Genomic DNA, 54,327 nt, shown 5'->3' with positions numbered 1-54,327 from the left:
TAAAGCGGCTTCTTTCTCTTTCCCGTGCGTTGCCACCATTTTCTTTTTGAACGCTTGCGTTCAAAAAGAAAGGGTTGGAGCGCAAAGAAAAAGAACACACGGGACGCCCACTAGGCCAAAATTAAAGGGCCGGATGTAAGGGAAAGCCAACGGCTTTCACACATCCGGCCCTTTAATTTTGGGCGAAAGCGGGATTCCCAAGGGCCTCGTCCTTGGGCGGGGTCAAGGGGCAGCGCCCCTTGCAGGGTTTGGGGCAGCGCCCCAATAAAAAACAACATCCCGCCCTTTTGCTATTTGGCGTTATAGCGCTTGCTCACGACGTCCCAGTTAGCGAGGTAGTAGAAGATAGCCTGAACGTAGTCGCTTCTGCGGTTCTGATAGTCGAGATAATAGGCGTGCTCCCAGACGTCGACGACGAAGAGCGGCGTTTTGTTCATCGTGAGTGGCGTGTCGGCACCCTGTGTGCCAATGATGTCGATTTTTCCTGCCTTGTCTTTCACGATCCACGCCCAGCCACTGCCGAAAACGCTGGCCGCGGTAGCGATAAAGACATCCTGAAAGTGCGCAAGAGTGGAATAGGTTTCCATGAGGTCTGCGCCAAAGGCATCTGGGGGCATCCCACCGCCTTTCGCTTTGAGGCCCTGCCAGTAAAAAGTGTGGTTCCATGCCTGCGCTGCATTGTTGTAGATAGAGCGGGTGCTTTTGTTGCTGGCTGTGCTGCGAATAATATCTTCGAGGGGCATCTTGGCATACTTGGTGCCGGAAATGAGCGCGGCAAGCTTGGAATAATAGCCGAGGGTGTGCTTTCCGTAATGAAAGTCGAGTGTTTTCTGTGAGATGGCCGGGGCAAGAGATCCCTTGGCATAAGGGAGCTGCGGCGCTTTGGGTGCGGCATGCGCTTCCACGGCGGAAAAGAGGGGAGCACCGGCAAGAGCGAGTGACATCATAGCTGTCGCGCGAAGCATGTCACGGCGCGTGAGTTTCGTCTCGTCCATTCTATCCTCCTGCGGTTGAATATTGCCATGAGCATAAAGCATATTCGTGCTTTTTGCACTGACGCAGTGCGCAAAAGGGGACGCTCAAAAATACCAGGTAACCCAGCTTGTGACGTAGTCGGCCGGTTTCTGAGAAAAAGGCAGGCCGGGGATGGGGAAGCCCCCATATTCGGTGTTGGACGCGCCCCAGTTTAGCCCTGCCGTTGCGGTGAGCTGAATGTTGTCAGAAACATCATAGACAATGCGGGGAAGCCAGACACCGGACGGGTCGTCAAGATTCACAATGGCCGTGAGATACACGTTGAGAAGAGGGTGAAGCTCAATGTTGATGTTGCCGCTCCAGTACATGGAGCCGAGGGCAAAAAGTTCACCGCGAGCGATGCGGTCAGCAATGGCGGGATCCGTGAAGGGATCAGTGTAATCGTTGTCAGAAAGCCCGTTGTAATACAGTTCGGTGTAGCCATACCAGTTTTTGCCAAACCAGTTCCAGGAATAGTCGAGATTGGCTACTGCGGAAAGATAGGCAGAACGCCCACGGCTTGGCGTGTCGAGAAAGGTTCCTGTGACGTCGAAACGCCACGCCGCATTGCCAACGTAGCCAACCGCGCCGACTCCGGCAATGTAGTCCTCGTAATGGCGGGTCAAAATGATATCGAGGTTGGTGCTGTCGATGGGAATGCTGAATTTTCCACCAAGTGAACTTGAATCAAAGTCAGGCTCGCTTGTGTCTGGATTGCGTCGTGCAACATAAATGAGATCAAGCGCGTTCTCTGAGACAGGAACCTGAACGAGCGCGATGTCGTCGCCAAGCTTGTAATCCCGCTCCAGGTCGGTTGGTGAAAACGGGTTGAAGAGGTCCATAGGATTGAACGTAAAACCGTGGCCCCAGGTGACCGCCTGACGTCCGACGCGAATTTCGCCCCAGTCGGGCTGAAACGCGAGAAATGCCCGATCGAGCCGATGATAAAGAACAGTTCCGTCGTCCTCGTGAACTATGGCTGTGAGATCAACTAGCCTGCGGTCGTCATTGGGCGGAGAGAGTAGCCCATTTGGAAAGAGCGCAGGGTACGCATCCTTGAGTCTCTCGCCATCCTCCCGCGAACCGCCGCCAGTAAGCCCTGCTTCCCAGTGAATGATGGAATAGACGTGATCGCCGAAAAAAGTTTTGTTGTTGACGCGAGCCTCAAGCAGACCGTCATAGTTGGTGCCAAGTCCTACACTGTCGAGGGAGTCAAAGGCCGTGCCTTCCTGTGGAAAAAGCGCTCGCCCGTAGAGCTTTATGTGCCCTGACCATTCCATGTCGATGGAGGAAAGAGGGGAAGAGCCGGGGCTGTCTTCCTGTGCTGTGGCATAGGGGGCAGGGAACAGAAAAAGCCCAAGAGAGAGGGCGCAGAAAAAAACTCGTATGAGACGAAAAAGAGGAGAGATCGGCAAAGAAAACATGTGCTGTCCTATTTGCTTATGTCGTCGACAATCTGGCCGTCCTTGAGATGAATGAGCCGCCGGGCGTAGTCCATGACCATTTGGTCATGGGTTGAGAAAACAAAGGTGACGCCACGAGATTCGTTCATGTCACACATCATTTCGAGCAAGCCCTGTCCTGTTTTGGAATCGAGGTTTGCCGTAGGCTCATCAGCAAGCACAATGGTTGGGTTGGAGACGATGGCGCGGGCAACGGCGACGCGTTGCTGCTGGCCTCCAGAAAGCTCGGCGGGGCGGCGCGAATACATGTTGCCAAGACCGACGTCGTCGAGCACCTGACGCGCTCGATCGCGTCGCTCGGCGGTGGGAACACCCTGCATGAGCATTACGTATTCAACATTTTCCTGAGCAGAGAGCACGGGAATAATGTTGTAGGCCTGAAAAACAAATCCGATTTTGTGTAAGCGCATGTTTGCAAGCTTTGACTGGGAAAGGGCGGTGATGTCTTGGCCGTCGAGGAAGATTTGCCCGGCATTGGGGGCATCCAGCCCACCAAAGAGGTTGAGCAGTGTTGTTTTCCCTGAGCCAGAAGGCCCGGCAAGAGCTGCAAATTCTCCTGCGTTGATGGCAAGCGAAACCCCGGCCAAAGCGTGTACTTCGACTTTTCCTTGCAGGTAGGTCTTAACGACGTCGACAGCTTCAATGCTTTTCATGATCGATACCTCGCTTAGGTCTGGGCCATTGCCTCAATCGGAGTGATGCGGGCAGCTTTTATGGCTGGGTAGAGACATACCAGAATGCCAAGAATAAGAATGATGCCGTTAATGATGTAGAAATCCCTGAGGCTGAGCGTTGGGATAATGATGTTGGCAAAACCAAAGTATTCGGTTCCCTCGGCAAGAAACGAAATGTCGATGCCGCCTTGCAGAGACATGACTGTGGCAAGGCCGAGCAGGTCGCCAAGAGTTAGTCCGATGAGTAGCAGGATAACGCACTCGGTGAGTACGCCTCGAACTATCCAGAAGGGCTTCATGCCAAGTGCCTTGAGAAGGCCAAACTCCCGAATGCGCTCCATGACGGCCATCAGTGTTGTGTTGACGAGACCAAATGACATGGCCACAAACACAACAATGTACCACAGGATAATGAAAATATTGAAGATACCGAGGTAGCCAATGAGCAGAGGAAGCATGTCCTCCCACGTCAGGATGGTAGCCCCAGCTGGAAGATCAGGCGTGAGCGCTGCGTGTGTTGCTGGCACCTGTTCGATATCTTCGAGCTTAATGCAGAAATTTGTGACCGCCCCTTCGGCCTCGAGGAGGGCGCGGGCCGCGCTGAGTGAAATAAAGGCGTAGCGCTTTTCTGTTGCTTCCAGCTCGGCGCGGTAAATCCCTTTGATGCGAAAAGCTCGGGAGCTGGTTTTTCCACTGGCGTTTTGAGTCATGAGAACGAGCTTTCGCCCCAGACGAGTTTCCAGACTCTCTACAAGCCCTCGTCCGATGACGATGCTGTGCATGTCACCTGTCTCCAGAAGTTTCCCTTCTTCTGTTGTCCCGCCATAAAAAGAAAGCTTGGCTTCTTTGTCTGGTTCGATGCCAATGATGGAAACCGCTTCGGAGTTGTAGGCATTGGAGGCGATGCCGTTGACTTCGATGCGTCGGGCATACTGGGCAGAAGCCGGAAGCTGTTTTTTGAGCAAAGCTGCAATTTGTTCTGGGGCGTGAAGTCGGTTTTCGACGACAGGATCGTCCCGAAATCCCTGCTGCTGAATCTGAATGTGCCCCGTGAGTGTATTGAGGGCATTGGCAAGCATGGAATTGATGATGCCCCGGGCAAAGGCACCAAAGAAGAGCATGGACCAAGCGCCAATAATGACCGCGATGACGATGACAATTGTTCGCCGTGGGTTGCGCCAGATATTTCGCCATGAAATGAGCAGATTCATGCGCTCTCCTATGCCGCCCGCATTGCTTCGACAGGGTTCAGGCTGCGAACTTTTATGGCGGGGTACAGGGCCGTCATCATGGTGATGATGAAGACAATTGTTGGCCCGGCCGTGGCAGACAGGACTGAGAGCTGGGGCCGGATGACGCTGGGAATGCCGTATTGCCGAAGCAGACCTTCGGCTTCTCCCAGAGGAATGCCAGTGTGCGCGGCAAAAATGGTGACAGCACAGCCGAGGCCAATTCCAAGAAGCACGCCGCAAATGGTGAGCATTGCGGACTCGTACAGGAGCATTTTGCTTAGACGTCCCGGCTTTGCTCCAATGGCGATGAGGGTGCCAAATTCGTGAGTGCGCTCAAAGACAGCCATAATGAAGGTGTTCATGATGCTAAAGGCCACGACAATGATGAGGATGAGGTAAAAAATGATGCCGCCGCCAAGATCCATCTGAATGGACTGGATAAGGCCGGGGATCAGCTCGGACCAGGTCATGCAGACGAGCTGACGCTGGGGCTTATCTTTGGGAAGCAGGGTGGTTATGGCTGCCTGGGTTTCACGAACATGTGCGAGCGCATCACACTCGATGACAATCTGGTGCACGGCTCCACGCATGACAAAGATGTCCTGAAAGGCTGCAAGAGGAATTTGCACTGCACTTCGGTCGTATTCATCAACACCGGAGCGGAAAATGCCTTTGACTGTCAGCACCGTTGCCGCAATGGATCCGTCGCGGGCGTTTCCAAGGACGACCAGCTCGTCGCCGAGATGGATGTGAAGGTTTTTGGCGAGCAGGGCACCAACCAGTGCCTGAGTGCTGTCGTCAGGTGACAGATATTCGCCTTCGCGAATTGTGGAGGCGATGGTGGAAAGCTGGGCCTCGCGTATGGGGTCAATCCCTGTGACAAGTCCGCCGTAGGTGCGCTTTTCGGAAGAAAGCAGAGAAAAGCCGTTTGCCCGTACAGTACTGTTTTTTATGTGCGGGAGTGCGCGAAGTTGTGCTTCCAGCTCTTTGGGATTGCGTACAACTTTGCGCATTTTGTGGTCGCTGTTGTAGCCGTTGACTAAAATTTGCAGATGCCCGGTCTGGGATTTGACGACAGAAGTAATCATGGCTTCGTATGTCCCAAACTGAAAGGACAGCATAAAGACGAGAAGCATGCAGGCAAAGGCTATAGCGAGGAGCGTCAGGATTGTCCTGCGCGGATGTCGCCATATGTTCCGCCACGCCATGAGTATTTCCATAGTTACCTCAAAGGTTTTTTCAGGGCATTGAGCGTAAACAGGCTTTTTTTGAGCGGTACGTCAAAACTCAGGGAGTCATATTCGAGAAGCGTGTAATCTCCCTCGGATTCCGCGTCAGAGGAGCGCATAGTCCAGCGCGTGGGGAATGGTCTGCCGCCAAGCTCGGTGATCTTGTCTGTTTTCATTTCCTTGGCGACCTTGAGGTCTTCGTCGTGGAAGACCTGCGCCAGAAGAATGCCGTCATCGCGAATTGTTAATGTCTGCTGCCCCCAGATTACAGGAGCATCAGGCTTTGGCGTTGCGACAACGGTGTATATGGTGTGTCCGTTTTCTTTTTGGGTGGAGGCGATTTTGTGCGTGTAGTCGTTGAGAATGGAGTCGGCTTTCGAAAGATCATTGTTGGAAAAGTCTGAACCCATCCAAGACTGCGACATCATGGATGGAGGAATCTTGACGATGCGGTTGATTTTGGGATTATACGTCCACATTTCTGTACCGAGTTTGAGCGTTCCATTGTCTTTGTCTTTGGCTGGAGCAATGATTTTAAAGATGGAGTTCTCTCGGCCTTCGGTCCAGGCCTTGATGGTGGAGTTTCGCTCCCAGTCTTCGCGATGCACTTTCATGCGAATAACAGAGACGGAAGTTTTGCCTCGCATATAGTCCCAGGCTTTTTCGATAACCTGTGTTGCAGAAGGGGCTTGAGAAAGCGCCGTGGCTGGGAAGAAGACGGTGACGAGAAAAAGAATAATGGCGTATTTTCGCATTGGTTCCTCCTGAAAGCCGTCGGCTTATGGGCAGAGTTATATAAAGATACATTATCAGAAGATGGAGACTGAACCAATAAAAAAGGGGCTGCACCACGGTGCAGCCCCTTTTGTTGATGGATTTTTTTACGTTATCCCTGATTTTCCCAGTAATTGTTGACGAAGGCTTTGACCCGTCGCTGGATGCGTATGGTGCGGCCAAGGATTTCGCCAAGTGCAAAGAGGGCGACAGACAGGATGAACGAGAAGATGAGGGTGGCAACGCCGCCGAACATCATCAGAAGATCAAAGGTCTGGTCTTCGCCTCCTGTGCTCCAGAGCATGGCAATGCAGGCAATGGTGCCAAGAATCCAGGAAAGATGCGCAACCACGATAAGCACCTGTTCCATAGGGATACGGGCAACCGGGTTGAGCATTTTGTATCCGACAAAGTCTTCACTGCCGCATTTGGGGCACTGCCCGTAGCTTTTGCTAAAGGTCTCACCACAGACTTCGCACTGAAGCATCTTGGTGACTACGACGCGAGATGGCATTGTTTTTTCCTCCTGCGGCTAAGCTGCTGCGGCGTTAGAGAGTTCAGCTCGCTTTGCGCGCGGGCGCTGAATGAGCCAGATGAGACCCCAGATGAGCAGGCCGAGGGGGTAGACCCAGTAGCGCATGTCATGAGGGATGCCGATCCAGCTCGCAATGAGGTCCGGGCGCATGCAGAACAGTGTGACAGCCAGAAGCAGGGGGATTTCCCATGTCTTGTTCTTTGCGATGAACCAGCCCTGTGTTGCCGATGCAAAGGCAAAGTTACCGACGCAGGCCATTGCAAAGATGAGGAGACCCTGTGGCCAGCTGTTCACGTTATGCAAGATCAGGTCGTGGTTAAAGATAAACATGAAGGGCAGGATGGCGGTACGAATATCGTACATGAAGCCCTGAATGCCTGTCTTGATGGGCGGCGCTTCTGCGATAGCTGCGGCAGCGTAGGCGGCGAGACCAACCGGTGGGGTGTCGTCAGCCAGAATGCCGAAGTAGAAGCAGAAGAGGTGCGCTGCCATCAGCGGAACCATGAAGCCCTGCATCATGCCGAGTTCGACAATTGCCGGAGCGGTCAGGGATGCCATGACAATGTAGGTTGCCGTGGTGGGCAGGCCCATACCAATGAGCAGGCTTGCTCCAGCTGTGATGAACAGCATGAGCCAGATGTTTCCACCGGAAAGCTGATCGATAATGCTGGTGATGAGTCCGCCGAGGCCAAGGGCAACGATACCAACAATGATACCTGCTGCTGCGGTGGCCATTGCGACGCCAGCCATGTTTCGTGCGCCATCAGACAGGGAAATAAAGATGTCTTTCAGTCCCTGGACAAGAGCCGGGCGAATGCGTTCGCCGTTCATTTTGGCCTTGATGGGATGCTGGACCAGCATGATGAGCATCAGAACCATGATTGCGCGGAACGCTGCCATCTCTGGGGAGTGGCGAAGGGCAATCAGTTCGTAGAGCAGCATGCCAAGGGGCAGCATGTAGTGCAGGCCAGACATCAGGGTAGGAATTAGCGGTGGAAGTTCCTTGCGCGGAATGCCACGGAGTCCAAGTTTGCTGGCTTCAATGTGTGAAATGAAAAGCAGGGCAGCGTAGGAGGCAAAGGCCGGAACTGCTGCTGCCTTGACGACTTCGATGTATGGAACGTTGACGTACTCTGCGATGATGAAGGCTGCTGCGCCCATGATGGGCGGTGCAAGCTGGCCGTCAGTGGATGCGGCAACTTCAATGGCGCCTGCCTTGGTGGCAGGGTAGCCGACTTTTTTCATCAGCGGGATGGTGAAGGTACCTGTGGTCACGATGTTCGCGATGGAGGAACCAGAGACCATGCCGGTGAGGCCAGAGCCAAGGATTGCAGCCTTTGCCGGGCCGCCCTTGAATCCGCCAAGCAGACAGAGAGCGAGTCGAATAAAGAAGTTACCCGCACCAGCTTTTTCCAGCATGGTGCCAAAGAGCACGAAGAGGAAAACAATGGTTGCAGAAACGTCCAGCGGGATGCCGTAGATGCCTTCGGATGACATGGTCATCTGTCCGATGAAGCGGTTCAGGGAAACGCCCTTGAACGCAATGACATCTGGCATGTACGGGCCAAGGAATCCGTAGCTGATAAAGAACAGGGCAATGATTGGAAGTGCAGGACCAATGACGCGTCGGGTTGCCTCCAAAAGGAGAATGACGAGCATCAGGCCAAAGATCAGGTCGCGGATGGTTGGCATGCCGGACCGGAGCGCAATACCTTCATAGTCCAGAAAAATGTACAGCGCAGACAGGGCCGCAAATATACCAAGAATGTAATCAAGTATGGTGACTCGATGCATTGCAAGGAAGAAGCGCAGGTCAGGGCGCCAGTTTGGTTCAAATTTAAAAGTCGGGATGTTCAGATACACCAGAATAATTGCGAAAGCCAAGTGAATGGCGCGGATGTATATGGTGTCGACAATAAGCCAGCTCGCAATGGATAGCTGGAAGAGCGACCACAGGATGGCAATGCCGAGTGTGAGTTTTCCCGTTACACCGTAGGCGTCGCTTTGCAGTCCGTGTTCTGCTTCAGCCAGCCTTTGGGCGTATTCTACTCCCCGAATGGTATCGGGTTCACGTTGTGTGCGGCGGTCTGAATGATGAGCTGCCATACGAGTGTGAATCTCCTTCTTTGAAATCTGAAAATCAAGCTGACGCGGGGCGTACATCAGTACGCCCCGCTCAATGTTTGGGGCGCTGTCCCCAAAGTCTCTTTATGGTTTTGTCTGAGACAAATCCGTTATTTCATGAGCCCGGCTTCCTTGTAGTACTTGAGAGCACCGGGGTGGATCGGAGCGGTCAGACCCTGAAGCATGCCTTCTTTGGTCATGACCTGATATGCGGGGTGAAGCTTCTTGAACTCTTCGAAGTTTTCGAAAACTTCCTTGGTGATGGCGTAAACAACGTCGTCAGACACATCAGAGGAGGTCATCAGGGTTGCCTTGACGCCAAAGCCCTTGACGTCTTCGGTGTTGGAAGAGTTGGGGTAGAAGGCTTTGGGAACAACGGAAGGCGCGTAGTAGGGGTACTTTTTGTACAGCTCATCAATGCCTGTAACGGGCACGATGTGGACTTTACGCTTGCCAGCAGTTGCTTCCTTGATGGCACCGGAGGGGTGGCCAACGGTGTAGAAGAAGGCATCGATACGGCCATCCTGCAGCAGGCTCGGAGCCTCGGCAGGCTTAACGCCCTGTGCGTTCAGGTCGTCAAGGGTGATGCCCAGAATGTCGAAGAGGTCCATAGCGTTGGTGCGCTGACCAGAACCGGGGTTACCGATATTGACGGTTTTGCCCTTGAGGTCCTCTGGGCCATTAATGTTGGCGTCGTCAGCTGCAACGATGGTGACGGTCTCGGGGTGCAGAGCAAAAACAGCGCGGAGCTTTTTCTGCGGACCACGCTTTGCCCAGTCGCCCTTGCCGTTGATGGCGAGGTACTGGAGGTCGGACTGCACAATACCAAATTCAAGGTCGCCAGAAGAAATGGCGTTTGCATTAAAGATGGAGCCACCAGTGGATTCGACTGTGCAACGAATGCCGTACTCAGCACGCTTGCGGTTCACCATGCGGGCAATTGCGCCGCCAGTGGGGTAGTACACACCGGTCAGGCCGCCGGTTCCAATGGTCACAAACTGGGTTTTTGCCTGGGCTTCTGGTGCCTGAACACCAGTAACGACAAAAGCGAGAGCAAACGCACACGCTAGCATGAACCATTTTCGCATGAAGACCTCCTCAAGGGTGAGAGTTAGGGGGGTGATTCCAAATTTGTTTCTAATCTGGACTCGCGTGAACGAGCCTGGAAAGGCAAAAGGTTTTAACCTTTTTGTCAAGAGAGCAGGAAGGATAAGAAAAAATTTCTAAAATTTCTCAACTCGTCTCCCGGGTAGCTAGCAAATAATGTCAATTTTGGCAATACGGCCTGAGAGAAGAGTTGTCTTCCTGCTGCGTAAGTCGCTGTCTGTACTATGAGAGTAGTCTACGTATATATATCGTAAATAGGCGAAAGAGGCATCAGTAAATTACGGAGAAAAAGTATAAAAAGAATAGAGTGAGAATATAGAAAAAAAATGTAATATGGAATATTCTTGGAATACTGTAAGGGAGCCATGACTATTGCACATGTTCTCTGGAATACCTGTGAGAAAAATGCCCTAGAAGAACGGATGACGCATAAAATCTGTGCGTTTTCTGGATAGATTTAATGAAGCTAACTGCTTGTCGTAAGTGAATTTTTTTCTGTGCAAGTTTTGGCCTCCTCATGACGACGCTTATGGTAAAAATCTTATATTTCAGTATGATGTAATGTATAAGATTGTGCTGTGTCCTGTTTTTTTTGACAAAAAAGAGAGGAAACCATGAAGGATGTTCAGCTGCGCTCAGTTGAATCTTTCGTTCGAGATCATGAATCTGAGATGCTGGAGTTCTTACAAAAAAGTGCAGAAATACAAGCTGATGCTCTGAATGTGGCTGGAGTGCAGGCGCTTGCTGAACTTTTTGGCCCGGCGTTGAAAGAGCTTGGGTTTACGTTGCAGCGTGATTTGCAGCAGGAGTACGGACCGAGCATCATTGCGCGAAGGACCGCGCGTGAGGATATTTTTGCAGCCAAGGGGCAGGTGCTTTTGATTGGGCACATTGATTCGCCAACGCTTCGATCCTGGAATGTTTTTCCTGTGGTCAATGATGGGCGGGTGTTGAGTGGCTCAGGGGTGCTCGACATGAAAGCCGGGCTGGCCGTGGCGTTGATGGCCCTGCGGGCGCTGGCAAGTGTTGGCCTCTTGCAGGATATGCCGCTGACCTGCCTTTTGACAGCGGATAGCAAGGTTGGTGCTCCTGCATCGCGGGCATACATTGAAGCCGAAGCCAAGCAGAGTCTGTTTGCTTTTGGGTTTAGCTCTGGCGGTCGAGAGGGCGCGCTGGTGACAGGACGGGCCGGGCAGCGGTCTTATAGCGTGCAGGTTGAAGTTGAGCCGCCAGTGAGCCCAGAAGGCTCGCAGCAGGCCCTTGTGGAGATGTCTCATAAAATTATTGAGCTTTGGAAGCAGTCGCGCAGACAAGGAGACGGTCGTATTGTTGTTGATTTTGCCGATGGCGAGACCGGTGTGCTCAATCAGGGGAGTTATGCCCGGGCGATTCTGGAAACCCGTTTTATGACGGATAAGGGAATGGCTCATGCCCAGCACGATGTGGAAACGCTTCTGCATCAGCAGCATATTCAGGGGACGGCAACGAGTTATCAGGTCATGGGCGGGCGTCCTGTGATGCTCCAGTCTGGTGAAAATAGATCTCTTTTTGCTGTTGCTGACTGGATTGCCAAAAAGATGGGGATGCAGGTTTTTGAGCGGACACTGGATTTTGGTTCTGATGTGAATTTTGCCTCAAGCGTTGGGTGCCCTGTTTTGGATGGTCTTGGACCCGCCGGGTGGCTCGATTCCAAACGCGGAGAGTGCGTAAAACTCGAAACTCTGGGTGCTCGTGCGGTTTTGCTTGCTGGGGTTTTGCGAGAATGCTGGGAGCGCGCTGATAGCGGGACTCTCTACCCACTTTAAAGAAGAAAGCCCGGCCAGACCGGGCTTTTTCTATGCGAATAAATTGAGATAATTCTCACAAAGTATTGCTGAAACTATTGCGAAAAACAGTTTTTGGGTATAAGGGCACCATAGATAAGACATCCTGAAAAGACAATGTCTTGCTTTTACTGTTGTCTGGCAGTTCAAACTCTTCAAAGAGGACAAGGGCATCGTCTGAGTGCCGATCCTGCAATGCCGCTCGCAGGTCAGCATCACGACGCCGGGAAGGGGGACTGGTTTTCCCAGCTGGGAGCTGAGGAAACCTTTTTTGGACAATGCATAGAGGAAGCTTGTGGTGTGCGCCCGATTTTCGGGTGTGTGCCTCAGCTGTAATTATATCCCTATGGTGCATCATTGGCGAAATCCCATGCAACCTACTTGAACAGGAGACAGACAATGACCAAAGCTGGAATGGTTGAGCAGATTAAAGAAAAGGCAGACCTCCAGACAAAGGTGCTGGCAGAAAAGGTCTATGACGCAGTACTTGAGTCTGTACGGGACGCTCTCGTGTCCGGTGAGTCTGCAATGTTTACCGGCCTTGGTTCTTTCCGGGTCGTGCAGCGTGCAGAGCGTGCTGGAAGAAATCCCGGAACTGGTGAAGTTATCAGAATTCCTTCCTGTAAGGTTGTCCGGTTTACTCCGGGCAAAAAAGTTAAGGCTATGCTGAGCTAGGACGCCTTCTGAGGGGAAGGCTGCTCTTCATCCTTACTTTGCAACTGGAGTGCGGTTTCGCACGTGTGTTGCCGGGGAGCTGAGGGGAAGAAAGTCTCCATGCCGGAGTTCAGAGAGGGCTACTGCCGTGTGCAGGAGCCGCCTTTTGGGGAAACTTCCGACGTGGACGTTTTATCAGCACATGACGTCTTACGGTGCGTTTGGTGTATGCCAAGCGCACTTTTTTATGCGCTCTCGACAGCCTCTTCTTTTTGCGGCTCGAGGGCTTTTTTTATGCACAGAGCAAGGTCGTCCATGAGGATAGGCTTGAGCAGGAAGCCTCGAATACCAAGGCGTCGAGCTTTTTCGGCATTGATTTTTTCTGAATAGCCTGTGCAGACAATGATCGGAATTTCCGGGCGAAGCAGGTGAATCTTTTTCGCCAGCCGTTCACCCGTGATGCCGGGCATGGTCTGGTCGGTTATCACAAAGCGAAATGAATCGGGTTCGGTACGGAAACGCTCCAGCGCAAGGCGGGAGTCTGTCACGACGACAGGAGTGTACCCCAGTCGGCTCAGCATCTCCCCACCAATACTCGCCAGTTCTTTTTCATCATCAATAATAAGCACTCGCCCTGTTCCCTGCGCATCCTCCCGACGTACAAGAGGCTTGAGAGGGGCGGGCTGTGCATCGGGCACCACGGGCAGAGAAATATGGAAAGCTGCGCCGTGTCCGGGGTGAGATTCGGCGCGAATCTGGCCGGAGTGGGCTTTGATAATGCCGTGGGCCATTGCCAGTCCCATGCCCGTTCCTTCGGATTTTTTGGTCGAGAAGAAGGGGTCAAAGATGTTGTCCAGAATTTCTGGAGCAATGCCGGGACCCGTATCGCGGACGGTGATTCGGACCGCAGGGCTGGTCGAGCCATCCTCTGTGGTAAAGGTGTCATGAGCCAGTACAATGGTCAGGGTGCCGCCTTCTGTACTCATGGCCTGTGCGGCATTTGTACACAGGTTGACCAGCACCTGATGAAGTTGCGAGAGGTTGGCCATGACCGGATTTGTATCGTGTGCGATGGTTGTCACGATGGAAATATTGGAAGGCAGGGAAGCACGCATGAGCTTGCTCACTTCCTTGATGACGCTGTCGACATGAAGCGCCTTGAGGGAAACTTCTTCCTGTCTGCTAAAGGTCAGAATCTGATGGATAAGGTCTCTGGCACGGTTTCCAGCTGCAAGCACTTCACTCAGCCAGCGTCGGGCTGGATTCTTTTCAGGAATTTCTTCCTGACTCATCTCTGCATATCCCATAATAACGCCCAGAATATTATTGAAGTCATGGGCGATTCCACCAGCGAGCGTGCCAATGGCCTTGAGCTTCTGGGACTGGCGCAGCTGGTCTTCAAGCTGTTTTCTGCTGCTAATGTCATGTGCAACAATGACAATTTCCGTTGCGTTGGGCGTGTCGAGACCAAGAGGTGTAAACGGTGAGACCGTGACGAGAAAGTCTCCGCCAAGTCTGGGAATGTGCATTTCTTCTGCATCACCGTCGCTGCGGGCAAGCTCATGAATGCGTTCACAGAGCTGCTGAGAGTCTTCTTTTGTTGAACCGAAGACCGCGGCGCATCTTTTGCCAATAAGGTCGCGAGGGTGGACACCAAGGCGATTGGACAGGGCGACATTGAGTCGCCGAATGGTCATGTCCTCATTGAGAATCGCAATAATGTCAGGGATGCTGTCAAAGGTTTGCTCCCATTCCTGCTTGGCCCGGATGATGAGCTGTTCGCTTGTCTTTCGGCGGTGGATGTTTTCGACTGAGCCTTCAAAGAAGGGGACGCCGGTGTGGTCCTCAATCTGGAGAGCAGAAATGGATGCCCAGCGAAACTTGCCATCTTTTCGCAAAAGCAGCGTTTCAAATTCGCGGATTTCGTGATGCTTTTTGAGCAGAGAGCCAATTCGTGCCTTTTCGTCGGGGTGCAGGCTGGCGGAGCATTCTCCCCGCGCAAGGTTCTGTAAATACTCCGAGGCGGTCTGGAAGCCAAGTATGCGGGCAAAGGCCGTGTTGCATTCTGTTATGCGGCCTTCTGTTGTGCTGCGAAAAAGACCGACTGCAGAATTTTCGACGATACGGCGAAATTTGTTGCTGCTGAGCTGGTGTGTCTCAAGCTCCTGTGAAACATTTTTGCTTTTTTCGGCGCGGTTCAGAACGCGGAGTACCTGAAAGGAGAAATCAGGGCTTGAGGTGCAGAGAATTTCGTCGATGCCAGCGGCAAGAATACGTTCGGGATTTGCCGGGAAGTCAGAAGAATACAGGACAATGAGCGTCGTGGGGTAAAGTTTGAGGAAGGATTTGAGCGCGGTTTCGGGGAGTTGGGCCGGTGGGGGGCAAAGAAAAAGAATATCCCAGCGCTCCTGCAAAACACTTTTATCAAGAGTCTGCGGCTGGGACGCAAAGCATGTTTTTATGGCCCTGTCTTTGGGAAGTCGGGCGAGAAGGGGGTGAAAAGGCCTCCGTGGACCAAGAAAAAGAAGGCTGAGTTCTGTTGTCATCGTGTGTTCCATATTCAAGACCATAAATCTCGCAACGTATCAGTATACGTTGGCGTTTTGAGGCTGGCAGGTGAACGTGAAACACAGTTATCAGGTTTAAATTTATTCGTAAAATGCCGGGCAGAGGGAAATTCTGCCCGGCAGGATGTGCTGTGTTATCTGCGACGGATGATCGACATGTTGTTGAAGCCAAGCTCCGTGTGGAGTCTGCGCTTCAGTCGAACGGCACGTTTGCGGCGCATGAAGTCACCTGCCGTGACGCGAAAAACTTTTGCCCCATTTTTCCGGTACCCTTTTTTGACATAGGCATCGATGCCGTGTCTGCGGATACGGTTGGCAACCTTTTTAGCATGATATTTGGAGTGCCAGGACCCAATGTAGACGGAGAAGACATCCACGGCGCCAACAGGAGCCGGGCGCATGTCTCGTCGGACTTCATTGAATGCAACGGTGTATCCTGTTGCCAGTGCCTGATCGATAATGACTGTTCCCGCAGCAGAGATGGTGGGGTGGTGCGCCTGTGCTGAACCTGGGACGAGGAGCGCTCCCAAACCTGCCATGATGGCGAAAAGGGAGCAGAAAAAACTCTTTTTGAGCAAGGTGAGATCTGTTTTTTTCATAAGCCTGTACATATCTTTTGTGCAGATTGCTCCGCGTTATCGGATGAAACGTCTGCATGCAGTGATTCGCGTCTTTTTTATGCTGCATACCGCATCTTGTGCAGAACGTCCTGTATGAGGGCGCTTTGTGAAATATCATGACGAATTCTCAATGCGTTTTTTAACGAATGAAAGAGAAAATACCTGCTTTTCTTTTTCGTGAGATGTCAGTGACGTTTCGCAAAGGAGGCAGAATTTCGAAATGTAAATCCTGTCAGTTGCATTCTGTACGGAGGAGTGTGGGTATGGGCAAGCTTGTGCGACACTTTGCACGAAAGATATGGAGAGTGAGGAAAATGTGGTGGAGTTGCGGGGATTGAGGGGGACTCTTCAACTCCACCACATTTCTCGCTTCACGCCCGGTGCGTTGAGCGATTCCTCTTACAGGAGGCGTAAACCGGGTCTGATCGAGGGGGATGACCCGGCAGACGCCCTAGCCGTAAGTACATGATTCACTGGAACAGACTGCAAGTGGGGAGAGAGGGGTTACGGCAGTCTGCGGTGAATCATGCAATAAAAGGGTTTGGATGCGACTCCAAACGTTTTCAATGTGGTTGCGTTGACCACATGAAAGGCTGTCAATGTTTCTCTCGAACTCAGGAGTTTGTGAGTCGGGAGAGGCTGAAATGTGCTCTTCAGCGACATTCGTTTTCTCATACAGCATATGTTGTGCCAGAGCATTTCATATCGGGAAAATATTGATCTAATCATTTGAAATATATTGAATAAAAAATATATTGAATTATGAGTGGTGCCTTGCGTACGCAAGAAGTGGTTTTGTGCTTCGCGAAAAGTCTAAAAAAATTAGAAAAAAGTTCGTGGGAGAAAAACCGCTGAAGCCGGGAAGTTGTGTCGTGCTCACGACTTTAGCCCTTGCTTGTGGAAAATATGTAAAGTCTAAAAAAAATAGAGTGGTATCAAGCTGGAATATTTTGGAAATCTTGCAAAAATGAGGAGAGCCACGGCTTCCGTGCGTTTGGGAAGGGTGTGGCTCTTTTTTTGTGGAGAGAATCAGGAGAGAAAAAGTCTAAAAAAATTAGACAAATGATTTTTTAGATGGTTCTGCGCTTAAAGGTCTTGGAGTCAAGATTGTGCTTTTTGAGCTTGGCCCAGAGGTTTTTGGGCGTCAGTCCCAAAAGTCCAGCCGCTTCGGTCTGGTTCCCCTGGGTTCGGCTTAGGGCTTTGAGGATGAGCTGGCGTTCAAAGGTGTTCACTGCCTTTTTGAGGTTGAGCGTATCCCCGGTGCTTTTTGTGGAAGGAGTTTTGTGCCCAAGGGCTTTACGGATATCGTCTGCGGTCAAGGTTTCGCTGGGGGCTGAAATCGCGGCGCCTTCCAGAATGTTTGCGAGCTGACGGACGTTGCCCGGCCATGTGTAGGTACACATGAAACTCATGGCTTCTGGGGTGACTTTGCGAATGTATATGCCAAGCTCGTGGTGAATCCGCTGGAGAAAGCTTTCGACAAGAAGCGGGATGTCTTCGGAGCGGTTTCGCAAAGGGGGCAGGTGAATGGACGCGACCTTGAGCCGGTAATAGAGATCCTCTCGAAAAACTTTTTCCTTAATGCGTTCTTCAAGGTGCTGGTTCGTCGCTGCAATAATGCGAACATCAACATCAATGGGACGGGAACCGCCAAGGCGTTCAATCTGTTTTTGTTCAACAGCGCGCAGGAGCTTCGGCTGGATAGACAGCGGCATGTCACCAATTTCGTCAAGGAGGATTGTTCCGCCCCGCGCCAGCTCAAACTTGCCGGGCTGGGAGCTGGTCGCTCCAGTAAATGCGCCTTTTTCGTGTCCAAAGAGTTCGTTTTCAAAAAGATGCTCTGGAATAGCGGCACAGTTGACCTTAATAAAAGGGCCATTCTGCCGGGAGGACAGCTCGCGGATGGTGTCTGAAATAAGCTCTTTACCTGTTCCAGATTCGCCGGTGATGAGAGCTGTGGTGTCCAGTGGTGCAATTTTTTCAATTCGGGAAATAACTTCGGTAATTGGGGCGCTGTGTCCAATGATTTTGGATATGGGACCCGTGCTGCGAAGCGAATGCCGGAGTGAAAGCACTTCCTGCTGGAGGCGGCGCTTTTCCATTGCGCGGTGAACGACAATGCCCAGCTCTTTGAGGCTGAATGGCTTTGAGAAAAAGTCGTATGCGCCGAGCTGTACAGCGCGCAGGGCTGTTTCTTTGGAAGAAAAGGCAGTCATGACAATAACATCCGTTCCCTGCCCAAGCTTCAGAAGCTGAGGCAGGACGTCGACCCCGGAGAGTCCTGGGAGTTTTACGTCTGTCAGGATGAGTGCAAAACGCTGGGTTTTGAGTTTTGCAAGGCCTTCTTCTGCGGAAACAACGCCCGTGACCTTGTAGGATTTGGCTTCGAGAGCTTCGATGAGCATGCCTCGAAAAGCTGCATCATCTTCAATAAGGAGAATATTTTCTTGAGAGGTAGTCACGCTCGAACTGTACATGCAGCATGGGGCAAAGACAATGGCCTGCACACGCACTTTTTTTTGGAAAAATTCGTGTTTGCGTGTACTGTGTGCTGGTCGAATGTATAACAAAAAGCTTTAGCTGAGGAGGGGGAGAACCCTTGAGGAAATCTTATCTGCTGCGCGCTTTTGTCGTGTGTCTGTGTCTGACTGTGTTTGGAGCCGGAAATGCCTTGGCAGCCGGTGGTCAGGAAGGCACACAGCCTACATCAATTTTTGGTGCTGATGTTGGCCCGGTGAAGCGTCCGACGGCCTCGCTGTCTGTTTCAACAGGTCTGGTTTCGGATGCGAAAATTGAAGGAGACGAGGGGAAAACCAGTGTCGCCTCTGCCCGGGCAACACTGCGCTACAGCAATTTTGCTCTGACGTATAATGTCGCAAGCTATGGCTGGGATGACGAGGAAGACATTCCGTTTTCCTACCGTGACGAAACGCCGTGGAAGGCTCTGCATTCCGTGACAGCTTCGTACCGGAACGAGATGCCGCTGACCGAAAAACTGACGCTGTTCGGTTCGCTTGCGGTGTCATCGTCTTTTGAAGAAGAACTGTCTGACTCCTTTGGCGGAAGTGTTGCTTCTGGCGTCTCATATGCGATTACAGACGACTGGAAAGTGCTTGGTGGCGTCGCTCTGACAGCACACCCCATTGGTTTTGGTGTGCGCCCGGCTCTTGGCCTTGCGTATCGCACCCCCAGAAGCATGGGCTTTTCTCTTGCGCTTGGTACGCCTGTGAGTTCTGCAAGTTACAGATTCTCCAAAAGCTTTGCGCTTCGCGCTTCGGCATCTTTGGTGGGTGGCACCTATCGGCTGCGGGATGACAGCCCGGTGCGAGAAAAAGGGTATGTTGGAATTTCAGGCCTGTCTGCAGGGCTGTATGCCATGTGGAATCCGCTTCCGAACCTTTCGGTTATGGCAGGCCCAGACTGGCACTTTAATCGTGAGTACACCTTTTATGATGACGATGGTGACGAAAAGGATTCCTATGACATTGACGACACCATTGGCGCGACGCTTCGCGTGAACTGGGGATTCTAGAATATTCTCCAGCAGAGGCCTCTTTGTGAAAGGGGCCTTTTTTTGTGCCCATAGACTGGGGAAAGGGCATGCTCCGGAAGAATAATGAGGGAGAAAAATCAAAAAGACTGGCTGTTTTGCTTGGCAAAATATCCCAAGCTATTATGATAATGCAACGCAACTGAAAAGAAAATTGAGATGTGTCAGTGCTGAGAGTTTGAACGAGGACATCAGAAGAATGCAGAGTCGAAAAAGATCGAGGAGCAAAAGACTGTTCGTCATGCTTGTGCTCCCTGTGTTGATAAGTGTTTGTCTCGCCTGTGTGACCCAAAAATCTGCTTTCGCAGCCCGAACAGTTGTTGTCGGGGTACTTACTGATGGTCCGTCACCCTTTGCTGAACGTTTCTTGCAGAGCATTCAGCAGGAAACCCGTGCGCTCGGTGAAGATGCGTTTCGCATTCAGTGGAAGCTCGCTCCGGCATTTGATGCCGGATGGGATGCCTCCAGAACTCGAAAGACACTCCGCGCTGCACTCCGAGATCCGCAGGTCGATATTGTCATGACGCTGGGGGCGTTGCAGGCACAGTCAGCGGCAACCGCGGCATTTCCCTTTTCCAAGCCCGTGCTCACGGGACCTCTTTTTGACGAGCAAGTCCTGAAAAAACTCCCCTATAAAAACGATAGATCACTCAAAGCAAATTTTTGTCCTGTCGTTGTTGAAAACCGTGTGCGGCGAGACATTACGGCGTTCAAGGATCTCGTGCCGTTTTCTCGGCTCCATGTGTTGATTCAAAAAGAATTTGTGGGGAGTTTTGTCGGGCTGGATCGCCTTGTTCAGGACTATTGCGCGCTTTTTGGAATTGGCATTGAGTTCATCCCGGTGGGGCAGAATCTTGATGATGTCATGCCCCGGCTGAGTTCTGATGTGGAAGCCGTGTATGTCACTCCCCTTATGCGCGTGCCAGAAAATGCGCTACATATTCTTGTGGAGCAGCTCAAGGCCCGTGCGATTCCTTCGTGGTCTTTTCTGGGGAAGGAAGAAGTCGAGGCGGGCATTTTGGCAGGCCGAACCAGCTACTGGGGGGCACACCTGAGCCGACGGATGGCCCTCAATATCCACGACATAGCAGCGGGGCGTTCTGCCCGGTCCCTTCCTGTGCTGCTTTCTGAAGAAGACCAGCTTTTTTTGAATATGAATACTGCTCGCGATATTGGCTTTTCACCAAAATACGCCGCGCTTCTTACGGCAAACCTTGTGGGACAGGCGGACGATGATCTGCTTGGCACGCCTTTGGACCTTGCTGAGGCCATGCGCATCGCCGGACAGCAGAATGTGTCGTTGCGGGAAGACCGGGCCAAATATGAGGAAGTGCAGGAAGATAGACGTCTGGCTCGCAGTCAGCTTTTGCCCCAGCTTGGGGCCTCGGCGCGGTACATTCAGATAGATCAGGATATATCACGGGCAAGTCAGGGGCTTATTCCGTGGGACAGAACAGGTGCTGGCCTTGCTGTGTCTCAAATGATTTTTGATGACGCTGTGGTGAGCCGTTTTCGTGCTGCACGTCGGAACGAGCATGCAGAAAAGGCATTTCAGGCTTCGAAGCGCCTTGATGTGGTGCAGCAGGCTGGGGTTCGCTATCTCCAGCTTCTTTCGGCGCAGGCGCTTTTGTCCATTGAGCGCGATAACTATCAGCTGATTGTGCGCAATCTGGATATGGCCCGCGTGCGACGAGAGACTGGTGTTTCTGGCCCGGAAGAAGTGTATCGCTGGGAGGCTGCGCTTGCGGAGAGCAGGGCGCGGGTTATTCAGCGGCGGGCAGATATTCAGGCCGCACAGTATGCCTTGAATCAGGCTCTGAACCAGCCGCTTACGACGCAGTGGCAGCTGAAGGATATGAGTGCGGATCAGGCTCGGCGGGCTTTTTTTGATGTAAAGGCTGAAACAATTGGCAGTTCGTTATCACAGCTTGCCCGGCTTTCGGACCGGGCTGCAAGTCTGTCTGCGGAGCGGCCTTCCCTTAAAGGTCTCGAACTTTTGGTTGAGGCGCAGGATATTGTTGCCTCGCAGAAGGCCCGGCAACGCTTTGTCCCGTCGCTCAAGGCCGGGGCAATGTATACACACGAAATTGATAAACATCAGGTTGATGGTGCTTTGCGGCGTAATGATCCAGATGATCTTGAGGATGTCTGGGCCTTTGGCGTTACAGCAGAGCTGCCACTCTTTGCGGGTGGGGCGCTGAGCCATGAACAGGACAGGGCCAATGCTGTTTTGCGGCAGGTCAAGGCGCGGCGAGAACGCCTTGTCCAGCTTGCGGCGCAGCAGGTGCGAACCGTGATAAGTCGCATGAGTCAGTCATATCCCAATATTGAGCTGTCTGCCCTTGCTGCGGACCGTGCCCGAAAGAATCTTGGGGTGGTGCGCGACAAGTATGCGCGTGGAGCTGTAAGCATTCTGGAGCTTCTGGATGCGCAGAACCAGTCGCTTGTCCAAAAGCAGGCTGCGGCCATTGCTGTCTATGAGTATGTGCGGGACGTTTTGGATTTCCAGCGTGCTCTTGGCTGGTTTGAGATTGATGCCACCCCGCAGCAAAAACAGGAATTTTTGTCACGGCTGGGAGCTGTGAAGAAGGAGTAAGCGCAGATGAAAGCTCACAAGAAATACTTTGGAGTGGTGCTTTGTGTACTGGCAGCATGTGCAGTGCTTGCCGGGTGCTCCGAGGATGCTCCCAAGCGAAAGGCAGTGATTCGTCCTGTTGTTGCGATTCGGGTTCCAGACCCGGAAGCATCACGGACGCGTGCATTTCCCGGTACTGCTCGAGCGGCAATAGAAAGTCGCCTAAGCTTTCGGGTTGGTGGCGAAATTATCAAACTCCCGGCCAAGGTGGGCATGAAAGTTCGCCCCGGTGATCTTGTGGCTCGCCTTGACCCGACAGACTATCGCCTCAAGCTGGGGCGGGCCGAAGCCGCTACGGCCGAAGCCGCCGCTGCCTTGGCGCAGGCCCGGTCTGACTGGGAACGGACTCGTGCCCTCTATGAAGTTGGGAACGCATCCCGGCGCGACTTAGACCGGGCACGGGCGCAGTTTGACGCGTCGGCGGCGCAATATCGGTCGATCAAGAATATGCGGAATCTGGCAAGCCAGCAGCTCAAGTACACAGAGTTACGTGCTCCTGTGGCTGGCGCTCTTGCGGAGGTGCCTGTCGAAGTGCACCAGACCGTGGGCGCAGGGCAGCCAATAGCAACGCTGACTGCGGGGTCCCGGCTGCAAATGCAGACTGGTGTGCCAGATACACTTATCGCCAAGGTGAAAACTGGTCAGCCTGTCAAGGTTCGTTTTGATGCGCTTCCGGCAGAACTCTTTGCCGGAGAAGTGATCGAAGTAGGTGTAGAAACAGGGACGGTCTCGACTTTTCCGGTCAAGGTTGCTCTCAAGGAACAGGACGGGCGCATTCGGGCCGGTATGTCTGGTGATGTGATGTTTTCATTTGCGGCACAGGGGGACCCTGTGCTTGTTCCGGCTGCGGCGAGTTTTAGCGGAGCAGATCACGTCCTCCGGATGTGGGTTGTAAATGAGGCAGACAAGACCGTCTCAAGCCGAAAGGTTCGGCTGGGTCGGCTCAGTGCTCAGGGCGTCGAGGTGCTGGAAGGTCTTCACCCCGGAGACATACTTGTGATTCGTGGCGTCCACAGTATTCAGGAAGGACAGAAGGTGAATATTGAGCTTCGCAGTGCGGAGGTACGGCCGTGAATCTGGCAAAGTGGTGCCTCAAAAATTCTCGAACCGCACTTGTGCTGTTTGTCTTGCTCGCGGCCTCAGGGATGTGGTCGCTGGTGAATATGTCCAAGCAGGAAGACCCGAAGTTTACAATCCGGGTTGCTCTGGTGGTGACGGCATTTCCGGGGGCTTCTCCGCAGCGGGTGGAGGAGCTGGTAACGCACACCCTTGAGGAAAAGGTGCGGGACATGCCGCAGGTGCACCGGCTCAAATCCCAGTCGCTTGAAGGTCTGTCGATTCTCGAAGTGGAGTTTTATGATGGCATACGGGACATGGAACCCGTATGGCGAACGCTCCGGAACAAGATTGACGATGCTCAGCCCTCATTGCCAGAGGGGGCCATGCCTTCAATGGTCAATGATGAATATGGTGATGTCTTTGGACTTTGTGTTGCCCTGACGGGTGATGGATACACGTATCGGGAACTCAAGGACGTGGCAGACAGCACCCGCGATGAGCTTCTCAAAATAGACATGGTGGGGAAGGTTGAGCTGTGGGGCGTTCAGGATGAGCGTATCTATGTCGATTTTTCTAACGCCCGTTTGGCAGCTTTGGGGATTTCTCCCTTTCAGCTGGCGCAGGTTATAGATGCCCAGAATACAATCAAACCCAGTGGTCACGCCCGGCTTGGGCCGGAGCGAATTGTCATTGAGCCAACTGGTGAGTTTTTGTCTGTTGAGGATATTCGGCAGCTGAGTGTTCGCCTTCCGGGACAAAAAACCGGTGTCGCGCTGTCTGACATTGCGACGGTAACGCGTGGCTTTGTGGATCCGCCCTCCCGAATGGTGCGCTATAATAGCAAGCCCAGCATTCTGCTCGCCATATCAATGGCAGAAGGCGGCAATGTTCTGGAGCTGGGGCGGCAGGTCTGTGCTGAGCTGGATACCTTGCAGCAGCGCGTGCCTCTTGGCCTAACGTATACAATGGCGCTGTATGAACCAAGCTACGTCAAGAATGCACTGGGTGATTTTGGAATCAATCTGCTGGAGTCTTTTGTCTTTGTCGTGGTTGTGATGCTGGCTTTTGCGGGCTTGCGCACAGGGCTTGTGGCTGGAGCGCTGGTTCCAATGGCGATGCTTGGCTGTCTTGCTGTGATGCCGTTTTTTGGGGTTGGACTGCAACGTATGTCTATTGCCTCGCTGATTATCTCACTTGGTATTCTGGTGGATAACGGCGTTGTGGTGAGTGAAAATATTCTGGTTCGGCTCGCAGCAGGAGAGGAGCGCGAAAAGGCCGTACTCGCTGCGGTCCACGAACTGTGGATGCCGCTTTTGGCTGCGTCGCTTACAACGATTTTTGCCTTTCTCCCAATCCCTTTTGCTCCATCGAAAGTTGGCGAATACACCTTTGCGCTTTTTGTGGTTGTGAGCTGCACGCTTTTGGCGTCGTGGCTTTTGTCTCTGAGCTTTATTCCGATGCTGTCAATGAAGGTGCTCCAGCCCCGGCATACGGTGCAGCATTTTGATAACCGCTGGTACAGGGCATACCGCCGTGCGCTGAGCTGGGTGCTCAAGCACCGGGCGGTGTTTTTGTCTGGTGTTATTGTGGCCTGTGCTGTGAGTGTGCTTGGTTTTCAGCTTATTCCGAAGATATTCTTTCCGCCTAACGAGCGCGACCAGTTTATCGTGAATTTCTGGCAGCCATATGGTTCGGACATTCGGACAACCGCAGAGCGGGCAGGGCGGCTTGAGGCGTTTCTGGAGCAGGACGAGCGGGTACGCAATGTCCTGACTTTTGTTGGCGCAAGTGGTCCCCGCTGGTATTTGCCTCTGCATCTTGAGACTGGCGCGCCGAATTTTGCGTCGCTTGTTGTGCAGATCAAGGACCCCAAGGATGTCCCTCAGCTGATACCTGAGGTGCAGGAGGTTCTTGATTCGAAGTTCCCAGATTGTCGCCACTCGGTAAAGCGTCTTATGTTTGGGCCGCCTTTTGGCGCACCTATTGAAGTTCGTATTTCTGGACCGGACATTGCGACGCTGTATCAGTTACGGGACAAGGTGCAGGGGGAACTGCGGCAATGTGATGGCGTTGTTTCGATTTGGGATGACTGGGGCGAATGGACAAAGAAGCTTGTCGTGGATGTGAATCAGGAAAAGGCCCGGCAGGCAGGGCTTTCTAGCGCCGACGTTGCGCTTTCGCTGCAAACGCACATGTCCGGTATGCCTGTGTCGACGTATCGCGAAGGTGATGAAGCAATTCCGATTCTGTTGCGCTCCGAGGAACGAATTCGTGAGAATTTGGGGCGTCTGGAAGGTTTAAATATTTATTCCTACGCCACGGGCGCGTCAGTGCCGCTGATGCAGCTCGCGCGTCCGCATCTGGTTTGGCAGCCACCGAACATTCGGCATCGTGACGGTGTCCGAACGATAACTGTGCAGGCCGACATTGAAGGGGGTTATGCGTCGCAGGTTTTGGCGGAACTTCAGCCTCGGTTGCGAAATTTACAGCTTTCTGACGCATGGCCGGGCGGCTATTCGCTGGGCTATGGCGGTGAGGAAGAGGTGAGTAGCGAGTCCTCGGCATCCATCTTTGAGAATCTCCCGCTCGCTATGGGGCTTCTGGTTCTTGTGCTTGTGGGGCAGTTCAACTCAATTCGCCGGCCGCTCATTATTGTGCTGACACTTCCGCCCATGATGGTGGGCATTACCTGGGGAATGCTGGTCACCCGCTCTCCATACGGGTTTATGGCAATGCTGGGAATGATTAGTCTTCTCGGCATTATAGTGAACAATGCCATTATTCTCATAGATCAGATCGAGCGTTTTCGTGCAGATGGTGTAGTGGGGCAGGATGCTGTTGTGTTGGGTGCACTCAAAAGGGTACGACCAATATTAATGACAACGACAACAACAATAATTGGCATGATACCACTTTCTTTGCAGGGTGGTGAGTTGTGGCGCCCTATGGCAAACTGCATTATCTCAGGACTTGCCTTTGCAACTATTTTGACCCTTCTCTTATGTCCGGTGCTCTATTCACTCTTCTTTAAGCTCTCTTTTGAAGGATGGACGTGGTCACCGAATATTTTATCTCAGGTGCAGGAAAAAAAGATCGATACGAAATAGGCCTTTTGAAGGCATAGAGCACGAGAAAAATAAAAAGATATGAGAAAAAATCATTTTGCAATCACAAACTCTTTTCCTCATCAAAAAAATGAAGAATTAGAATGCGGCTTATGTAGTGAAATGTTGGGCGCTGTGTAGACAAAACTGTGCCTTTTGCAGTATCCCTGAACTGTTCACATATACCGCATAAGAGGAAGAAGAATGGATACACAAGTTTTCTTTATCGAAGGAGATGGTATCGGTCCCGAGGTCTGGGCAGCAGCCCGCCCCGTGCTTGATGCCGCTGTTGCCGCGTCTTATGGTGAAACTCGCCGCCTGAACTGGGTGGAACTCCTCGCAGGTGAAAAAGCTTTTGCCGAAACAGGGGAGTATCTGCCGCAGGAAACGCTGGAAACATTGCGTGGTGCGCGCCTCGCCATGAAAGGCCCGCTGACAACCCCTGTGGGCAAAGGTTTTCGCAGCCTTAATGTGACCATGCGCCGCACGCTTGATCTCTATGCATGTATTCGTCCTGTTCGCTACATCGAAGGTGTTGAATCTCCCCTCAAGCATCCTGAGAAAGTCGACATGGTGGTCTTTCGGGAAAATACCGAAGACGTGTATGCCGGTATTGAGTTCGCCTCAGGTTCAGATGAAGCCCGCCGTCTCATTGCATTTTTGCATGATGAGCTTGGTGCTGATGTCGATTCCGCCTCTGGTGTTGGCATTAAGCCTATTTCCAAGTTTCGTTCGCAGCGCCTTGTGCGGCAGGCCATTGACTTTGCCCTTGCGACCAAGCGCGAAAGCGTCACCCTGGTGCACAAAGGCAACATTATGAAATACACGGAAGGTGCGTTTCGTGGCTGGGGCTACGAGCTTGCCGAAGCTGAGTATTCTGGCCGTGTGCGTCTGGCAGATCAGCCCGCAGAGCAGGGACCTGTCCTCATGAAGGACTGCATTGCTGACGCAATGTTCCAGAATGCCCTCCTTTATCCCGAAATGTATGACGTCCTCGCGACCACCAACCTTAACGGTGATTATCTTTCGGACGCCCTTGCCGCGCAGGTCGGTGGACTCGGACTCGCTCCCGGTGTGAACATGGGCGACACCCTCGCGCTTTTTGAGCCAACGCATGGCACTGCGCCCGCTATTGCAGGCAAGGATATTGCCAACCCCGGGAGTCTTATCCTCTCCGGTGCGATGATGCTTGAGCATGCAGGGATGCCAGAAGCCGCGCGTTGCGTTCGGCAGGCTATGAACTCTGTCATTATCGGCAAGCAGGTGACTGTCGACCTTGCGTCGCAGATCCCCGGTGCTCGCACTCTTGGGTGTGCTGCTTTTGCTGAGTTGTTGCTCAAGGCTGTGCAGGGCATGGGAAGATTGGGGGCCAGCCCCCAAACCCCCGCGTAAGGGAATGATTCCCTTACGTATCCTCATCGAGTTTAAAAGCCGTTCAAGCTTCGCTTGGACGGTTTTTAAACTTGTTGGGGCTAGCGTCGAGAGCCTCTTTCTCTTTTTCGTGCGTTGCCACCACTTTCTTTTGAATGCCATATGGCATTCAAAAGAAAGGAATGGATCGCAAAGAAAAAGAACACACTGGGTGCCCCCTAGCTAAAAAAATAGGGCTGATGGAGAGGAAAGCGAAGCTTTCATCCCATTCAGCCCTATTTTTTTTAGCTAGAGCGGGATTCCCAAGGGCCTCGTCCTTGGGCGGGGTCAAGGGGCAGCGCCCCTTGCAGGGGTGCGGGGACAGCGTCCCCGCCCAAACACCCCTCCCCGCCCCTCACGAGCGGCTCAAAGCGCTAGGGGTGTGCGCTATTTCGAGCCGTAGCCGCCGCCGCCGGGAGTTTCAATACGTACCCGGTCGCCGGTGTGGAGTGTTGCGTGAAATTTTCCAGGACACTCCTCAACGCTGCCACCTTTGCGACAGATGAGGTTCTTTCCTGGAACGCCAGCATCTCCTCCATGTAGCCCATAAGGTCCTGCTACCCGCCTTTCGGAAAGGACAGTCATTTCACAGCTAGATAGCAGTTCAATCTCTCGAACAAGCCCATTCCCGCCATTGTGCTTCCCTCTGCCGCCAGTCTGTGGCCGAACAGAATACTCCGTGACCCGGAAGGGGTAGGCATACTCCATTGCCTCGACGGGTGTGTTGAGGGTGTTGGTCATGTGCGAATGGACGGCACTTTCACCACCGCGAGAGGCGCTCGCTCCTGTGCCGCCTGCGAGAGTCTCATAATAGGCAAATGGAGTGCTGGTTCGCTCGTCAATGCCTCCAATGGCGACATTGTTCATGGTTCCCTGACTCGCAGCAGGGATGCGAAGGGCGAAGTCGCCTTTGGCCTGCGCAAGGGCGCCGAGAACGACGTCCACAATGCGCTGTGACGTCTCGACGTTTCCGCCTGCGACGGCTGCGGGCGCTTTGGCATCAAGAACTGAGCCTTCGCGAGTCAGAACCGTAATGGGTCGGAGACATCCTGCATTCGTAGGAATTTCGCGATGCACGAGACAGCGGAAAACATAGAGGACGCAGGAAACCGTGATGGCTCGCACCGCGTTGACGCTGCCGCTGACCTGATCGGCGCTTTTGGTAAAATCGAGAGTCGCGCTGTCGCCTTCGACTGTGACAGTGGCAGAGATTTCGACATCCGTGCAGTCAACGCCGTCGCCGTCAAGACAATCGCTAAAGGCGTACGTGCCATTGGGGATTTCACTGATCGTGGCTCGAAGAACGCGCTCGGAATAGTCGTTCAGGGCTTCTGCATAAAACTGAACCATTTCCAAACCATACTTGGCGAGAAGCTCCTCCAGACGGCGTGTTCCGGTGATGTTTGCCATGATCTGGGCAGAGAAGTCACCTTCGCGCTCGGCGGGGGTCCGAACATTGTTCAGAATGAGACGCATAAGCTCCTGATCGATCTCACCTTCGCGAACAATGCGGACGGCCGGGATGATGATGCCTTCCTGAAAAATGGAGGTCGAGAGGGGCATTGAGCCAGAAGTCATGCCGCCAACGTCAGCATGATGGGCACGGTTTGCCACGTAAAAAACGGGGCTGTCGTTCCCGGCGGTAAAGACCGGGGCTACGATGGTGATGTCTGGGAGATGCGTTCCACCTTTAAATGGATCGTTGACCATAATCATGTCGCCGGGCTTAAGTTCGCCATGCTCAATAGCGGCTTTGACAGACATGGGCATGGACCCCAGATGAACGGGGATGTGGGCTGCCTGCGCGATCATGTCGCCACTGGCGTCAAAGACGGCGCACGACAAGTCCCGGCGTTCCTTGATGTTGGGAGAAAACGCCGTTCTGGTGAGTGTCACGCCCATTTCTTCTGCAATGGAGGAGAAACGGTTTTTAAACACTTCCAGCAATATGGGGTTAACAGTCTGATTTTCCATGATGCTTTCCTCTGGAAATGAAATATGACTAGGCGTTGTCCAGCTCGATGAGCAGGTTGCCAAAGGCGTCCACAGTGACGTTCGCATAGGGCGGAATCACAATGGTCGAGCTGTATTCGACGACAATTGCCGGGCCGGGGATTTTGTTGCCGGGCAGAAGTTTTTCGCGTTCCACGATTGGCGTGTCGTAGGTGGTGCCGTCAAAAACACTCGGCTGTGTGCTAGAAATCGCTTCTGGTGCGGGCGTCGCAGAGCCTGTTTCCTGCTTGGTGCTGGTCGGCTTTTCTGCTGCTCCGCGAGCGCGCAGTCGAATGTTGACGATTTCCACGGTACGGCCGGGGTTGCGATAGCCGTAGCTGCGTTCATGAAGCTGCTCAAAGTTTTCAATGAAATCGTCATCAAAGGGCACCATAATCTCGAAAGACTGTCCCTGATAGCGCATGTCGAGAAAGCGTTCAAAACGGATGGCTTTGCTTTCAAATCCTTCAGCTTTGAGGTCATTTTCGCCCTGGGCTTCCAGCGGGGCAAAGAGTTCATAGAGGGCTGCGGCGTCAGTGGTATGCTGATCGAGCATGACTGTGCGGCTGTAGTCCTTGATGACATCGGCCATAAGCATGCCAACGGCAGAGAGAATGCCGGGGTTCACCGGGATGAAGACGCGGGGCATGTTGAGGAGTCGAGCGAGGCTGACGCAATGCATGCCGCCAGCACCGCCAAAAGAGAACATGGTGAACTCGCGGGGGTCAAAGCCGCGCTCAACGGAAATGACACGAATGGCGCGTTCCATGTTTGTGTTGGCAATGTCCAGAATGCCTTCGGCCAGCTCGACAGGAGAAAGCCCAGCTTGCTCGGCCATTTCTTTCATCTTTGCGTTCAGAACGTCCGTTCTGAGCGTCATGTCACCACCAAGAAAACGTTCAGCAACGAGGCGGCCAAGATAAAGATTGGCGTCGGTCACTGTGATGCGCTCACCTTTGCCGTAGCAAATTGGGCCGGGGTCTGCTCCTGCGCTTTCGGGGCCAACGCTGAGGGAACCGCCTTCGTCGAGTGCTGCAATGGAGCCGCCGCCCGCTCCGACCGTGTGAATGTCGATCATGGGAACTTTGACGGGGTAGCCGGAAATGCTGGATTCCATTGTGAGAGGCAGTTCACCGTTGAGTAGGGCAACGTCTGAGGATGTGCCGCCCATGTCAAAGGTAATGAGCTTGTCGAAACCAGCCTGTTTGCCGATTTCGAGGGCGCCGACAGCCCCGCCAGCCGGGCCAGAAAGAATGGTTCGTACAGATTCCTGCATAGCGGTGTTGACGCTGATGGAGCCACCATTGGACTGCATGATGCGAAGGGTGCTGCCTTCGACTGCGTTTTTCAGGTCAGTCAGGTACGCCGTCATTTTGGGGGAGACATAGGCGTTGACCACGGTGGTGGAGGTTCGCTCGAATTCTCTGAATTCAGAGAGAATTTCGTGCGAAACGGAAACAGGAATCTTGAGTTCGCCAAGCAGCTCGCGCATGGCGTCTTCGTGCGAGGCGTTCAGGAATGAAAAAAGGAAGCAGACTGCAACGGACTCAGCGCCGGAGTCTTTGATGGCCTTGGCAATTTCGCGGGCCTTCGTGGTGTCGAATGGTTCGACCTCTGTTCCATCCTGATCGAAGCGACCGCCGACGCCGAAGCGGAGTTCTGATGGCACGATGTGCGGCTGGCGGCGATAGCTCAGATTGTACAGTTCGGCGCGATTCTGGCGGCCGATTTCGATGACGTCTGTGAAGCCGTCGTTGGTGACGAGGGCAGTGGGAACGCCTTTTCGTTCAAGGATGGCGTTGGTTGCCACGGTTGAGCCGTGAACAATCTGAAGTCCCTGAGGAATTGTTCCTCCGCAGATATGGCGGATGCCTTCGATAACGGCTTTTGAGGGATTCTCTGGGGTGGAGAGGCGCTTGTGGATGCCCCAGCTTCCATTTTCCCTATAGATAAAGTCGGTGAAGGTTCCACCGGTATCCACTCCAAGGATAAGCATTTCGGTTCTCCCTTTTTCCAACTTTGGCAAATTTGTATACGGCCCGTTGTAGGCGTCGATTATTGCCCGTGGTTGTGGGGTTAAGAGGTTTTTCTTTGCAAATATGTTTACTGGAAAGGTGAATATGCGTCTGTTTATCAATCTTTGTCAAATTAAACTTTTCTGTTGACGTCTTTTGTAAAAAAACAATAATGTCAAAATCGAGCTTGAGGAAGAACAGGAGCATTCGTTCCCCTGCTCCTGGCAGCATTGGCTGCCTGCTTCCTCGTTTTGACAGTCTGGGTGGGGTGCCAAGAATCGTCCTCCACCCGAACCCGGCACCTCCCAGACTTGAGCTTTCCATTTCTCTTTGTGGAAAAGCTTCGCAACACCTCTCTTAACGCAGGTTGTGGATGGAAGTTCTCTTCGTCTCTTTGGAGAGCTTCCATCCCACGCGTGTATCACTTTGCGCACGATTAAAGGAGCCTATAATGCTGAAACGTGTCATTCTTTTTATAGTATGTCTGTGCCTTGTGCCTGCATCGGTCTTTGCAGGCACGCTCAAGATGAATTGCAACGCTATTTACGGCTCAAATAATTTTCATACGCAAGGTGCAGAAAATTTTGCAAAAAAGGTAAACGAGTATTCCTCTGGAACTGTGCAGATTGATGTGCACCCCGGCGGAAGTCTTGGCTTCAAAGGCCCAGAGCTGCTGAAAGCCGTCAAAAACGCCACGCTTCCGATGTCCGATATCTTGATGGGCGTTGTTGCAGGCAGTGACGAGATTTTTGGGCTGTCCACCTTGCCGATGATCGTGAACAGCTATGACGAGGCAAAAGCATTTTATACTGCCTGTCGGCCGTATTATGAAAAGGCCTGCAAGCGTTGGAATCAGAAAATGCTGTATGCTGCGCCCTGGCCTCGAAGTGGCATGTATACCAACGCTCCTTTTGAAAATGTTGCCAGTCTCAAAGGGCTGAAAGTCAGAACCTATGACAGGAATGGTGCTGAGTTTTTGCGTCGTGCTGGTGGCTCTCCGCAGTCTCTGCCGTGGGGTGACGTGTATTCCGCATTGTCCACTGGCTTGATTGACTCTGTCCTGACCTCTTCTGTTTCTGGCGTGGACGGTAAGTTCTGGGAAGTCATGAAGCACTTCACCAAGACAAACTATGCGTACCCGCTGAACATGATGACCATGAATCTTGATTACTGGAATGCACTGGACAAGGCGCAGAAAGACGCCGTGCTCAAGGCTGCGGCAGAAGTCGAGGCAGAGCAGTGGGCACAGTCTGAGAAGGAAGTAGAGCGGAATCTGAAGATTCTGGCAGAAAATGGCATGGTCATTTCGGAAATGACTCCCGCCCTCGACAAAGAGCTGCACGACGTTGCTGACAGCATGCTTTCCGAGTTTAAGGATGGAGCAAAAAAGGATTCCCTTGCCGCGCTGAAGGCGTTCGGCAAGTAGTTCTGGAGAAGGTATAATGAAATTTGTTCGACTGCTGGAATCTGCTTCCACAGGCGGCGCAATTCTCTCTGCCATTTTCATGGGGCTGATTGTCCTGCTGATTATGGCAGAGATTGTTTTGCGGACGTTTTTTGGAACGTCGACCCTGATTGCCAGCGAGTATAGCGGCTACTTTTTGGTTGCGGTTGTGATTTTTGGCTTTGCGTATACCTTCCGGGAAAATGCCCACATTCGCATTACGCTTGTGTACTCTTCCCTTGGACGCGAAGGACGGCGAATTGTAGACATTCTTGTCGGCATCAGCTCGGCAGCCATTGTGGGCTATCTCTTTTGGTACTCCGCACAGATGGTCATGGAATCCTATGAGCTGGAAATGGCGGCGGACTCCGTGTCTGAGACGCTGCTCTGGAAACCGCAGCTGGTTATCCCTCTTGGTCTGGCCCTGTTTTTCTTACAGATAGTGGCGTTCATCGTCAGGAGGGTGCGAAAATAATTTCCGATCCATTATTCCTTGCGGTCGTCCTTGTTGGCGTGATGATGCTCTTTCTGCTTTCGAGTAAGTGGATTGGTTTTTCACTCTTTGCAACAGGCATTTCAGGTATGCTCCTGTATGATGTCATGTTGCCGCCAACGCTTTCCATTTGGGACAAGATTGGCGACCTGCTTGCAAACTCAATGTGGAACTCGCTGGATTCTTGGGCGCTCACTGCGCTTCCCCTCTTTATTCTGATGGGGGAAATCCTGTATCGAACAGCAATTTCAACCCGTCTTCTCAATGGTCTGGTGCCGTGGCTTTCCAAAGTTCCCGGCCGACTTTTTCACATCAATGTCGTTGCCTGCTCGCTTTTTGCAGCGGTCTCAGGTTCAAGTGCAGCGACAACAGCGACCGTAGGCAAAATTACACTGGATGAGCTGACGCGCCGTGGCTATGACAAAGGTCTGGCTATTGGCAGTCTGGCTGGTGCGGGGACCTTGGGTTTTTTGATTCCGCCGTCTCTTATTATGATTATTTACGGTGTGTTGTCAGATACATCTATCGGCAAGCTTTTTGTCGCAGGTGTTGTCCCGGGAATTTTGCTTGCGATATTTTATTCCGTGTACATCATGGGATATTCAGCTTTACGCCCCGGTTCGCTGCCGCAGGTGGAAGAGGAATACACATGGGAGGACCGGCTGATCGCACTGAAAGATCTGCTGCCTGTTTTTGCGTTGATTGTCCTCGTGCTTGGAGGCATCTACGCAGGGATCACCACTCCGACTGAGGCCGCAGCCATCGGTGTCGTTGGTTCTCTTGGCCTTGCTGCCATGTATAAGAACCTCACGCTAGGCAACCTGAAAGAAGCGTTCTTGTCCGCAGTCAAAACCACGGGCATGATTTGTTTTATTATTGCTGGTGCGGCGTTTTTGTCTCAGGTCGTTGGCTTCATAGGTATTGCCCGCGCTCTGAGTGCATATATTGCCTCGCTGCACCTGTCGCCGTACCTGCTGATTTTAGTGCTGGGCATCATGTACCTGTTCCTTGGAATGATCCTTGATGGTATTTCCATTGTGGTCATGACCTTGCCGATTGTTCTGCCCATTGTGCAGCAGGCGGGATTTGAGCCGCTGTGGTTTGGTGTGTTCGTGGTGTTCATGGTTGAGCTTTCGCAGATCACGCCACCCGTTGGGTTCTCAATTTTTGTTATCCAGCACATTGCAAAAGAGGACGTGAAAACTATTTTGAAAGCAACGTTCCCGTTCTTCTGCATAATGGTGCTGATGGTGGTTTTGGTAACGATATTCCCAGAGATTATTTTTTACCTGCCAGAGCACATGATGTAGCGTGAGAAGCCAGAAAAAAAGAAAAGCCCGGAGGAACAGCTCCGGGCTTTTTTGTTGTGTCGGGATGTCGACTAAAAAAGAACGCTGAGAATGACGACGATGATTAGAGAAGGAATCATGTTAGAGAGTTTGATCTGCTTGAGGTCGAGAATGTTGATGCTGATGCCAATGATGAGAATGCCACCTGTTGCGGTGAGCTGTGTAATGATCTCCTGCGTAAAGTAAGGCTGGAGAACAATGGCAAAAAGCGTCAGTCCATACTGGTAGATAAAAACAGGAAGAGCGCTGAAAACAACGCCGACGCCATAGCTAGCGCCGAGGGCGATTGCAGCAAAACCGTCCATCATGCTTTTGGTGAGCAGGATAGTGGGGTCACCACGCAGACCTTCGTCAAAGGCGCCAATGATGGCCATAGACCCAATGCAGTAGAGCAGGGTAGCGGTCATGCAGCCGTCGACAAACAGCTCGTTTTTGCTTTTGATCTTTTTCTTGAGATAGATTGCGCCTTGTTCAAGACGTTTGTCGAGATTGCAGAGTTCTCCAATAATTCCCCCGAGAACAATGCTAAAGATAATAATCAGTATGTTTTGCATTTTGAGTGACATACTGACGCCAAGGGCGAGCGTGCTCAGCCCCAGTCCCTGAAAAACAATAGTGCGAATGCCTTCTGGCATGCGGGAACGGAAGGCCATTCCCACAAAACCACCAATGATGATCGCGACAACATTGACGAGTGAACCAATCGGGATGTGTTGCATCCAGATTTTTTAGAAGATTTTGGGAGCTATCACAAGAAAGAAGGCTACAGAATCGGGAAGGAAAGGAAAAAAGGTCGGAAAGCGAGGCTGGACGGAGAAAAGATGGACGGTACCTTGAAAAAAATGAAAAAATTGAAATCTGTTCTTGACCGGATGCTCCTGCCTAGGATAGAAGCCTAGACCTGTTGAGGACACAGCTTCTCAGCATAGATTTCTTGATTCAACCATGTGAATTGTATATATACACATGGTGCCAATATGGCCGGGTGGCGAAATTGGTAGACGCGCCGGACTCAAAATCCGGTTCCAGCGATGGAGTAAGGGTTCGAGTCCCTTCCCGGCTACCACAAGAATTCCAAGGGTTTACGACGATCTATCGGATTGCCGTAGACCCTTTCTTTTTGCCCAACGCCTCATTTTGTCCCCCTATTGTCCCCCATTTTTGAGCGACGCTTTGCAATTTCTGCACGAGCGCTCTGTCCTGGCGGCCTTTGATCATGACGCGACTGCGAATGCAGGCGCGACCCTCAAAGAGGAACGTCATTTACGTCTTCGATCGTTAGATACTGCGTCGATTGCGGTGTCATTTCGATGTCAGCACAAAAAAATCCCCCAGGCGGAATGCGTGGGGGATTTTTTTAGTCTGAAAAGAAGCTTAGAATTGGAACGGCGTAGAGCGTGCAAGCTTTCGGAGTTCGTTTTGGTTCGTCACGTTCAGCTTGCGCATGATGTTCGTCTTGTGTTTTTCCACAGTTTTTATGCTGATGTACAGAATATCAGCAATTTCCGGGTTACTGTGTCCTTCAACAACAAGCTGGAGAACTTCCTTTTCGCGCCGTGTCAGTGCACTTAAAAGGTTATGCTGGCTTTCCCCTGATTTGTTGTCCAGGTACCCTCGTATCACGTCTAGTGAAATACTTGGACTCAGGTAGCCTTTCCCCTCGGTAACGCTTTTGACGGCCGTTGCAAGGTCCTCGTTTGTCGAATCTTTGACAACGTAGCCATCTGCTCCGGCACGCAATGCCGCATAAACAAATTCTTCATCACTATGCCCAGTCAGTACAAGAACATGTGTCTGTGGATAGGCCCGTTTCACTTCTTCTATGACCCGGACCCCGCTTAAACGTGGCATAGAAAGGTCAATAAGGAGGAGGTCAACGTTGAGTCCGCGGAGGCGTTCGAGTGTCTCTATGCCATCGGATGCCTCTCCAACTATTTTCCAGTTGGTATGGCCCCCAATGAGTGCCTTCAGCCCTTCACGTAAAAGGGTGTGGTCTTCGGCAATAAATATTGTGGTCGCCTGTGTTCCGCTTTCCAAAACGCTTACTCCTTGTTGAATCCTTGTGAAGATTGAGTAAATGGTTCAAGACTGTACCCAAGGTGCGCAGCAAGAAGTCGCAGTGGAGTTTCATCTCCTGTCGTGCGGATTGCGTCGCAGATGGCGTCTACGGCACCACGGAGTTTTTTGTCCAGCTCCTCCTGGGTCGCGTGCGTGTCTGAAAGCTTACCTAACTTAACCTGTTCCATAACCCAAGCGGTTATGATATCCCCAAAGCTCATATTTCCCCCCAAATTAGTAAAGTTATTTACGGCTTGAAGAAAAATACGAGCAGGACGAGTGGAAGTAAATACCGACAACCCTGCTTTTGCTAGTAGGGGTATGAGGTGAGGGGGGTAGGGTGATGCTGCCCTTTGTAGGGAATGTTTTTTGAGTAGTGGAGCGCTTTTAACGGACAATCAATAATTTGGATGAGGAACGTGTTGAAATAAGGGTGTTTTTTGTGTATTCGCAAAACGAATCCTATGGAATGGATAGTCTATTGAGAGAGGGAAAAATGAAAAAAGTCTACTGGTTATTTTCTGCATTTTTGATGCTTTCTGTGCTTGTTTCGACTCCTGCTATGGCTCAGAAACAGCTTGAACCCCTTACAATTTCCGCTGGTTCCGGCGGAATGGTTGGCTCTGTTTGTGTGGCAATCAGAAATGGATATTTCGCCGAAGAAGGGCTTGATATTCAGATAAAATCCTATCGTAATGGATTCGTTGCCGCACAGGAGTATCTGAAAGGTGCGACTGACTTTGGTACCTCAAACCGGGTTGGCGCTATCCTGAGCAATATTGATTTTGAAAAGCATGCGCTTGTTGGTGTGCTTGCGTACTCCGACAGTCAGACCAAAATCGTTGCTAAAAAGTCTGCAGGGATTTTGGACTCAAGTGATTTGCGAGGAAAGCGAATTGGTATCGTTCATGGAACCTCTTCGCATTATTACCTCTACAAATACCTGCAGCACTGTGGTATTCCAATGAGCGATGTTGAAGTCGTTTTTTTGAAGAAAAAGCAGCTGCCGACCGCTATCGTTTCTGGCAAGATTGATGCGTTCTGCCAGCACGGAAAGCCTGTTGCCGATGCGCTTAAAAAGCTTGGCTCAGACGCCCTTGTTCTTCGCAATTCCAACATCAACAGGAAAATTGTGCAGTTGATTGCTCCTCGGGATTTTATTGCTAAAAATCCTGAGAAGATGCAGGGAATGTTGCGAGCAATCAAAAAGGCTGATGCGTGGACTGTGGACCACAAAAAAGAAGCAGCAAAGATCATCGCAGAAATGAAAAACCGTTCCTATGATCTGGTGCTGAATTTTGTTGAGAACGAAGCTGAATTTAATCTCTCGCTGGAGCAAAGCCTGTTGCTGAGCTTTGAGGGTGTTGATCGCTGGGCCATTGAAAATGAGCTTGTCCCGTACAAAGAACCGAGAAACTTTCTCGATTATATCGATTATCACCCCTTGGAACAGGTCTCTCCTGAGAGTGTGAGCATTATTAGGTAAGATCAGACAATGTCCATAAAGAAAAAGCTCAGCGTTCTGGTAATCTTTACTGGGGTTTTTATGACTCTGGTGCTGGGCTGCCTTTTTTGGGCCGAACAGAATATTGGCGCCTCGCTCAAAAAGAGCCAAGGCGCCTTTTCACTGCTCAGCGGAATTACAGAACTCAACCTGCTGGCAAATGAATACGATGGTGGCAATGTAAACCGTCTTTCGCGGCAATGGTTTATGCGGGCAAAGCGCTTGCAGATAGAACTACATGTCTTTGAGAAAAATTATCCGGGAACCATTGGCCTGGATCGTCTTGAGCGTGAATTTGACAAGGCAGGAGAGCTGATTGGCACGTTTGTTGGCCTTTCTTCTGTTGTTGGTTCCCGCGATCCTCAGGCAATATTTAAGGCCCGTCGCAACCTCTTAAACCATATTACCATTGTTCTTGGCTCTGTTGAGAGCAGCGCAAAGTTGATCTCTGAGCAGGCAATGTCAGAAATTGACTCTGTACAGCATTTTCGAAATGCCGTGCTGATTGTCCTTTCTGTGTTGACCTGTCTTTTTGCCCTCACATGGGAACGCTTTTTGTCAGACGATATTCTTGCCCCGCTTCGGCAGCTTTTTGAAGGCGTCTTGCGGGTGCGGGATGGCCGACTTGGGCACACCATTGATATGGCTCCCCGTCGAAAGGATGAAATTTCGGCGCTGATGGAGGCGTTTAATGAAATGTCTGAGCAGCTTGAACGTGTGACGGTTTCGCGTGACGAACTGCAAAAAGAAGTTCGCGAAAGAAAACGTGCGCAGCGTCAGGTTTTTGCTGCGGGCGAGCGTGAGCGTTCTCGCATAGGCCGAGAGCTTCACGATGGAATTTGTCAGGATATTACGGCTATTCGGGTTCACCTTGGGAATATCGCAAGCCAGATGGTGTATGCGGAGGACAGCGAGGAGCGAACAATGCTTCTGCGGCTCCGTGACTATACACAAAAGGTGCTGGATGACATACGGCGTCTTATAATGGACTTGCGGCCTGCCATGCTGGACGACATTGGGCTGGTGGCAACACTGCGCTGGAAGTGTCGTCAAATCCGTAAGGCGCATGGTCTGCATGTGAATTTGCAGCTTTTGGATGATGAATCTCAGGTGCCAGATGACATGAAAGGTCCCCTGTATCGTATTGTGCAGGAGGCATTAGGAAATGTTCTCAAGCACAGTGGAGGGGATCAGGCCGATATTCGTATGCTGATTGAGGACGATGTGCTGTGGGTCAATATTGAGGACAATGGCCGGGGCTTTGCCAAGGAGGGAAGTCCTGAGCTGGGTTCGGGGTATGGCCTGTCAAATATGCAGGAACGTGCGCGTGCCTTTGGTGGTGAATTTTATATTCGAAGCGGGAGCGGTGGAACAACTGTGACGGTAAAGGTTCCGCTCACTCCGCAGGCCGACGAAACGCATTTGTAGATGAAAAAAAGGCAGGGATTTTTCCCTGCCTTTTTTGTCTCGCCAAGGGACTATTTTTTTTCGTCTACCTGACGTACTGCTGTACCATAGCAGGAAATATACTTGCTTCCATCTGGATGGAATGCCACATTTTCACGGTATCCAATGACGGCATTTGCGCCGTTGGAAATCGCACGGGTAATCATTCCGTAGAATGCCTGTTCCATGTCATAGCCTCGGTAGGCAGCAAGACCAATGACCCGCTTGATTGACTTGGCGGGAATATCTCGGGTTGTGACAACGGGGAATTTTCCGGCCATAAAAAGATCCTTGGCAATTTCAAGATTCTCTTCGGTCCGTTCTTGGGGATGAGATTTTTTCAGCAGGGAAAGCATGTATTCCTCCTTGGTGCTCGTGCCCAAACGCTATGTAAATGCGAGAAATTTCGTTTTTCTCTTTTCTAAGCAAAGTCCTTGCCAAACCCGGCAAAGCGTAAAGGGACCGTGTCTTTTCTTGGCTTTTGCTGCCGAGCGTGTCATAGCTCCCCCCGATGTGCCGAAAAAATGACATGAAAAAAGTCAGAGTTCTGGTGTCCTCGAACTCGACCGCTTTGGGCACGTATTGAATTCATCTGGACGAAGAGAGACGTATGAAAAAGTTTTTCATCATCTTCCTGATGCTGTTGCTTTTGCCCTCTGCTGTTTTGGCAGGTGGGGGAAAAGACGACGCGTATCCATTTCAGGATCCGTATGTGGCAACAGTCATCGGCACCCCGCGAGAACTGAGCTATGTGCCTTCTCGCAAAGCCCGCCCCCTTCCTCAGGTCATTCAGATTGATGAGCGGGTGGCTCCTCCTCTTTTTTGGCATAGCGATTATCTTCGCTATTCTGTGCTGTTTCAGAAAAAAACTGCCCCGTTGATATTTTTGATTGCGGGAACAGGTGCGGGATACAACGCCCCCAAGATGGCCTACCTTCAGCAGGTTTTTTATGCTGCGGGCTATCACGTTATTGCCCTGTCATCGCCGACCCACCCGAATTTTATTGTGAGTGCGTCTACGAGCCGCGCTCCTGGCTATATTCGAGATGATGTCAAAGATCTGTACCGCGTTATGGATCTGATTGTTCATCAGCAGGAAATACGTGAGCGGGTCGATGGTTTCTACGTCGCAGGCTACAGCCTTGGTGCGGCTCAAAGCGCATTTTTGATGAAGCTCGATGATGAAGAGCGGGTCTTTGCCTTTCGTAAGGCGCTGATGATTAATCCCCCAGTAAGCCTTTTAAGCTCGGCTGCGCGCCTCGATCAGCTTTTGAAAGAAGGTGATGAAACGCCTGAAGCCGTGGAAGATTTGGCGAGCCGTTTTATTGCGATTGTTGCGGAATATTACAAACATCAGGACCATGTGCAGTTTGACGGTGATTTTTTGTATCGCCTGTACCGGTATCACCGGGTTCCACATGAAGACCTGAAAAAACTGGTGGGTGTCTCTTTCCGGATGAGCGCCGCCAATATTATTTTTTCCACGGATGTCTGCCTGAATACTGGCTACATTGTCCCGGATGGCAAAATCCTGACAGCGTCTGATTCGCTGCGGCCCTACATGCTGACAGCGGTCAAGCTGGGCTTTGAACAGTATTTTGAGGAATTCCTCGCGCCGTATTTGCAGTATCGCGATCCGACTCTGACTCCAGAGCGGCTGGTGGCAGAAAGTAGCCTCGAAAGCATTGCGCCATATCTGCGTGCAAACACAAAAATCGAAATGTTGACGAATGCGGATGATCCGATTCTGTCGCCCGAAGAGCTTGCATTTTTGGAAAAGACTTTTGCAGGGCGTGCCGTGATTTATCCGACAGGTGGGCATTGCGGGAACATTATGTACAAACAGACGGTTGAGGACATGCTGCGCCTCGTGCATCGGCAGGAGATAAAGGAATGAGCAGCACGTTAAAATTCCCTCTGGTCTGTGCGCTGTGTTTTGTGTGCCTCAGTCTGACTGCTTGCGCAGAGCGTCAGCCAACAGTTGTGACAGATTTCCACGCTCCGGTGCATCATGCTCCAGAGCCTGAGCATATTGACGAAACAAGCCCTTTCTATGTGTATGATCCGCTGGAGTCATGGAACCGGCAGGTTTATGATTTTAATGCTCGTCTGGACCAGTATGTACTCATGCCGATTGTCACGGTTTATGAGCACACTGTGCCAGAAATTATGCAGACAGGTTTTTCCAATTTTTTTTCCAACGTTGGAGAAGTCTCCACCTTTGTGAACTGCGTGCTTCAGCTTGATGTTGATGGCGCGGCCAATACCTTTGCCCGTTTTGTGACGAATACGACCATTGGTCTTGGCGGATTCATTGATATTGCAGATATGGGTGGCATTGAAAAAGAAGAAGAGGACTTTGGACAGACTCTGGGAACCTGGGGCGTTCCACCGGGACCGTATCTTGTTTTGCCTGTGTTTGGACCGTCTAACCTGCGGGATACAGGCGGACTTGGCGTTGATCTGGCGATGGTCTGGATCGAAGAAAATGCTGTCCTGAATTACCTCGACCCGAATTTTACCTTTGCCTTCCGTGCAGGCTATTTGACAGTGAAGGGTATTGACGTCCGAAAGAAGATTCTTTTTACATACTATCAGGACGGCTCACTCTTTGAGTACGACATCGTTCGCTTCATTTATTCCAAGAAGCGCGAATGGGATATTGAAAAACACTGATTGAGACTGGAGAACTGGTCATGAGAACTGGTGTAAAAGTTTTTGGAACGTTTAACGGCATTTCTGCAGAAGCCTTTGAAAAACTGAAGGGATATCTTCAGTTCGATGAGGTGGAATATGAGGGCACCACTGTTTCTGTGGAGCACAACAGTTATTACCCTGATGTGGAATTTTTACTGATTCATGTCATGGAATTGATGCGGGAAGGCGCTGAAAGCAGTCTGGATATTCTGGATCATGATGAAAATACCATCACCCGTTTTGCCATCGAGAGTGATGGTTACCGGACAAGAGAGATGGACATGGACGCTGTGACGCCCGTGTATCCACAGCATTCGCACGAATAGATTGGAAGTCTTTGTGCTCTTTGCCCTAATGCTTTTGGCCTGACGGTCGAAAAGAGTGGGTGAGGAGCTTGGACCCCTTTTCTGCTGAATACCGATGAAAAATAAAGGGAACTCCTTGTGGGGTTCCCTTTTTGCGTTACGCGTCTTCGGTAAGAATACCAGAGAGAAGGGCAGAGAGCTTTCCTGATGAGGCTGCGGCCATGTTAAGCACATCCTCAATGGATGTTTCTTCCATGCAGTCTGGCAGGTTTTTGTTTGTCAGGCAGGAGATGCCAAGGATTTCCAGCCCCATGTGCTTGGCGGCGATGACTTCCAGCACGGTGGACATGCCCACGGCATCTGCGCCCCACATGCGAAAAGCTCGGGTTTCGGCCGGAGTTTCAAGGTTGGGACCAACAAGACCGAGATACACGCCTCGCTCCAGACGAATGCCGTGTTTTTCGGCAACCTGCATGGCCAGTTTAGCCTGCTGTGGCGAATAGGTCGCGCTCATGTCTGGGAAGCGGTCGCCCCATGCGTCATGATTTGGACCAATCAGCGGGCTGGTTCCCGTAAAGTTGATATGGTCGGTGATGAGCATGAGTCCACCCGCATCAAACTGAGGGTTGAGTGCTCCTGCTGCATTTGTGATGATGAGACGCTTTATGCCAAGCTCGGCAAGCGTGCGAACGCCCATGCAGACCTCAGCAGGGGAGTAGCCTTCATACAGGTGAAAACGTCCCTGCTGGAGCCAGATTTTGTGGCCTCCAACTTCGGCGGCAACAAGCTGTCCGGCGTGTCCCTGTACTGTTGAGCGGGGATAGCCGGGAATAGATTCAAACGGAAAGACGTCCGTATGTGAAAGGGAGCTGGCCCAGTCGCCAAGTCCTGTGCCAAGAATGATTCCGGTGTCGGCCTCGTGTGGAGTGCTGAGATGCTCGCGGATGTACGCTGCGGCCTGCTGGACTTTTTGTGGATTTTGCATAGTATTCGGCGTGTTATATGTTTTGAAGCAGTCTTTTTAAACAGGAATTTTAAGACTTTCCATTGTGGCTGGGAAGCCTTTGTATGTCAACGTCCGCACGAACAACGCGGGAATGGAAGCTTATGGATATCGCAACGTTTTTGGGTTCTCTGATTGGTTTTGTCCTTGTGCTCGGCGCCATCCTGATTGGTGGAGACATTTCCCTCTTTGTGAATGTTCCCGGCCTGATGATCGTCATGGGAGGCACTTTTGCCGCGATTTGCGTGACCTTTCCCATTCGAGACGTGGTGGATGCACACAAGATTGCATTGTCCATGTTCATGAAAAAGAAGGGAAAAGTTGACGATGTCGTGAACGTGATGGTTCGCATCGCAGAAATCAGCCGCCGAGAAGGTTTGCTTGCTCTGGAAAATATCCAGACTGACAATCCGATTCTGAAAAAGGCCTGCCAGCTTATTGCGGACAGCGCTGATGGACAGATTATTCGGGATACCCTGATGATTGAGATCAGTACCATGAAGCGAAAGCACAATATCTTTATTGAAGTCTTTCAGAAGCTCGCGGGATACGCTCCGGCATTTGGTATGATCGGTACCCTGATCGGTCTGGTGCAGATGCTGGCAAAAATGGATGACCCGTCCACGCTTGGCCCGGCAATGGCTGTTGCCATTCTGACCACCTTTTATGGAACCATTATGGCAAACCTCGTGTTTTTGCCCTTTGCAGGCAAAATGAGAGCCAGGACCTCACAGGAAGAGCTGCACCTCCAGATTATTTTTGAAGGGGCAAAGTCCATTCTTGAGAACAACAACCCAAGACTGGTTTACGAAAAGCTTTCGTCCTTTATTCCTCCGAAGGAGCGCAAAAGTGCACGATGATCCGAATAATTACCTTGAGCCGGAAAAGCAGGAAAGTTCCGATCATGACCGCTGGATTGTAACTTTTGCGGACCTGAGCCTGCTTTTGCTTGTGTTTTTTATTATGCTGTTTTCCATGTCTACTCTGGACGTGAATAAATTTACGGATTCTTTTCTTTCGGTGAAGCGTGCGCTTGGCACCAAGTCCACTCAGCTGATGACAGCCCCTGTGCGTTCTGATGATGCCGTGATTATGGATTCGGTCCGGCTCCAGAAGCAGCTTTTGGAGGTTCAGCGCAAAGTCTATTCTGACGTGCGAACATTTATTACGCAGAAAGGTATTGAGGGAATCGTTGGCGCGGTGCTAGAAAAAGGAAAGGTTGTTATTCGCATTCCCGGCGATGTGATGTTCGAAAACGGTCAGGTCGAGCTTAGCCCCGAGGGCAAGAAGATTTTGGTCGAATTAAAAGATGTTTTGATCAAAAAACATGATCAGAAAATCAATATTGTTGGGCATACGGATGACCTTCCAATGCGAGCTGGCGCCCGTTTTAAGGATAACTGGGAGATTTCAAGCTTGCGTGCCGTGTATGTTTTGCGGTATTTGATGCAACTTGGAATCGCTCAAGAGCGTCTGACAGCGACGGGGCTTGCCGACCTCGAACCGCTCTATCCTAACAATACTGCTGATAATCGTGCCAGAAATCGACGAGTAGAACTGGTTCTCGAAAAGATGGTGAGTAGATAGAATGTTTGACGAATATGATTTTTCCTTGGGCGAGATTGGCGGCACAGGGCAGCGTAAAGCGTTTCGAACCCGTATTCCGGGACTCGAAATTTCCCTGAAAGCCACTGGCGAAAGTTTTGTTGTGCTCGACTTGAGTGCAACAGGGCTGGCTTTTCGGAAACCACGCAATGATTTCCGAAAAGATACTCGGCTGGAGTTTGATCTGCTCCTTAACAAAAAGCTCTTCATTCCCGGGCTGAAAGCAGATATCATGCGTGTTTGCGCTGATGGATTGGTGGGCCTTGGCTTCGCCGATAACGATCGCCGTCAGGAAGCACGACTGGATAAGCTCGTCCTTGAAGTTCAGAAGCGCATGATTGCGCTCAGGAAGAAGGCTGGCAAACAAGGAACATAACCATTGCTGAAGAAACATAAGGTCCTTGTGGCAAACCGTGGCGAAATCGCCATGCGTATTGTCCGGGCCTGTCGGAAGCTCGGTCTGGATTTTGTTTGCGTTTACACCGCTCAGGACGCGGCCTCAGGGCATGTTCGCCTTGCCCGCGACCTTGGCGGTGAGAACGCATTGTATCGTATTTCGTCCTACCATGATGCTAACGAATTGCTTGCAGTCGCAGACGATGCGCAAGCAACAGCAATTCATCCCGGCTACGGCTTTTTTGCCGAAGATTTTCGTTTTGCGCGCCGCGTGACGCAGCGTCAGAACCGGCTGGAATGGATTGGACCTTCATGGCGCGTTATTCGCGAACTGGGCGACAAGATTAACACAAAGCGTCTTGCTCGTAGCCTTGGCGTCCCCACGGTTCCCGGCTCTGACCGGCCCATCTATGATGAGCTGGAAGCAGAAGAAATTGCCGAGAACCTTTTCGCGTTTCAGGCGGAGCAGGGTATTGCCCACCCCGTTGTGCTGGTAAAGGCTTCTGCCGGTGGTGGTGGCATGGGCATTGAAGAAATTCATGACATGGATTCCTTCCGGTCCATCTATCGCCGTATTCGCAATTACTCCCTGCGTCAGTTTAATGATGAGGGTGTGCTTGTGGAACAGCGCATCTTTGATTTTAACCATCTGGAAGTTCAGGTTCTCGCTGACCGTCATGGAAGCGAGCCGTTGCACTTTGGGACCCGTAACTGCTCCGTGCAGAGTTCCGGGCGTCAGAAGCGTGTTGAAGTTGCTCCGGGCTTTGCTCCGGGCGAACTCACGTATGGTTTTGACGCACAGAGCCTGCTGGACGAAATTACGGAACACTCTCTTTCTATGGCCCGCGAGTCTGGATATGACAGCGTTGGCACATGGGAATGGATTGTGACGCCCAATGGCAAGCCTTTCCTGATGGAAGTCAATACTCGAATTCAGGTAGAAAATGGCGTCTCTGCCACGATTTCCCGTGTGAACGGTGAAGGCGATGTGGACCTCATTGCAGAGCAGATTCGTTGTGCGCTTGGTGAGCCGCTTGGGTACTCCCAGAAGGACATCCGCTTTGATGGTGTGGGTATTGAATACCGTATCATCGCGGAAGACCCGGCAAACAAGTTTGCGCCGTGGTGCGGCACAATCGAAACCTTTAGCTGGCAGGACGAAGAGTGGCTGTCCATGTACACTCAGGTGCCCACGGACAAAGCATACGAAATTCCTACTGAATTTGACCCGAACCTTGCTCTCGCCATTATCTGGGGCAAGGACCTGGCCGAAGCTCAGAAGCGCGGTTTGGCGTTTCTTGACAAGCTCCAGCTCCAGGGGCACGATGCTAAGGGAAGTACTCTGCGTTCTAATGTTGATTTCCTGCGGGAAAAAACAGCTGATCTGCTGAAATTCAGTTAACGCCGGTATCGTGCCGTCTCTGTATGGCATGAAATCGGTCTGGAGTGCGTTGTACTCTGGGCCTTTTTGACCGACACTCAAGCCAAAGATGCTTTATGGATACTGAAAAAAGAATTCAGGGCCTGCGCGACAGGCTACAGTATATTCAGGATATCTTTGGGGCGCGGGAAAATGCAAACATTAAGCTTTTGCAGTCCAAACTGAGTGACTTTCTGGAACGTGAGGCCACGGCTTCTGCTTCTGAAAAGTCCAAGCAGCTTTCCGCCCTTGAAGATCTGTTCGAGTTTTTGGAAAAGAAACTTGAGCGGGAACTGAGTCCGATGGACAAGGTGCGCATTGTGCGACATTCGCAGCGCATCTGCCTGAAAGACATTCTCGAAAACGTCTATGACAACTACACCGAGCTTGGTGGTCAGGACGAGTATAACATTGATCCCAGCATGATCATTGCTCGGGCATACATCACCCGCCGCGTTGGTGGAAAGGTGTATAACCAGCCGGTGATGGTCATTGGTCAGGAAAAAGGCCACGGTCAGGAATTCCGCAATGGTGGTTCCGTAAAACCGTGGGGTAATGCCAAGGCATTGCATTACATGAAGGTTGCAGAAACGGAAAATATTCCGATCCATACCTACGTGTTCACTCCCGGATCATACCCCATCGAAGATAACCCCGGTGCAGCACAGCAGATTGCCCGTAACCTCTATGAAATGGCTGGCCTTTCCGTTCCGGTTATTGCCTGCATTTCCGAGGGTGGCTCTGGTGGTGCAGAAGCTATTGCGCTTTCTGACCGCCGTCTGATGATGTCGCACGGATATTATTCTGTTATTTCGCCCGAAGGTGGCGCGGCCATTGAAGGCCGCCTGCGTAATGGGCAGCGGGCTACACCTGAACTGGTCGAAAGTTGCGCACGCAAGCTTAAAATCACTGCCGAGGATAATCTGGAGCAGGGATACATCGATCAGGTGGTGCAGGAGCCTGCACTGGGTGCTCGCCCCAATCATTTTGATTTTTTCCGTATGCTGCGTCAGGACGTGATTAGCGCCACTGATGCGGTGGTGCTGAACGTTAAGGGCTGGCGCTTCTTTAGAGCCATGACCCTGAGTTCTCGCCGGGCACGGAAAAAGGGCAAAAACGTTGAGGATATTTACGTGCGCTGGAACCTTTCGTCTCGGGCGAAAGAGCGTCTGGTGTGGCGTCGTTATCTGAAATTCCGCCGCCTTGCCCAGCGGGCCTATCTTGACGAAACACCGTTCCCGGAACGCGTGCAGAGCACGATTGGCAGCTTGTGGTGGGATATTTATTCGTTTTTCAAGTATGACTTTATGCGCAAGCACCAGAAAAAGATTTCTGGAGTCATGGAAGAAATTAGCGGTGAAATTCAGGTCGTGAAGAACCGCTGTTCTGCACCTCTTAACTGGGTTCGGGGTGCACTCGGACGCGGTGGAGAGCAGGAGAGCCTTGACGCTGAGACCGAAAGAAGTCTGACAGAATTGTCCTGCTGGGACGAGGACAGCTCGGAGCAGGGGACGTATTATGTTAGCCCGCAGGCCCGTGAAGATCGGGCCGTATCTTGCCCCAATGCGGCAACGCATGGCTGCGTGGATATGTGGGCACCTGACCTCTTTGGTGATTTTGGTGGCGTGTGTTCGACCTGTGGGCACCACTTCCGTATGGAATACAAGTGGTACCTGCACAATGTTTTTGATCCGAATTCTATTTATGAGTTCAACAAAAACATTGAGTCGGGCAATCCCCTGAATTTTGAGGGACTCGATGCCAAGCTGGAAAAGGCGAAAGCCAACACTGGCAAGAAGTGCGCATGCACAACATTCGAGGCCCGGATTGGCAATGTGAACTGCGTTGTCGCCATGCTTATTGGTGACTTCCGCGGTGGTTCTGTTGGTGCAGCAGAAGGCGAAAAGTTCATTCGCGCTGCTGAACGCGCCCGCCGCAAGCATTTCCCCTTTATTGCCTATGTTCACGGAACTGCTGGTATCCGCATTCAGGAAGGTGTCAACGGCGTTATTCAGATGCCGCGCTGCACAATGGCTGTGCGCCGCTACATCGAAGCCGGTGGTCTCTACCTCGTGCTGTATGATACCAATTCCTATGCTGGTCCTGTTGCCAGTTTCCTTGGCTGCTCGCCGTATCAGTTTGCTGTTCGCTCTGCGAATATTGGCTTTGCTGGACCGGGAGTTATTAAGGAAACCACAGGCCTCGACGTTCCTCCGAACTACCATGATGCCCATCAGGCTCTTTCTCGTGGGCACATTCAGGGTATCTGGGACCGTCGGGAGATCCGTAAGAATCTGCAGCAGGCCCTGATGACGATGGGCGGCAGAAATCTCTACTATCGCTAACCATCTGGGCCGGAGTGGGGAGACCTGTCCGGCCCGGAAAATGTTATATCTTTAGGGGGCATTCCGTGATAGATGTCAAAGCCCTGCTGGAAGAAATGAAGGCGTCTCCTTTTGAGACTGTCGATATTCTGGCTCCCCATACTGGTACCGTTGAATACGCCATTACGGAACCGGGCACCAAGGTGACGGGCAAGTCCGGCACCTGGAATGAGAAGTCGGGAACAGTGCTGGCTACACTGGAGCGTGAGAAAAACAAAAAGATCATTGAAGCTCCGCTTAAGGGCGAAGTGGAAAAAGTTTTTCTGGAGCACTCCGGGCAGTTTGTGGAGCAGGGAACAAAGCTGTTTACCCTGCGTCACTACCTGACCAAGGATGAGGTTATTTCCCACATCCTGAAAAAAACACTGCATCTCTTCCATGCACCAGAGCAGGCCAAATATTATTTTGTGCCCGAAATTGATACCAAGGTGAAAGCCTCTGGCTCCAAGGCTGTGAGGGTTCACGATGGCATGGATCTGTTCATTATGTCCCGTATGAAGCGGGAAGTGTCTTTGCCATACACTGGCGAAGATGGACTGATTTATGCCGTGTACTTCAAACATAATGAGTCCGTGGCGGCAGGCGAACCATTGATTGGTGTGTGCCCCGAGGATTTGCTCCCGGTCATTCAGGACGTGATTAACCGCGTTCAGGGCGAATGGGAGGAGCACGAATAGGAGGAAAAAATGGGGAGAGTTCTTCAGATACGGGTTATGGCAACCACTCCATATCCTGAAGAAATTGAACGAACATGGCCCGCGCTTTATGCGCTTGCGTGGCCCGACCCGTTACCGCCTTCTCAGTCTCCACTCACCCCCCGAGATCTTCTCGAACTGGTTTCTACCCTTGACGACCAGCTTCGTTTCGGGTTGAAAGACAGGCACGTAAGGGACGCACTTCAATCTGACCTTGACCGGGCACTGTCCATTAAGGCAAAACTGGAAGATGCGCTTGCAAACTGGAAAGCTGGTGAAGCAAATTCACTCAGCACCCAGCTTGAAGATGCCCTTGATGCGCTAGAACAGAAAGCCCAGGATGCCGCTGCATCCGGGCAGAAATGAGAACCGAAATCGGGAGAATATTATGGCTTCTTTGAACAGAGTTATGCTCATTGGCCGTCTTGGCCGTGACCCTGAGCTTCGCTACACCCAGTCCGGTCAGCCTGTGACGAATTTCCGTATGGCTACTGACGAAAGCTACACTAATCAGCAGGGTGAGCGCGTTGATCGTGCAGAGTGGCACTCTGTTGTTGTCTTTGGTCGTCAGGCCGAGCCTTGCGCCAACTACCTGCACAAGGGTAGCCTTGTGTACGTGGAAGGAAGCCTTCAGACTCGCAAGTGGCAGGCTCAGGACGGTTCCGACCGTTACACCACGGAAGTGAAGGCCATGCGCGTTCAGTTCCTTGACCCCAAGGGCGCACAGCCTCAGGGTGGTCAGCAGCCTCGCCAGCAGCAGAATAATGGCGGCGGCTGGGGTGGCCAGCAGCAGGCACAGAATCAGCAGCAGTCTTCTTCTGAAGACCTTGGTCCTGCATTCCCGTCCGAAGCCTCTGGCATGGACGACGTGCCGTTCTAAAGACATAAGAATGAGTCTTTGACGCCCCTCGTACTTCGGTATGAGGGGCGTTTTTTTTACTCTTCGTAGGGTGATGCTGCGACGTGGTAGGCCTGCGCAAGGGCAGGAAGTTTTTCTTCGGGCACTCCGGCATCCTGATTGACCTGCTGCCAGTGCTTGTGCACTCGGGCGTGCATGTTCCGTACGATTCCGCGAGCCTGTTCTTTGGTCAGCAGAAAGTCTTCACAGTGGGACAGGGCATTGGGGAGTGTTGCCAGAGTCCCGGATTCACCAACGCCAAGGGTGAGGCGCGAGGGACCTGTTTCATAAAAAAGCGGCTGCGGCACAACGTCATAGGCCGGAGAGAGTCGCCATGTGCGGCGCTCAAAGGAATAGAGAAAGGCGTGATTGCACTGGTGGTCGTCTGTGTTGTTGCACAGGATATTGAAGACCATGCGTCGGAACAGTTCGGCGAGGTCGTCACTCAGGGTGTCCGTATCGCAGAATCTGCGCATGGATCGGGCAATATCGCCATAACTCCCCATGTGCATTTCTGGCACGCCGGTAAGGCTCATGGCAGTGAGGTAGGGCAGGCGGTTGCCGTTGGGTGCCCGGTCAAAACGTTCCGAAAGAAGGATGTCGCGACCTCCAGCCACATGAACTAGGCGACTCGCTGCGGTCCGAATGCCACAGGCAGCGGCAAGACGCATGGCTGCAAGCTCAATGCGGCAGGTCGGCCAGCTTTCGAGTTTTTGGGAAAATTTGGCAATCCACGGGCGCCCTTCAAATTCAAGCGTTGCCTTGGGCTGCGCTCCGCCAACAGAGGACCCCCGTACCAGAAAACGTCGGTATTCTGGTTTGAGTTCTTCGTAGTTCATGACTGCGTCTGCGGCCTCAAGCATTTTCTGGAGGTCCAGCCCATCGCCCGCAATGCGCTTGGGGCGCCATGCCGGAGTATAGGGCTTGGGACCAGAGAGATCCATGCCAAACGCGAGTGCACCAATGCGGTTTTGCTGGTCAAGGACCGTGAGGTATTCAAATTCGGAAGGGTGCGTGCCGTGCTCTTCTGCTGCGCGGTCCAGCAGGTGGCGCCCCCACCCATCAGGGCTTGCATCGCGAAAGCAGCCAAACAGCCCGAGAGTCTGGAAGCGCTCAGAAGTGAGCGGGAGCTGTCGGGGATCTATGGAGAGGGCATTGGGGCGCTCAAGATAGCGGCGGCCATAGGCAAACTCCGAGCTGAGCTGTTCCCCGTTTTGGCGCATGGTGAGTTTCCCAACAGGGACAAAGCCTTTTTGGAGATGCAGATACACATAGCATGAGTTCGTGGGCATGGATGCCTCCATGTTTGGCAGTGCTAAAAGTCGAGATCGTCGTCAACTCGCTTGCTGTCGACCCGTTGCCGAAGCTGCTGCTCTTCAAGAGCTTTTCCGAGCGTATCGGTGTCTGGGTGAGCAATATTTCCTATTTGGTCGATAAGTCCCAGAATTTCGAGAACCTGCACAAGCACGGCAAGCCCAACATTGGCTTTGCCAGATTCCAGCCGTCGTAGGGTTGGGACAGCCATGCCTGCTCGTTCGGCGAGTTCTGCCTGCTTGATGCCGCGTCTGATGCGGGCACGGCGGATATTTTTCCCCAGTTGCTGGAGCGCCGTATCTGCCTCTGGTGATAAGGCTCTGGAAAGAAGGGAGTTTTTGGCCATAAAAAACCTCAAAGCAATATATGTTTTCTCTAAATTCGATTTATAGCAATTATATGTTGCTTTTTGTGTTTCGGCAAGCGGGGAGATATGTTTTTTGTGATGATGCATGGAGCTTTTCTGGTGAGAAATTCTGATGAAATGAGAGGAGGCTGAATTTCGCAAAAAAGCATTGGCCCAGAAAAGGCAGGAAAGCAGGGGAAGGAACGCCCCTTCGAGATTTGTGCACAATATAGGGGAGTTGGTATTTTGAAAAAATAGGAGACAATCGCCTCTGGTGGCGTATAATTGCTCTTGAAGGGGGATTTTGATTCTGATAGACCCCCCAAACGTTCTCGAAATTTCTCTTCAGGTGACCTGATGTCTTTTGGAAATTCGGTGGAAATCCGAAGCGGTCCCGCCCCTGTGTTTCCCTCGCAAGAGGGAAGAGCCAGCACTCCAGCCTGAAGCATTTCTGACCATGAGCCTACGGGATAGGCCTGTGGACATGAAACACCTTCCCAATCGTATTCCACACGGTGACGGTGTGGAAAAAATACACAAAGGCAAAAAACACCAGCTACTGTGCCCCTGCACTGTGGCCTTTTTTTCTTGCCTGTGCTTTTTTGCGGAGATCCAATGCCGAAACAGATTCTTAAGCGCGACGGTTGTCTTGAAACCTGGTCTTCTGAACGAATTGCTAGTGCTATTCTGAAAGCTCTCAAGTCCAGTGGTATCAAGGACCCGCTTCTTGCAAAGCGCCTTGCACACAAGGTTGAAAAAATCATTGATACTGAGGGTGTGGACATCCCTGAACAGGAGTTTGTTCAGGATTGTGTGCAGCAGGCCCTGATGGAAGCCCGTCTGTACACAGTTGCAGAGCGTTACATCATTTACCGTGAGAAGCGCCGTGAAATGCGCAACCAGAATCAGGCGTACATCGATATTTCCCAGATGATCGAGAGCTACCTCGATCGTTCTGACTGGCGCGTGAACGAAAACTCCAATATGGTGCACTCCTTCCAGGGGCTTATCCTGCACATGGCCGGGTCTGTTCAGGCGCGCTACGTGCTGGAAAAGTATCCCGAAGAAGTTCGTGCTGCTCACAACCATGGCTATTTCCACCTGCATGACCTGTCCTTTGGCCTGGCTGGATACTGCTCTGGCTGGAGCCTGCGCGACCTTCTCCTCGAAGGATTCAACCTCAAGGGCCGTTGTTCCTCCACCCCGGCAAAGCATTTTGATGCTGCCTGCGGTCAGATTGTGAACTTCCTCGGCACCTTGCAGAACGAGTGGGCCGGTGCTCAGGCATTCAACAATGTCGACACCTACCTCGCCCCCTTTGTTCGTAACGACGGTCTGAGCTACCACGAAGTGAAGCAGCAGATGCAGAAAATGCTTCACAACCTGAAT

45 protein-coding genes, 1 tRNA gene and 1 riboswitch (1 of these 47 running past the window's edge) are annotated in these 54,327 nt (G+C 51.9%); of the genes, 25 read left to right on the top strand and 21 right to left on the bottom strand.

The features are described 5' to 3' along the window. Window positions 1–290: 290 nt before the first annotated feature. From B5D23_RS09515 to B5D23_RS09475, 9 genes are all read right to left on the bottom strand, one after another. Window positions 291–995, bottom strand: coding sequence for a superoxide dismutase (locus B5D23_RS09515; protein WP_233815138.1), 705 nt, complete (start codon window positions 993–995; stop codon window positions 291–293). 84 nt (window positions 996–1,079) lie between these two features. Then, window positions 1,080–2,438, bottom strand: a complete 1,359-nt coding sequence (locus tag B5D23_RS09510) for a hypothetical protein (protein ID WP_078685192.1) — start codon at window positions 2,436–2,438, stop codon at window positions 1,080–1,082. A gap of 8 nt (window positions 2,439–2,446) precedes the next feature. Continuing rightward, complete coding sequence (locus B5D23_RS09505) at window positions 2,447–3,130, bottom strand: ABC transporter ATP-binding protein (protein WP_078685191.1); 684 nt, start codon at window positions 3,128–3,130, stop codon at window positions 2,447–2,449. Between the two features lie 14 nt (window positions 3,131–3,144). Then, window positions 3,145–4,362, bottom strand: a complete 1,218-nt coding sequence (locus B5D23_RS09500) for an ABC transporter permease (RefSeq protein WP_078685190.1) — start codon at window positions 4,360–4,362, stop codon at window positions 3,145–3,147. 8 nt (window positions 4,363–4,370) lie between these two features. Beyond that, window positions 4,371–5,603 carry an ABC transporter permease gene (locus B5D23_RS09495; RefSeq protein ID WP_234985081.1) on the bottom strand — a complete coding sequence of 411 codons (1,233 nt, stop codon included), beginning with the start codon at window positions 5,601–5,603 and terminating at the stop codon, window positions 4,371–4,373. Between the two features lie 2 nt (window positions 5,604–5,605). Further along, complete coding sequence (locus tag B5D23_RS09490) at window positions 5,606–6,367, bottom strand: outer membrane lipoprotein-sorting protein (RefSeq protein ID WP_078685188.1); 762 nt, start codon at window positions 6,365–6,367, stop codon at window positions 5,606–5,608. A gap of 131 nt (window positions 6,368–6,498) precedes the next feature. Next, window positions 6,499–6,900, bottom strand: a complete 402-nt coding sequence (locus tag B5D23_RS09485) for a hypothetical protein (RefSeq protein ID WP_078685187.1) — start codon at window positions 6,898–6,900, stop codon at window positions 6,499–6,501. Window positions 6,901–6,918: 18 nt separating this feature from the next. Next, window positions 6,919–9,027 carry a TRAP transporter permease gene (locus B5D23_RS09480; RefSeq protein ID WP_078685212.1) on the bottom strand — a complete coding sequence of 703 codons (2,109 nt, stop codon included), beginning with the start codon at window positions 9,025–9,027 and terminating at the stop codon, window positions 6,919–6,921. A 128-nt stretch (window positions 9,028–9,155) separates the two neighbouring features. Further along, window positions 9,156–10,133 carry a TAXI family TRAP transporter solute-binding subunit gene (locus tag B5D23_RS09475; RefSeq protein ID WP_078685186.1) on the bottom strand — a complete coding sequence of 326 codons (978 nt, stop codon included), beginning with the start codon at window positions 10,131–10,133 and terminating at the stop codon, window positions 9,156–9,158. A gap of 633 nt (window positions 10,134–10,766) precedes the next feature. Between B5D23_RS09475 and B5D23_RS09470 the strand changes: the two genes are divergently transcribed. Together B5D23_RS09470 and B5D23_RS09465 are read left to right on the top strand one after the other, a co-directional pair. Next, complete coding sequence (locus tag B5D23_RS09470) at window positions 10,767–11,957, top strand: M20/M25/M40 family metallo-hydrolase (protein WP_078685185.1); 1,191 nt, start codon at window positions 10,767–10,769, stop codon at window positions 11,955–11,957. A gap of 417 nt (window positions 11,958–12,374) precedes the next feature. Then, window positions 12,375–12,650 carry an HU family DNA-binding protein gene (locus tag B5D23_RS09465; protein ID WP_078685184.1) on the top strand — a complete coding sequence of 92 codons (276 nt, stop codon included), beginning with the start codon at window positions 12,375–12,377 and terminating at the stop codon, window positions 12,648–12,650. 224 nt (window positions 12,651–12,874) lie between these two features. Here B5D23_RS09465 and B5D23_RS09460 read toward each other — a convergent pair whose 3' ends face one another. The 3 genes from B5D23_RS09460 to B5D23_RS09450 all read right to left on the bottom strand — a co-directional run bounded on the left by B5D23_RS09460 (window position 12,875) and on the right by B5D23_RS09450 (window position 18,293). Next, complete coding sequence (locus B5D23_RS09460; protein WP_159445968.1) at window positions 12,875–15,175, bottom strand: PAS domain-containing hybrid sensor histidine kinase/response regulator; 2,301 nt, start codon at window positions 15,173–15,175, stop codon at window positions 12,875–12,877. Window positions 15,176–15,330: 155 nt separating this feature from the next. After that, on the bottom strand, window positions 15,331–15,795 hold the full coding sequence (locus B5D23_RS09455) for an SPOR domain-containing protein (RefSeq protein WP_159445967.1): 465 nt from the start codon (window positions 15,793–15,795) through the stop codon (window positions 15,331–15,333). A 1,091-nt stretch (window positions 15,796–16,886) separates the two neighbouring features. Continuing rightward, a complete protein-coding gene (locus B5D23_RS09450; protein WP_078685211.1) occupies window positions 16,887–18,293 on the bottom strand; it encodes a sigma-54-dependent transcriptional regulator in 1,407 nt (468 codons plus the stop codon). 122 nt (window positions 18,294–18,415) lie between these two features. Here B5D23_RS09450 and B5D23_RS09445 point away from each other — a divergent pair, with 122 nt between their 5' ends. The 5 genes from B5D23_RS09445 to icd all read left to right on the top strand — a co-directional run bounded on the left by B5D23_RS09445 (window position 18,416) and on the right by icd (window position 27,556). Next, on the top strand, window positions 18,416–19,348 hold the full coding sequence (locus tag B5D23_RS09445; RefSeq protein ID WP_078685181.1) for a hypothetical protein: 933 nt from the start codon (window positions 18,416–18,418) through the stop codon (window positions 19,346–19,348). Window positions 19,349–19,565: 217 nt separating this feature from the next. Continuing rightward, a complete protein-coding gene (locus tag B5D23_RS09440; RefSeq protein ID WP_078685180.1) occupies window positions 19,566–21,962 on the top strand; it encodes a TolC family protein in 2,397 nt (798 codons plus the stop codon). 6 nt (window positions 21,963–21,968) lie between these two features. After that, entirely contained in the window at window positions 21,969–23,075 is a 1,107-nt protein-coding gene (locus tag B5D23_RS09435; RefSeq protein WP_078685179.1) for an efflux RND transporter periplasmic adaptor subunit, read from the top strand. Then, on the top strand, window positions 23,072–26,167 hold the full coding sequence (locus B5D23_RS09430; RefSeq protein WP_078685178.1) for an efflux RND transporter permease subunit: 3,096 nt from the start codon (window positions 23,072–23,074) through the stop codon (window positions 26,165–26,167). Before B5D23_RS09435 ends, B5D23_RS09430 begins: the two co-directional genes overlap by 4 nt. 201 nt (window positions 26,168–26,368) lie before the next feature. After that, the gene (icd, locus tag B5D23_RS09425) at window positions 26,369–27,556 is read left to right on the top strand and encodes an NADP-dependent isocitrate dehydrogenase (RefSeq protein ID WP_078685177.1); all 1,188 of its coding nucleotides are present in this window, start codon (window positions 26,369–26,371) and stop codon (window positions 27,554–27,556) included. A 405-nt stretch (window positions 27,557–27,961) separates the two neighbouring features. Here the strand turns inward: icd and B5D23_RS09420 are convergent, their stop codons facing one another. Both B5D23_RS09420 and B5D23_RS09415 read right to left on the bottom strand, forming a co-directional pair. Beyond that, complete coding sequence (locus tag B5D23_RS09420; protein WP_078685176.1) at window positions 27,962–29,548, bottom strand: hydantoinase B/oxoprolinase family protein; 1,587 nt, start codon at window positions 29,546–29,548, stop codon at window positions 27,962–27,964. Window positions 29,549–29,576: 28 nt separating this feature from the next. Next, the gene (locus B5D23_RS09415) at window positions 29,577–31,562 is read right to left on the bottom strand and encodes a hydantoinase/oxoprolinase family protein (RefSeq protein ID WP_078685175.1); all 1,986 of its coding nucleotides are present in this window, start codon (window positions 31,560–31,562) and stop codon (window positions 29,577–29,579) included. A 470-nt stretch (window positions 31,563–32,032) separates the two neighbouring features. Here B5D23_RS09415 and B5D23_RS09410 point away from each other — a divergent pair, with 470 nt between their 5' ends. Genes B5D23_RS09410 through B5D23_RS09400 form a run of 3 tightly spaced genes read left to right on the top strand, consistent with a single transcriptional unit; the run spans window position 32,033 to window position 34,828 of the window. Then, complete coding sequence (locus B5D23_RS09410; RefSeq protein ID WP_078685174.1) at window positions 32,033–33,007, top strand: TRAP transporter substrate-binding protein; 975 nt, start codon at window positions 32,033–32,035, stop codon at window positions 33,005–33,007. Window positions 33,008–33,023: 16 nt separating this feature from the next. Beyond that, a complete protein-coding gene (locus B5D23_RS09405; protein WP_078685173.1) occupies window positions 33,024–33,500 on the top strand; it encodes a TRAP transporter small permease subunit in 477 nt (158 codons plus the stop codon). Further along, window positions 33,497–34,828, top strand: a complete 1,332-nt coding sequence (locus B5D23_RS09400) for a TRAP transporter large permease (RefSeq protein ID WP_078685172.1) — start codon at window positions 33,497–33,499, stop codon at window positions 34,826–34,828. Before B5D23_RS09405 ends, B5D23_RS09400 begins: the two co-directional genes overlap by 4 nt. 71 nt (window positions 34,829–34,899) lie before the next feature. Here B5D23_RS09400 and B5D23_RS09395 read toward each other — a convergent pair whose 3' ends face one another. Beyond that, window positions 34,900–35,586 carry a DUF554 domain-containing protein gene (locus B5D23_RS09395; RefSeq protein ID WP_078685171.1) on the bottom strand — a complete coding sequence of 229 codons (687 nt, stop codon included), beginning with the start codon at window positions 35,584–35,586 and terminating at the stop codon, window positions 34,900–34,902. Window positions 35,587–35,846: 260 nt separating this feature from the next. Here B5D23_RS09395 and B5D23_RS09385 point away from each other — a divergent pair. Beyond that, window positions 35,847–35,933 (top strand) — tRNA-Leu (locus B5D23_RS09385). Window positions 35,934–36,241: 308 nt separating this feature from the next. On the opposite strand, the gene B5D23_RS09380 is transcribed toward B5D23_RS09385, so the two are convergent. Together B5D23_RS09380 and B5D23_RS09375 are read right to left on the bottom strand one after the other, a co-directional pair. Continuing rightward, window positions 36,242–36,904, bottom strand: a complete 663-nt coding sequence (locus B5D23_RS09380; protein WP_078685169.1) for a response regulator — start codon at window positions 36,902–36,904, stop codon at window positions 36,242–36,244. Window positions 36,905–36,909: 5 nt separating this feature from the next. Further along, window positions 36,910–37,146, bottom strand: a complete 237-nt coding sequence (locus B5D23_RS09375; RefSeq protein ID WP_078685168.1) for a hypothetical protein — start codon at window positions 37,144–37,146, stop codon at window positions 36,910–36,912. Window positions 37,147–37,421: 275 nt separating this feature from the next. On the opposite strand from B5D23_RS09375, the gene B5D23_RS09370 reads away from it, so the two are divergent. Both B5D23_RS09370 and B5D23_RS09365 read left to right on the top strand, forming a co-directional pair. Further along, window positions 37,422–38,411 carry an ABC transporter substrate-binding protein gene (locus tag B5D23_RS09370; protein ID WP_159445966.1) on the top strand — a complete coding sequence of 330 codons (990 nt, stop codon included), beginning with the start codon at window positions 37,422–37,424 and terminating at the stop codon, window positions 38,409–38,411. Window positions 38,412–38,420: 9 nt separating this feature from the next. Further along, window positions 38,421–39,857 carry a sensor histidine kinase gene (locus tag B5D23_RS09365; protein WP_078685166.1) on the top strand — a complete coding sequence of 479 codons (1,437 nt, stop codon included), beginning with the start codon at window positions 38,421–38,423 and terminating at the stop codon, window positions 39,855–39,857. A gap of 50 nt (window positions 39,858–39,907) precedes the next feature. Here the strand turns inward: B5D23_RS09365 and B5D23_RS09360 are convergent, their stop codons facing one another. Beyond that, window positions 39,908–40,231, bottom strand: coding sequence for a heavy metal-binding domain-containing protein (locus B5D23_RS09360; RefSeq protein WP_078685165.1), 324 nt, complete (start codon window positions 40,229–40,231; stop codon window positions 39,908–39,910). 254 nt (window positions 40,232–40,485) lie between these two features. Here B5D23_RS09360 and B5D23_RS09355 point away from each other — a divergent pair, with 254 nt between their 5' ends. Genes B5D23_RS09355 through B5D23_RS09345 form a run of 3 tightly spaced genes read left to right on the top strand, consistent with a single transcriptional unit; the run spans window position 40,486 to window position 42,898 of the window. Next, window positions 40,486–41,772 carry an alpha/beta fold hydrolase family protein gene (locus tag B5D23_RS09355; RefSeq protein WP_078685164.1) on the top strand — a complete coding sequence of 429 codons (1,287 nt, stop codon included), beginning with the start codon at window positions 40,486–40,488 and terminating at the stop codon, window positions 41,770–41,772. Next, window positions 41,769–42,551: an MlaA family lipoprotein gene (locus tag B5D23_RS09350; protein WP_078685163.1), complete on the top strand. Its 783-nt coding sequence runs from the start codon at window positions 41,769–41,771 to the stop codon at window positions 42,549–42,551. Before B5D23_RS09355 ends, B5D23_RS09350 begins: the two co-directional genes overlap by 4 nt. A gap of 20 nt (window positions 42,552–42,571) precedes the next feature. Continuing rightward, window positions 42,572–42,898, top strand: a complete 327-nt coding sequence (locus B5D23_RS09345) for a hypothetical protein (protein WP_078685162.1) — start codon at window positions 42,572–42,574, stop codon at window positions 42,896–42,898. Window positions 42,899–43,034: 136 nt separating this feature from the next. Here B5D23_RS09345 and B5D23_RS09340 read toward each other — a convergent pair whose 3' ends face one another. After that, window positions 43,035–43,862 (bottom strand): purine-nucleoside phosphorylase, encoded by an 828-nt coding sequence (locus B5D23_RS09340; RefSeq protein WP_078685161.1) that lies wholly within the window; start codon window positions 43,860–43,862, stop codon window positions 43,035–43,037. A 122-nt stretch (window positions 43,863–43,984) separates the two neighbouring features. Between B5D23_RS09340 and B5D23_RS09335 the strand changes: the two genes are divergently transcribed. From B5D23_RS09335 to B5D23_RS09300, 8 genes are all read left to right on the top strand, one after another. Beyond that, a complete protein-coding gene (locus B5D23_RS09335) occupies window positions 43,985–44,740 on the top strand; it encodes a motility protein A (protein WP_078685160.1) in 756 nt (251 codons plus the stop codon). After that, complete coding sequence (locus tag B5D23_RS09330; protein ID WP_078685159.1) at window positions 44,730–45,467, top strand: OmpA/MotB family protein; 738 nt, start codon at window positions 44,730–44,732, stop codon at window positions 45,465–45,467. The genes B5D23_RS09335 and B5D23_RS09330 overlap by 11 nt, the downstream gene beginning before the upstream one ends. A gap of 1 nt (window position 45,468) precedes the next feature. Beyond that, window positions 45,469–45,861 (top strand): PilZ domain-containing protein, encoded by a 393-nt coding sequence (locus B5D23_RS09325; protein WP_078685158.1) that lies wholly within the window; start codon window positions 45,469–45,471, stop codon window positions 45,859–45,861. Between the two features lie 3 nt (window positions 45,862–45,864). After that, window positions 45,865–47,283: a biotin carboxylase N-terminal domain-containing protein gene (locus B5D23_RS09320; protein ID WP_284690180.1), complete on the top strand. Its 1,419-nt coding sequence runs from the start codon at window positions 45,865–45,867 to the stop codon at window positions 47,281–47,283. A 95-nt stretch (window positions 47,284–47,378) separates the two neighbouring features. After that, window positions 47,379–49,646, top strand: a complete 2,268-nt coding sequence (locus B5D23_RS09315) for an acetyl-CoA carboxylase carboxyl transferase subunit alpha/beta (protein WP_078685157.1) — start codon at window positions 47,379–47,381, stop codon at window positions 49,644–49,646. Between the two features lie 65 nt (window positions 49,647–49,711). Further along, window positions 49,712–50,362 carry a biotin/lipoyl attachment domain-containing protein gene (locus tag B5D23_RS09310; protein ID WP_078685156.1) on the top strand — a complete coding sequence of 217 codons (651 nt, stop codon included), beginning with the start codon at window positions 49,712–49,714 and terminating at the stop codon, window positions 50,360–50,362. Between the two features lie 9 nt (window positions 50,363–50,371). Next, on the top strand, window positions 50,372–50,746 hold the full coding sequence (locus B5D23_RS09305) for a hypothetical protein (RefSeq protein WP_144012596.1): 375 nt from the start codon (window positions 50,372–50,374) through the stop codon (window positions 50,744–50,746). A 22-nt stretch (window positions 50,747–50,768) separates the two neighbouring features. Then, on the top strand, window positions 50,769–51,260 hold the full coding sequence (locus B5D23_RS09300) for a single-stranded DNA-binding protein (protein ID WP_078685154.1): 492 nt from the start codon (window positions 50,769–50,771) through the stop codon (window positions 51,258–51,260). Window positions 51,261–51,316: 56 nt separating this feature from the next. Here the strand turns inward: B5D23_RS09300 and B5D23_RS09295 are convergent, their stop codons facing one another. Both B5D23_RS09295 and B5D23_RS09290 read right to left on the bottom strand, forming a co-directional pair. Further along, window positions 51,317–52,570, bottom strand: a complete 1,254-nt coding sequence (locus tag B5D23_RS09295) for a type II toxin-antitoxin system HipA family toxin (RefSeq protein WP_159445965.1) — start codon at window positions 52,568–52,570, stop codon at window positions 51,317–51,319. A 23-nt stretch (window positions 52,571–52,593) separates the two neighbouring features. Continuing rightward, the gene (locus B5D23_RS09290) at window positions 52,594–52,938 is read right to left on the bottom strand and encodes a helix-turn-helix domain-containing protein (RefSeq protein WP_159445964.1); all 345 of its coding nucleotides are present in this window, start codon (window positions 52,936–52,938) and stop codon (window positions 52,594–52,596) included. Between the two features lie 330 nt (window positions 52,939–53,268). Then, a riboswitch (cobalamin riboswitch) is annotated at window positions 53,269–53,396 on the top strand. A 157-nt stretch (window positions 53,397–53,553) separates the two neighbouring features. On the opposite strand from B5D23_RS09290, the gene B5D23_RS09285 reads away from it, so the two are divergent. Continuing rightward, window positions 53,554–54,327, top strand: the 5' end (the start) of a protein-coding gene (locus B5D23_RS09285) for a ribonucleoside triphosphate reductase (protein ID WP_078685151.1). The gene runs 1,326 nt beyond the window's last position; only the first 774 of its 2,100 coding nucleotides appear in the window; its start codon is at window positions 53,554–53,556; its stop codon lies off the right edge, out of view.

The sequence above is a fragment of the Desulfobaculum bizertense DSM 18034 genome (assembly GCF_900167065.1).
GTDB lineage: Bacteria > Desulfobacterota > Desulfovibrionia > Desulfovibrionales > Desulfovibrionaceae > Desulfobaculum > Desulfobaculum bizertense.
The sequence above is the reverse complement of the archived record's forward strand: the minus strand, read 5'-3'. Positions and strand labels throughout refer to the sequence as shown.

Bases quoted from the DNA above. Each gene is read 5' to 3' on its own strand.
- B5D23_RS09515 (WP_233815138.1), bottom strand. From the start codon at position 995: ATGGACGAGACGAAACTCACGCGCCGTGACATGCTTCGCGCGACAGCT.
- B5D23_RS09510 (WP_078685192.1), bottom strand. From the start codon at position 2,438: ATGTTTTCTTTGCCGATCTCTCCTCTTTTTCGTCTCATACGAGTTTTT.
- B5D23_RS09505 (WP_078685191.1), bottom strand. From the start codon at position 3,130: ATGAAAAGCATTGAAGCTGTCGACGTCGTTAAGACCTACCTGCAAGGA.
- B5D23_RS09500 (WP_078685190.1), bottom strand. From the start codon at position 4,362: ATGAATCTGCTCATTTCATGGCGAAATATCTGGCGCAACCCACGGCGA.
- B5D23_RS09495 (WP_234985081.1), bottom strand. From the start codon at position 5,603: ATGGAAATACTCATGGCGTGGCGGAACATATGGCGACATCCGCGCAGG.
- B5D23_RS09490 (WP_078685188.1), bottom strand. From the start codon at position 6,367: ATGCGAAAATACGCCATTATTCTTTTTCTCGTCACCGTCTTCTTCCCA.
- B5D23_RS09485 (WP_078685187.1), bottom strand. From the start codon at position 6,900: ATGCCATCTCGCGTCGTAGTCACCAAGATGCTTCAGTGCGAAGTCTGT.
- B5D23_RS09480 (WP_078685212.1), bottom strand. From the start codon at position 9,027: ATGGCAGCTCATCATTCAGACCGCCGCACACAACGTGAACCCGATACC.
- B5D23_RS09475 (WP_078685186.1), bottom strand. From the start codon at position 10,133: ATGCGAAAATGGTTCATGCTAGCGTGTGCGTTTGCTCTCGCTTTTGTC.
- B5D23_RS09470 (WP_078685185.1), top strand. From the start codon at position 10,767: ATGAAGGATGTTCAGCTGCGCTCAGTTGAATCTTTCGTTCGAGATCAT.
- B5D23_RS09465 (WP_078685184.1), top strand. From the start codon at position 12,375: ATGACCAAAGCTGGAATGGTTGAGCAGATTAAAGAAAAGGCAGACCTC.
- B5D23_RS09460 (WP_159445968.1), bottom strand. From the start codon at position 15,175: ATGACAACAGAACTCAGCCTTCTTTTTCTTGGTCCACGGAGGCCTTTT.
- B5D23_RS09455 (WP_159445967.1), bottom strand. From the start codon at position 15,795: ATGAAAAAAACAGATCTCACCTTGCTCAAAAAGAGTTTTTTCTGCTCC.
- B5D23_RS09450 (WP_078685211.1), bottom strand. From the start codon at position 18,293: ATGTACAGTTCGAGCGTGACTACCTCTCAAGAAAATATTCTCCTTATT.
- B5D23_RS09440 (WP_078685180.1), top strand. From the start codon at position 19,566: ATGCAGAGTCGAAAAAGATCGAGGAGCAAAAGACTGTTCGTCATGCTT.
- B5D23_RS09435 (WP_078685179.1), top strand. From the start codon at position 21,969: ATGAAAGCTCACAAGAAATACTTTGGAGTGGTGCTTTGTGTACTGGCA.
- icd (WP_078685177.1), top strand. From the start codon at position 26,369: ATGGATACACAAGTTTTCTTTATCGAAGGAGATGGTATCGGTCCCGAG.
- B5D23_RS09420 (WP_078685176.1), bottom strand. From the start codon at position 29,548: ATGGAAAATCAGACTGTTAACCCCATATTGCTGGAAGTGTTTAAAAAC.
- B5D23_RS09415 (WP_078685175.1), bottom strand. From the start codon at position 31,562: ATGCTTATCCTTGGAGTGGATACCGGTGGAACCTTCACCGACTTTATC.
- B5D23_RS09410 (WP_078685174.1), top strand. From the start codon at position 32,033: ATGCTGAAACGTGTCATTCTTTTTATAGTATGTCTGTGCCTTGTGCCT.
- B5D23_RS09405 (WP_078685173.1), top strand. From the start codon at position 33,024: ATGAAATTTGTTCGACTGCTGGAATCTGCTTCCACAGGCGGCGCAATT.
- B5D23_RS09395 (WP_078685171.1), bottom strand. From the start codon at position 35,586: ATGCAACACATCCCGATTGGTTCACTCGTCAATGTTGTCGCGATCATC.
- B5D23_RS09375 (WP_078685168.1), bottom strand. From the start codon at position 37,146: ATGAGCTTTGGGGATATCATAACCGCTTGGGTTATGGAACAGGTTAAG.
- B5D23_RS09370 (WP_159445966.1), top strand. From the start codon at position 37,422: ATGAAAAAAGTCTACTGGTTATTTTCTGCATTTTTGATGCTTTCTGTG.
- B5D23_RS09365 (WP_078685166.1), top strand. From the start codon at position 38,421: ATGTCCATAAAGAAAAAGCTCAGCGTTCTGGTAATCTTTACTGGGGTT.
- B5D23_RS09360 (WP_078685165.1), bottom strand. From the start codon at position 40,231: ATGCTTTCCCTGCTGAAAAAATCTCATCCCCAAGAACGGACCGAAGAG.
- B5D23_RS09355 (WP_078685164.1), top strand. From the start codon at position 40,486: ATGAAAAAGTTTTTCATCATCTTCCTGATGCTGTTGCTTTTGCCCTCT.
- B5D23_RS09350 (WP_078685163.1), top strand. From the start codon at position 41,769: ATGAGCAGCACGTTAAAATTCCCTCTGGTCTGTGCGCTGTGTTTTGTG.
- B5D23_RS09345 (WP_078685162.1), top strand. From the start codon at position 42,572: ATGAGAACTGGTGTAAAAGTTTTTGGAACGTTTAACGGCATTTCTGCA.
- B5D23_RS09340 (WP_078685161.1), bottom strand. From the start codon at position 43,862: ATGCAAAATCCACAAAAAGTCCAGCAGGCCGCAGCGTACATCCGCGAG.
- B5D23_RS09335 (WP_078685160.1), top strand. From the start codon at position 43,985: ATGGATATCGCAACGTTTTTGGGTTCTCTGATTGGTTTTGTCCTTGTG.
- B5D23_RS09325 (WP_078685158.1), top strand. From the start codon at position 45,469: ATGTTTGACGAATATGATTTTTCCTTGGGCGAGATTGGCGGCACAGGG.
- B5D23_RS09315 (WP_078685157.1), top strand. From the start codon at position 47,379: ATGGATACTGAAAAAAGAATTCAGGGCCTGCGCGACAGGCTACAGTAT.
- B5D23_RS09305 (WP_144012596.1), top strand. From the start codon at position 50,372: ATGGGGAGAGTTCTTCAGATACGGGTTATGGCAACCACTCCATATCCT.
- B5D23_RS09300 (WP_078685154.1), top strand. From the start codon at position 50,769: ATGGCTTCTTTGAACAGAGTTATGCTCATTGGCCGTCTTGGCCGTGAC.
- B5D23_RS09295 (WP_159445965.1), bottom strand. From the start codon at position 52,570: ATGCCCACGAACTCATGCTATGTGTATCTGCATCTCCAAAAAGGCTTT.
- B5D23_RS09290 (WP_159445964.1), bottom strand. From the start codon at position 52,938: ATGGCCAAAAACTCCCTTCTTTCCAGAGCCTTATCACCAGAGGCAGAT.